This is a genomic window from Pisciglobus halotolerans, from assembly GCF_900113675.1.
GTDB lineage: Bacteria > Bacillota > Bacilli > Lactobacillales > Carnobacteriaceae > Pisciglobus > Pisciglobus halotolerans.
This window is the reverse complement of sequence record NZ_FOQE01000013.1, coordinates 1-53,219: the sequence shown is the minus strand read 5'-3', so window position 1 is coordinate 53,219 and position 53,219 is coordinate 1. Positions and strand designations below refer to the sequence as shown.

Annotated in this window: 43 protein-coding genes and 1 pseudogene; 38 read left to right on the top strand and 6 right to left on the bottom strand. The window is 40.0% G+C overall.

All coding sequences use genetic code 11. From position 1 onward, the window contains the following. The coding region (locus BM057_RS06110) for a helix-turn-helix domain-containing protein (protein WP_143074483.1) at positions 1 to 239 on the bottom strand (239 nt) is incomplete at its 3' end. A 206-nt stretch (positions 240 to 445) separates the two neighbouring features. Here BM057_RS06110 and upp point away from each other — a divergent pair. The 16 genes from upp (at position 446) to BM057_RS06030 (ending at position 16,113) form a co-directional block, all read left to right on the top strand. Next, positions 446 to 1,075 (top strand): uracil phosphoribosyltransferase, encoded by a 630-nt coding sequence (gene upp, locus BM057_RS06105; protein WP_047391841.1) that lies wholly within the window; start codon positions 446 to 448, stop codon positions 1,073 to 1,075. 753 nt (positions 1,076 to 1,828) lie between these two features. Continuing rightward, a complete protein-coding gene (gene atpB, locus BM057_RS06100) occupies positions 1,829 to 2,590 on the top strand; it encodes a F0F1 ATP synthase subunit A (protein WP_047391839.1) in 762 nt (253 codons plus the stop codon). A 107-nt stretch (positions 2,591 to 2,697) separates the two neighbouring features. Continuing rightward, positions 2,698 to 2,910 carry an ATP synthase F0 subunit C gene (gene atpE / locus BM057_RS06095; protein WP_047391836.1) on the top strand — a complete coding sequence of 71 codons (213 nt, stop codon included), beginning with the start codon at positions 2,698 to 2,700 and terminating at the stop codon, positions 2,908 to 2,910. Positions 2,911 to 2,996: 86 nt separating this feature from the next. Further along, positions 2,997 to 3,515: a F0F1 ATP synthase subunit B gene (atpF, locus tag BM057_RS06090; protein ID WP_052181854.1), complete on the top strand. Its 519-nt coding sequence runs from the start codon at positions 2,997 to 2,999 to the stop codon at positions 3,513 to 3,515. Further along, complete coding sequence (gene atpH / locus BM057_RS06085; RefSeq protein ID WP_047391833.1) at positions 3,502 to 4,047, top strand: ATP synthase F1 subunit delta; 546 nt, start codon at positions 3,502 to 3,504, stop codon at positions 4,045 to 4,047. Before atpF ends, atpH begins: the two co-directional genes overlap by 14 nt. A 32-nt stretch (positions 4,048 to 4,079) precedes the next feature. Next, positions 4,080 to 5,612, top strand: a complete 1,533-nt coding sequence (gene atpA, locus BM057_RS06080) for a F0F1 ATP synthase subunit alpha (protein ID WP_047391830.1) — start codon at positions 4,080 to 4,082, stop codon at positions 5,610 to 5,612. A gap of 29 nt (positions 5,613 to 5,641) precedes the next feature. Next, complete coding sequence (locus BM057_RS06075) at positions 5,642 to 6,559, top strand: F0F1 ATP synthase subunit gamma (protein WP_047391827.1); 918 nt, start codon at positions 5,642 to 5,644, stop codon at positions 6,557 to 6,559. A gap of 23 nt (positions 6,560 to 6,582) precedes the next feature. Next, on the top strand, positions 6,583 to 8,031 hold the full coding sequence (atpD, locus tag BM057_RS06070) for a F0F1 ATP synthase subunit beta (protein WP_092092210.1): 1,449 nt from the start codon (positions 6,583 to 6,585) through the stop codon (positions 8,029 to 8,031). A gap of 183 nt (positions 8,032 to 8,214) precedes the next feature. Next, on the top strand, positions 8,215 to 8,634 hold the full coding sequence (locus tag BM057_RS06065; RefSeq protein WP_092092208.1) for a F0F1 ATP synthase subunit epsilon: 420 nt from the start codon (positions 8,215 to 8,217) through the stop codon (positions 8,632 to 8,634). Positions 8,635 to 9,193: 559 nt separating this feature from the next. Beyond that, the gene (locus tag BM057_RS06060; protein ID WP_047391820.1) at positions 9,194 to 9,424 is read left to right on the top strand and encodes a DUF1146 family protein; all 231 of its coding nucleotides are present in this window, start codon (positions 9,194 to 9,196) and stop codon (positions 9,422 to 9,424) included. Positions 9,425 to 9,565: 141 nt separating this feature from the next. After that, on the top strand, positions 9,566 to 10,876 hold the full coding sequence (gene murA, locus BM057_RS06055; RefSeq protein ID WP_092092206.1) for a UDP-N-acetylglucosamine 1-carboxyvinyltransferase: 1,311 nt from the start codon (positions 9,566 to 9,568) through the stop codon (positions 10,874 to 10,876). Between the two features lie 455 nt (positions 10,877 to 11,331). After that, positions 11,332 to 12,330: a rod shape-determining protein MreB gene (gene mreB, locus BM057_RS06050; RefSeq protein WP_047391815.1), complete on the top strand. Its 999-nt coding sequence runs from the start codon at positions 11,332 to 11,334 to the stop codon at positions 12,328 to 12,330. 21 nt (positions 12,331 to 12,351) lie between these two features. Next, positions 12,352 to 12,552: a DNA-directed RNA polymerase subunit beta gene (locus tag BM057_RS06045; protein WP_047391812.1), complete on the top strand. Its 201-nt coding sequence runs from the start codon at positions 12,352 to 12,354 to the stop codon at positions 12,550 to 12,552. Positions 12,553 to 13,064: 512 nt separating this feature from the next. Then, positions 13,065 to 13,433, top strand: a complete 369-nt coding sequence (locus BM057_RS06040) for a single-stranded DNA-binding protein (RefSeq protein ID WP_092092204.1) — start codon at positions 13,065 to 13,067, stop codon at positions 13,431 to 13,433. 490 nt (positions 13,434 to 13,923) lie between these two features. Continuing rightward, the gene (locus tag BM057_RS06035; protein ID WP_092092202.1) at positions 13,924 to 14,640 is read left to right on the top strand and encodes a response regulator transcription factor; all 717 of its coding nucleotides are present in this window, start codon (positions 13,924 to 13,926) and stop codon (positions 14,638 to 14,640) included. Between the two features lie 45 nt (positions 14,641 to 14,685). After that, positions 14,686 to 16,113: a sensor histidine kinase gene (locus BM057_RS06030; RefSeq protein ID WP_092092200.1), complete on the top strand. Its 1,428-nt coding sequence runs from the start codon at positions 14,686 to 14,688 to the stop codon at positions 16,111 to 16,113. Between the two features lie 482 nt (positions 16,114 to 16,595). Here BM057_RS06030 and BM057_RS06025 read toward each other — a convergent pair whose 3' ends face one another. Then, the gene (locus BM057_RS06025; RefSeq protein WP_092092198.1) at positions 16,596 to 18,791 is read right to left on the bottom strand and encodes an LTA synthase family protein; all 2,196 of its coding nucleotides are present in this window, start codon (positions 18,789 to 18,791) and stop codon (positions 16,596 to 16,598) included. 405 nt (positions 18,792 to 19,196) lie between these two features. Between BM057_RS06025 and BM057_RS06020 the strand changes: the two genes are divergently transcribed. The 3 genes from BM057_RS06020 (at position 19,197) to ybaK (ending at position 21,622) form a co-directional block, all read left to right on the top strand. Next, the gene (locus tag BM057_RS06020; RefSeq protein WP_092092196.1) at positions 19,197 to 19,847 is read left to right on the top strand and encodes a VanZ family protein; all 651 of its coding nucleotides are present in this window, start codon (positions 19,197 to 19,199) and stop codon (positions 19,845 to 19,847) included. Positions 19,848 to 19,930: 83 nt separating this feature from the next. Further along, positions 19,931 to 21,115, top strand: coding sequence for a class I SAM-dependent rRNA methyltransferase (locus BM057_RS06015; protein ID WP_047391799.1), 1,185 nt, complete (start codon positions 19,931 to 19,933; stop codon positions 21,113 to 21,115). A gap of 15 nt (positions 21,116 to 21,130) precedes the next feature. Continuing rightward, positions 21,131 to 21,622 (top strand): Cys-tRNA(Pro) deacylase, encoded by a 492-nt coding sequence (gene ybaK, locus BM057_RS06010; RefSeq protein ID WP_092092194.1) that lies wholly within the window; start codon positions 21,131 to 21,133, stop codon positions 21,620 to 21,622. 72 nt (positions 21,623 to 21,694) lie between these two features. On the opposite strand, the gene BM057_RS06005 is transcribed toward ybaK, so the two are convergent. Beyond that, the gene (locus BM057_RS06005) at positions 21,695 to 22,972 is read right to left on the bottom strand and encodes a BaiN/RdsA family NAD(P)/FAD-dependent oxidoreductase (protein ID WP_092092192.1); all 1,278 of its coding nucleotides are present in this window, start codon (positions 22,970 to 22,972) and stop codon (positions 21,695 to 21,697) included. Positions 22,973 to 23,244: 272 nt separating this feature from the next. On the opposite strand from BM057_RS06005, the gene BM057_RS06000 reads away from it, so the two are divergent. Genes BM057_RS06000 through BM057_RS05990 form a run of 3 tightly spaced genes read left to right on the top strand, consistent with a single transcriptional unit; the run spans position 23,245 to position 28,917 of the window. Then, entirely contained in the window at positions 23,245 to 24,630 is a 1,386-nt protein-coding gene (locus BM057_RS06000; protein ID WP_092092190.1) for an APC family permease, read from the top strand. Between the two features lie 39 nt (positions 24,631 to 24,669). Beyond that, positions 24,670 to 25,371, top strand: coding sequence for an ABC transporter ATP-binding protein (locus BM057_RS05995; RefSeq protein WP_092092188.1), 702 nt, complete (start codon positions 24,670 to 24,672; stop codon positions 25,369 to 25,371). A gap of 9 nt (positions 25,372 to 25,380) precedes the next feature. Further along, the gene (locus tag BM057_RS05990) at positions 25,381 to 28,917 is read left to right on the top strand and encodes an FtsX-like permease family protein (RefSeq protein WP_218147451.1); all 3,537 of its coding nucleotides are present in this window, start codon (positions 25,381 to 25,383) and stop codon (positions 28,915 to 28,917) included. Between the two features lie 932 nt (positions 28,918 to 29,849). Here BM057_RS05990 and BM057_RS05985 read toward each other — a convergent pair. Further along, complete coding sequence (locus tag BM057_RS05985; protein WP_052181852.1) at positions 29,850 to 30,356, bottom strand: FUSC family protein; 507 nt, start codon at positions 30,354 to 30,356, stop codon at positions 29,850 to 29,852. 182 nt (positions 30,357 to 30,538) lie between these two features. Beyond that, positions 30,539 to 31,510 (bottom strand): annotated as a pseudogene (locus BM057_RS05980) (Gfo/Idh/MocA family protein). Positions 31,511 to 31,660: 150 nt separating this feature from the next. Here BM057_RS05980 and BM057_RS05975 point away from each other — a divergent pair. The 8 genes from BM057_RS05975 to purK all read left to right on the top strand — a co-directional run bounded on the left by BM057_RS05975 (position 31,661) and on the right by purK (position 39,531). Continuing rightward, positions 31,661 to 32,197 (top strand): hypothetical protein, encoded by a 537-nt coding sequence (locus BM057_RS05975; RefSeq protein WP_047391781.1) that lies wholly within the window; start codon positions 31,661 to 31,663, stop codon positions 32,195 to 32,197. Positions 32,198 to 32,332: 135 nt separating this feature from the next. Continuing rightward, positions 32,333 to 33,124: a M15 family metallopeptidase gene (locus BM057_RS05970; RefSeq protein ID WP_047391779.1), complete on the top strand. Its 792-nt coding sequence runs from the start codon at positions 32,333 to 32,335 to the stop codon at positions 33,122 to 33,124. A 571-nt stretch (positions 33,125 to 33,695) separates the two neighbouring features. Further along, on the top strand, positions 33,696 to 34,223 hold the full coding sequence (locus BM057_RS05965) for a glycoside hydrolase family 73 protein (RefSeq protein WP_092092216.1): 528 nt from the start codon (positions 33,696 to 33,698) through the stop codon (positions 34,221 to 34,223). Between the two features lie 141 nt (positions 34,224 to 34,364). Next, positions 34,365 to 35,048 (top strand): beta/alpha barrel domain-containing protein, encoded by a 684-nt coding sequence (locus tag BM057_RS05960; RefSeq protein WP_092092184.1) that lies wholly within the window; start codon positions 34,365 to 34,367, stop codon positions 35,046 to 35,048. A gap of 136 nt (positions 35,049 to 35,184) precedes the next feature. Beyond that, entirely contained in the window at positions 35,185 to 36,543 is a 1,359-nt protein-coding gene (locus tag BM057_RS05955; RefSeq protein WP_092092182.1) for a hemolysin family protein, read from the top strand. 244 nt (positions 36,544 to 36,787) lie between these two features. Further along, positions 36,788 to 37,357, top strand: coding sequence for a xanthine phosphoribosyltransferase (locus tag BM057_RS05950; RefSeq protein WP_092092180.1), 570 nt, complete (start codon positions 36,788 to 36,790; stop codon positions 37,355 to 37,357). Between the two features lie 81 nt (positions 37,358 to 37,438). Beyond that, positions 37,439 to 37,996, top strand: a complete 558-nt coding sequence (locus BM057_RS05945) for a DUF2179 domain-containing protein (protein ID WP_052181857.1) — start codon at positions 37,439 to 37,441, stop codon at positions 37,994 to 37,996. A gap of 407 nt (positions 37,997 to 38,403) precedes the next feature. Beyond that, on the top strand, positions 38,404 to 39,531 hold the full coding sequence (purK, locus tag BM057_RS05940) for a 5-(carboxyamino)imidazole ribonucleotide synthase (protein WP_425439021.1): 1,128 nt from the start codon (positions 38,404 to 38,406) through the stop codon (positions 39,529 to 39,531). Between the two features lie 88 nt (positions 39,532 to 39,619). On the opposite strand, the gene BM057_RS05935 is transcribed toward purK, so the two are convergent. Beyond that, a complete protein-coding gene (locus BM057_RS05935; RefSeq protein ID WP_092092178.1) occupies positions 39,620 to 40,441 on the bottom strand; it encodes an aminotransferase class IV in 822 nt (273 codons plus the stop codon). Between the two features lie 351 nt (positions 40,442 to 40,792). On the opposite strand from BM057_RS05935, the gene BM057_RS05930 reads away from it, so the two are divergent. The 8 genes from BM057_RS05930 to BM057_RS05895 all read left to right on the top strand — a co-directional run bounded on the left by BM057_RS05930 (position 40,793) and on the right by BM057_RS05895 (position 52,933). Continuing rightward, positions 40,793 to 41,443 carry a GntR family transcriptional regulator gene (locus BM057_RS05930; RefSeq protein ID WP_047391762.1) on the top strand — a complete coding sequence of 217 codons (651 nt, stop codon included), beginning with the start codon at positions 40,793 to 40,795 and terminating at the stop codon, positions 41,441 to 41,443. A gap of 469 nt (positions 41,444 to 41,912) precedes the next feature. Next, positions 41,913 to 44,144 carry a DNA helicase PcrA gene (gene pcrA / locus BM057_RS05925; RefSeq protein ID WP_092092176.1) on the top strand — a complete coding sequence of 744 codons (2,232 nt, stop codon included), beginning with the start codon at positions 41,913 to 41,915 and terminating at the stop codon, positions 44,142 to 44,144. 2 nt (positions 44,145 to 44,146) lie between these two features. After that, positions 44,147 to 46,186, top strand: a complete 2,040-nt coding sequence (ligA, locus tag BM057_RS05920) for an NAD-dependent DNA ligase LigA (RefSeq protein WP_092092174.1) — start codon at positions 44,147 to 44,149, stop codon at positions 46,184 to 46,186. Then, positions 46,176 to 47,333, top strand: a complete 1,158-nt coding sequence (locus BM057_RS05915; RefSeq protein WP_245741844.1) for a CamS family sex pheromone protein — start codon at positions 46,176 to 46,178, stop codon at positions 47,331 to 47,333. The genes ligA and BM057_RS05915 overlap by 11 nt, the downstream gene beginning before the upstream one ends. A 1,290-nt stretch (positions 47,334 to 48,623) precedes the next feature. Next, a complete protein-coding gene (gene gatC, locus BM057_RS05910) occupies positions 48,624 to 48,935 on the top strand; it encodes an Asp-tRNA(Asn)/Glu-tRNA(Gln) amidotransferase subunit GatC (protein WP_047391753.1) in 312 nt (103 codons plus the stop codon). A 1-nt stretch (position 48,936) separates the two neighbouring features. Beyond that, positions 48,937 to 50,388, top strand: a complete 1,452-nt coding sequence (gatA, locus tag BM057_RS05905) for an Asp-tRNA(Asn)/Glu-tRNA(Gln) amidotransferase subunit GatA (RefSeq protein WP_092092172.1) — start codon at positions 48,937 to 48,939, stop codon at positions 50,386 to 50,388. Between the two features lie 14 nt (positions 50,389 to 50,402). After that, positions 50,403 to 51,833, top strand: coding sequence for an Asp-tRNA(Asn)/Glu-tRNA(Gln) amidotransferase subunit GatB (gatB, locus tag BM057_RS05900; RefSeq protein ID WP_047391749.1), 1,431 nt, complete (start codon positions 50,403 to 50,405; stop codon positions 51,831 to 51,833). 89 nt (positions 51,834 to 51,922) lie between these two features. Beyond that, positions 51,923 to 52,933 carry a diacylglycerol kinase gene (locus BM057_RS05895; protein ID WP_092092170.1) on the top strand — a complete coding sequence of 337 codons (1,011 nt, stop codon included), beginning with the start codon at positions 51,923 to 51,925 and terminating at the stop codon, positions 52,931 to 52,933. The last annotated feature ends 286 nt before the right edge of the window (positions 52,934 to 53,219 follow it).

The window sequence follows — 53,219 nt, the reverse complement described above, 5'->3', positions numbered from 1 at the left end:
TAAACACGTGAGCCAGCTTCTGCCGAATAGCATTCGTAATAAGAGCGGTCATAAGCCATTTGGCGGACTTTTCCACGTCTTAATTCGCGGGAGACGGTTGACTGATCTACTCCCAGTTCCAACGCCATTTTTGTCTGGCTCAGTTTTCCTTCTTTAGCCATTTCTTCGAGTCTCCCGCGTTGGATATCAGATAAGTGTTTAGCCTGTTTGCGTTTTATGTTAGAATGGTTATTAGTCATGTAGATACTCCTTACTTTGGTTTCGTCGCTTTAAAGTATACCGTATCTACATGGCTTTTTTATATTTTTTTCTTTATGCATTTCATTTTACAACTAACCATATCAAAAAAGATCGAAAAGATTCATGAAAAAGGATAGAAAACAAGTGCATAATCCAGTATAATCTAATTGTTTGAACAAAATTTGATAAGGGAGCTGGAAAGAATATGGGAAAATTGCAAGTGATGGAGCATCCTTTAATCCAACACAAGTTAACCATCATCAGAGATAAAAATACAGGAACGAAAGTCTTTAGAGAAGTTGTTAACGAAATAGCTCGCTTAATGGCATATGAAGTGTCTCGCGACATGCCGCTTCAAGACGTTGAGATCGAAACACCTCTAGTTCAATCTGTTCAAAAAGAACTTGCTGGGAAGAAAGTAGCCATCATTCCAATTTTAAGAGCAGGATTGGGCATGGTTGATGGTATGTTAGATTTGATTCCAGCTGCTAAAGTAGGACATGTCGGTATGTACCGAGACCATGATACATTAGAACCAGTAGAATATTTCGTAAAATTACCTTCTGATATCAATGAGCGTTTGCTGCTCGTTGTTGATCCGATGTTGGCTACAGGCGGCTCAGCCATCGCTGCAATCGATGCACTGAAAAAACGCGGCGCAACGTCCATTAAATTTGTCTGCCTAGTTGCAGCCCCAGAAGGCGTTAAAGCCTTAGAGGAAGCACACCCAGATGTTGATATCTTTACCGCTTCTTTAGACGAAAGACTTGATAGTAATGGATACATCTTACCAGGACTAGGCGATGCAGGCGATCGCCTATTCGGAACACTATAATCATTTATTCAAAAAAATGATCATACAACATAAATGATAGACGACTATAAAAGGAGCTGAGACAAAATCTCAACTCCTTTTTTTGAGGATACGGAGAAAGCCTGCAAGAGTCACAGCAAAAACAGGAAGTTGGTGAAGAGAGCAGCGGAGCGCGCATCAAAACAACTTATCTTTTTTGCAAAGACTCTGGCTTTTGCAGTTCAACTAAAAATAGGATGTGGAGCGAGGCCGATAGAGACGATGGGAAAATGAAAAAGTGCGACACAGAGCATCCCGCGCATGGGAGCATCTTTTGAATTTTACCCGAGACTCTGCCTCGCGCAACTTAACTAAAAAGAAAGGATACGGAGAAAGCCTGCAAGAGTCACAGCAAAAACAGATTTAACTCCTACAATACGCCATACGCCTATCAAAAAATAATGGCGTGCACAACTTATCAAAGAGCATACATTAGGGCACATAAGGACACATAAAAAAATAAGCGTTTATCTGTACAGCTGTTCGTGCATTTATTCGTTAATTCATGAAAAAAGCAAGTACATAGTTGCTTGAAATTGCTGTTATACTGGGAAATATATTAATGAATTCTTTCACTTTTCTTTGTATTTTTGATTTAGTGGTGGTAGAATATCATCTGCTAGGTTATATAAGAGAAAAGGAAAAATTTTGTGTCCTTCCTTTGCAGTGCTTTTATTTGACCCGCCGTAGTAAAAACGCTACATTTAATGTTGAAGAGAAAGAAGGTGAATAGTTTTGGAAAGCGAATCAAAGATCGTTGAGTTTCTGGGGCTGCACTTTAGTGTCACCAATATGATCGTTACTGCATCGGCATGCGTGATCGTTTTTCTAGTTGCTTTTATTTGTACAAGAAATATGAAATTAAAACCAACAGGAAAGCAAAACTTCATTGAATGGATCGCAGATTTTTCAGGCAATATCGTTTCTAGCGCCATGCCAGAAAGGGTTGGGAATCGTTTTAAGCTACTAGCTTTTACCCTCATCATGTTTATTTTTGTTTCCAACCAAATGGGTTTGGTATTTGTACTAAGCATTGATGATTATCAGTTCTGGAAGAGTCCGACAGCTGATCCAATTGTGACATTATCGCTAGCCTTTATGGTGATTTTACTGACCCATTACTTTGGTGTTCAGGAACAAGGCTTCAAAGATTATTTCTTGAATAGTTATATCCGGCCAGTACCGTTCTTATTTCCAGTAAAAGTATTGGAAGAATTTACAAATACTTTAACACTGGCGCTACGGTTATTCGGGAATATATATGCGGGTGAAATTCTATTAGGTTTGATTGCACAGCTCGCAAATAGTCATGGACTGTTCACATGGATAGTCGGCGTGCCTTTGGAAATTGTATGGCAAGCTTTCTCAGTCTTCATTGGAAGTATCCAAGCTTTTGTTTTCACAACGCTGACGATGGTTTACATTTCGCATAAAGTCGAAGGCGAAGAAAATGAAAAGAAAGAAGAAATAGCAAAAAATGTTGGTGTGGCCGAATAAAGCAAACTTTTGCCCATCAGATAGCAGTTTATTCAGCGGATGGTCTTTAGCAAAAGATCAGACGAAAAAAATTAAATCAAGTGATATTTATTTAGGAGGAATTTATAATGGGATTAATCGGAGCAGCAATTGCAGTAGCTGGCGCAGCAATCGGAGCAGCATTGGGATCAAGTCGAGTTATTTCTAAAACAATCGAATCTGTCGCACGCCAACCAGAAATGAAAGGCGATTTGCAAACAATGATGTACATCGGTGTCGGATTGATTGAAGCTATTCCTATCATGGCAGTCGTTATCGCATTTATCCTTGTATTCCAGTAAAATACTGTGAAGACTGTTTCATTTTAGCAAGATAGAGGATTCAAATCACAGTAATTAGATAGATTGGAATGGAAGGGGGATGCTGTATGATGAATCTAATGTTGTTAGGGGCTGTATCCTCGGCAGGTGATACGTTATTTGTTTTAATTTCTTTTTTGATTTTATTACTCTTGTTAAAGAAATTTGCTTGGCAGCCTCTGACGGCAGTCATGCAGGAACGCGCAAATCGTGTCGCTTCGGATATCGACAATGCTGAAGAAGCAAAAAAGAATGCCAATGCGTTGGTGGCTGAACAACAAAGCAGGTTAAAAGAAGCAAAAAATGAATCATCTCAAATCATTGATCAGGCGAGACAAGCCAGTTTGAAAATCGAAAAAGAGATGATGACGGAATCTAGAGCCGAAGTAGCAAGAATGAAAGAACAGGCAAAAGATGAAATAGAAGTCGAAAGACAAAAAACATTGGCAAACGCAAAAAACGAAATTAGTTTGCTTTCTGTTCAATTGGCAGAACAATTGATCAAAAAAGAACTTACAGATAAAGGACATGCTCAGTTGATCGATGATTTTATCGAAAGGTTGGGGGATTCAAATGAACTTAAATAGAACGATGAACGATGCACAAATCGCAAAAGTTTTCTTTCAAAGTTCACTTGAAAAGGACCAGCTGGCTGTTTCCTTCGATGAACTGATGGATGTTCGTCAGATTTTACAAAACACGCCTGATTTGCCGGCTTTTTTCAATAATAGAGCAATCGAAAAAGAAGACAAAGGAAAGGTACTTCAAGATGTAACAGACGGCTTTTCAAACTTAACCAAAGAGTTGATCCAAGAGGTCTACCAGTTACGTCTGATGGGTGACTTAGACAGTATCATCGATGAATTTGAAAAATTATATGATCAACACAATCAAACGATCGTGGCAAAGGTTACGACTGTTGTTCCTTTGAGCGATAAGCAAAAAGAACAACTTGAAGAAGTGTTTGCTGAAAAGATCCATGCAAAAAGAGTTATTTTTCAAGAAACAATCGATCCAGATATTATAGGAGGCGTCATCATCGAGACAGGAGATCAAGTTTACGATGGAAGCATCCGTTCAAATCTGGAAAATATCAAGAAAAAGATTGTTTTCTTGTAGCAAAAGAAATGAGTTAATGAGGTGATAGACAAATGGGCTTAAAAGCTGAAGAAATCAGTGAACGCATCAGAAAAGAAATCGCGTCCTATGAGAGTGAATTGACCGTAGATGAAGTCGGAACTGTTACTTATATCGGTGATGGAATTGCTCGTGCATTTGGTTTGCAGAACGCTTTGTCTGGCGAACTGGTTGAATTCTCGAACGGCGTGTTTGGAATGGTACAAAACTTAGAAGCAGATGATGTAGGAATCATTATTTTAGGGCCATTTACCGGCATTCGTGAAGGAGATCGTGTCAAAAGAACAGGACGTATTATGGAAGTGCCGGTAGGAGAAGAACTGATCGGGCGCGTTGTGAATCCGTTGGGACAGCCTGTAGATGGATTAGGCGAGATTTCTACGGCTAAAAAACGGCCTATCGAAACAGAAGCACCTGGTGTCATGGACCGTCAATCAGTTAAGGAACCTTTACAAACAGGGATCAAAGCTATCGATGCTTTGGTACCGATCGGAAAAGGACAACGGGAATTGATCATTGGGGACCGTAAAACAGGTAAAACAAGTTTGGCGATCGACGCTATCTTGAACCAAAAAGGAAAAGGTACGATTTGTATTTATGTGGCGATCGGACAAAAAGAATCGACAGTCAAAAGCCAAGTAGAAGCCTTAAAGAAATACGGGGCTGACAAATACACGATCGTGGTAACTGCAAGTGCTTCTCAACCAGCTCCTTTACTCTATATCGCGCCTTATTCAGGAGCAGCGATGGGTGAAGAATTTATGTATGCTGGTAAAGATGTTTTGATCGTATATGATGATTTAACAAAACAAGCAGCAGCTTATCGTGAACTCTCCTTACTGTTGCATCGTCCACCTGGTCGTGAAGCTTATCCAGGGGATGTCTTTTATTTGCACTCCCGTCTTTTAGAACGTGCAGCAAAACTCAGTGATAAGCTAGGCGCAGGATCAATGACGGCTATCCCGTACGTTGAAACACAGGCTGGAGATATCTCCGCATATATCCCAACCAACGTTATTTCCATTACTGATGGACAGATCTTCCTAGAAAGCGACTTATTCTATTCAGGCGTGCGTCCTGCTATTGCAGCTGGATTATCTGTATCTCGTGTTGGTGGATCTGCTCAAATCAAGGCAATGAAGAAAGTTTCCGGTACATTGCGGATCGATTTGGCAAGTTATCGTGAACTAGAAGCCTTTACGCAGTTCGGTTCTGACTTAGATGCGGCTACTCAAGCAAAATTGAATCGAGGACAACGAACAGTAGAAGTATTGAAACAAGATGTGCATGATCCAATCGATGTTGAAAAACAAGTCATGATCTTTTATGCACTGGTTCATGGTTATCTTGACAGCATTCCTGTCCAAGACTTAAAACAATATGAAAAAGATTTGTACATGTTCTTGGATAATCAGCATCCTGAAATTTTACAAGAGATTGCTGAAACGAAAGATTTACCGGCTGAAGATAAATTGCAAGATCTATTCAAAGAATTTAGCGATTCCTTTACAACAGTCGGAACAAAAAACAGTCAAGAAAACCAGTAAAAAGAAAATGATGAAAGTGGGGATAACATATGGCGGAATCCTTACAAGAAATCAATAAGAGGATTCAATCCACTAAAAAAACCAGTCATATTACAAAAGCGATGCAAATGGTTTCTGCTGCTAAGCTAGGAAAATCTGAAGAAGCTTCAAGAAGCTTTCAGATCTACGCCAATAAGATCAGAGAAATCGTTACTCACTTAGCCCAAACCCAATTAACGATGATCGAAGAAGGGAACATGATCGGGACGAATTCACCTTCCATGATTGATTTTCATGATATGTTAGTTGAACGCCCGGTCAATAAAACTGGGTATCTGATCATTAGCTCAGATACAGGATTAGCCGGATCATACAATAGTTCAGTTATCAAACAAACGATTGATATGATCTCCAGAGACCATCAATCACCAGATGAATATGTTTTCATGGCAATTGGGAGTACGGCAGCTGATTTTTTTAAGAATCGTGGAATGAATGTCGTTTATGAGCTGGAACATCTTAGTGATCAGCCCTCTTTTGATGAGATCCGTGCAATTGCAAAAACGCTAGTCGAAATGTTTAAAAATGGTGTGTTTGATGAATTGTACGTTTGCTACAATCATCATATCAACACGATCACATTTGAATATCGAGCAGACAAAATGCTGCCGATAACTGATTTAGATCCTTCTGAGTCGATCGAATATGAACAGGACTATATCTATGAACCGTCAAAAGAGGAAATATTGGATATTTTACTGCCGCAATATGCGGAAAGTCTGATTTATGGAGCTATTCTGGATGCAAAAGCTGCAGAACACGCAGCTCGAATGACAGCCATGAAGGGAGCGACAGACAACGCACAAAACCTAGTCGATGATCTGTCCGTTGCGTATAACCGTGCCCGTCAAGCTGCCATTACAGAAGAGATCACAGAGATCATTGGTGGATCACAAGGATTAAAATAGGTTAGCAAATGGGAGGAAATTGTATGAATACTGGTCATATCGTTCAAGTTATTGGACCTGTTGTTGACGTGGAATTCCCATTAGATGGAAAACTTCCTGAAATTAACGACGCACTGATCGTAGAAAAAGTAGAACACAAAGAAGATAACCAAGAACAAAATGAAACAAATGAGCAACTTGACCCTTCTCAAAGAGTTGTTTTAGAAGTTGCACTGGAATTAGGTAATGGAGTCCTACGGACCATTGCAATGGAATCAACAGATGGATTGCAAAGAGGAATGACCGTGCGACAAAAAGGCGAACCGATCACAGTACCGGTCGGCGAAGCAACGCTCGGCAGAATGTTTAACGTTCTGGGAGATACGATCGATATGAAAGAATCATTTAGTAGAGATGCAGAACGCAATCCTATCCATCGCGCAGCTCCTAGTTATGAAGAGTTGAGCAGCAGTCGTTCGATCCTTGAAACAGGAATTAAAGTCATCGACTTGCTTGCACCATACTTGCGCGGCGGAAAAATCGGACTATTTGGCGGTGCCGGTGTAGGGAAAACAGTTCTGATCCAAGAATTGATTCATAATATCGCTGAAGAACACGGCGGGATTTCCGTCTTTACAGGTGTTGGAGAGCGGACGCGTGAAGGGAACGACTTGTATTTTGAAATGCAAGATTCAGGCGTTATCAAGCGTACAGCAATGGTGTTCGGGCAAATGAACGAGCCGCCTGGTGCTCGGATGCGTGTAGCATTGACTGGTTTGACGATGGCAGAATACTTCCGTGATGAAGCTGGGCAAGACGTGCTGTTGTTTATCGATAACATTTATCGGTTCACGCAAGCAGGTTCTGAAGTTTCAGCTTTACTTGGACGGATGCCTTCAGCTGTTGGATATCAACCAACATTGGCAACAGAAATGGGGCAATTGCAAGAACGGATCACATCGACCAATAAAGGCTCGATCACATCTATTCAAGCCATTTATGTGCCGGCCGATGACTATACAGACCCAGCTCCAGCGACGACTTTTGCTCACTTAGATGCAACGACTAACTTGGAGCGTCGTCTGACAGAACAAGGGATCTACCCTGCTGTGGATCCATTGGCTTCATCATCTAGCGCGTTAGCACCTGATATTGTAGGGCAAGAACATTATGATGTTGCAATGGAAGTTCAGCATATCTTACAACGCTACCAAGAATTGCAAGATATCATTGCTATTCTTGGGATGGATGAACTATCCGATCAAGAAAAAATCGTTGTTGCTCGTGCAAGAAGAATCCAACTATTCTTATCACAAAACTTCAGTGTAGCAGAAGCCTTTACAGGAATACCAGGATCATACGTACCGGTTGAAGAAACGGTACGAGGATTCAAAGAAATCCTTGAAGGACGTCATGATGACCTGCCTGAAGATGCTTTCCGTAATGTGGGAACCATTGATGAAGTCGTTAAAAAAGCTGAAGGAATGAAATAGTTAATAGAAGAGAAGCTTCGATGAACGCGTATTTGTACTTACTGTAAGCTGAATGTTGCGAGAAAAAGCATCAACCAGCAGAAGCTTTTACAAAGCGTTTACGAGGTTTACTCTACTATTCTGAAGAACGTATGAAGCAAAGACAACAACTTCAATTGGATATTCTTGCGGGAGGTAAGAGAAATGGCAGAATTTAAAGTTAATATTGTCACGCCGGCCGGGATCGTTTATGATCATCGGGCTTCAAGAGTGGTTGCCCGGGCTGTAGATGGAGATATAGGGATTTTGCCTAATCATAGCCCAATCATTGTGCCGCTCACAATCAATGCTGTTCGCGTGACACGTGTATCGATTGATGCAGAAGATTGGATAGCGGTAAATGGTGGGATACTAGAAGTCCGCAATAATGTTTGCAGTATCGTTGCAGATAGTGCTGAAAGAGCACGCGACATTGATCTGGAACGCGCGTTTGAAGAAAAACACCGCGCAGAAGAAGAGATCAAACGTTTGGATGCACAGAAGCAAAACAAAGATGCGCGGCTTGCTGAAATCTCTCTCCACAAAGCCATCAACCGGATTTCTGTTTCGAAGCATAAAAAATAAAATGAACGTTACAAAGAATGAAAGTATCAGGATTGTATCCTCTACTTTCTTTTTTTGTATGTTTTTTCATCTCTTAACGTTGGTAAAGAAATTTCTTTCAGCTGAAGGGGTTACTGATGGAAAGTCATGGAAACATCTTGAGCCAAAACCGCGTCGCAAGGCTTGCGATCTTCAAACTTAGTGTAACGGCTAAAGTCTCACACTAAGATCATTCACATCGCATCTTTTTTCATGGCTATCAGCAGCCTTATACGCCTCCTGAAATTTATAGAAATATTTTTTACTGAGCAACATTAAATATTGTAGAACCTTTTGTATTTTAAAACGTTTTTCTTCACGAACAATATCGTATCGCAAATTAGGACGAGGCGAAAAATGAGTAATAAAAAAATCAACGTTTCTATATCAAATGTTGTTCTTTTATTTTTAAAGAGGTCTATCATGAGAAATCCATGTGGAAAAGGTAAAAAAAACAAAGTATAGCGTTATCATGGTTTTAATTGATATAAAATACATTTCAAATGTGTTACTATTCTATTGTAAGGAAAGGAAGTTAACCATGAACTTTATTGGTATTCAATCTCTTGTCAGTATTGCCTCGCATATCTTTTTTATTTTATTGACTTTTTGGTCATTACAGGCTGTCAGGATAGAAAACTTGATCCGTAAACAACATGTACGGCAAGCACGCGTCTTGTATTTGCTGATATCTATTGCGATTGGTTATACTGTAAGCTCATTTTTTATTGAATTTATCTTAACTTCACAAAACTTAGTCTTCCTTTTCTGATTTAAGCATGATGTGATTCTTTTCATACAAAACGACCTTAAACCTGTTAAACATTTGTTTTGTGTGATATAATTCCATAGGTTGCTGGTCATTAAAACTGATAACAGGATGGGCAACTTGAATTTTCGGAGGGATACTAAAATGGAAAAGATAATTGTTCGTGGCGGGAATCGTCTCGAAGGATCAGTTAGGGTTGAAGGTGCGAAGAATGCTGTGTTGCCCATTTTAGCTGCAACTATTTTAGCAGAAGAAGGCAAAAATAAATTAACGAATATACCAGTACTGTCAGATATTTTTACTTTGAACGAAGTGTTGAAAGCTTTAAATGTAGCAATTGAGTTTGATCAAGACAAAAAAGAAATTATGGCGGATGCATCAGGAGAATTAAATTTTGAAGCACCGCTTGAATACATGAATAAAATGCGTGCATCAATCGTTGTGATGGGTCCGCTTTTGGCAAGACTCGGACGCGCAAAAGTTGCGATGCCTGGAGGTTGCGCGATCGGCTCACGTCCAATTGATTTGCATTTGAAAGGCTTTGAAGCCATGGGTGCAAAAATCCAAATGGAAAATGGCTATATTGAAGCTACTACAGATGGATTAAAAGGTGCACATATCTACTTAGACTTTCCTAGTGTGGGCGCAACGCAAAACATTATGATGGCCGCTACATTGGCAGAAGGAACAACGTTGATCGAAAACGTAGCACGTGAACCAGAAATTGTTGATTTGGCTATATTCCTTAACCAAATGGGGGCAAAAGTAGTAGGCGCAGGAACAGAAAGTATTCGTATTGAAGGCGTAAAAGCATTAAAAGCGGTTGAACATAGCATCATCCCAGACCGTATCGAAGCTGGTACCTTCATGGTAGCCTCAGCTATTACACAAGGGGATGTTTTTATTGAAGATGCCGTACCGGATCATAATAAACCATTGATTTCAAAGTTGAAAGAAATGGGTGTACAATTTAAAGTAAAAGCAAATGGTATGCGTGTGATCGGTCCAAAAATACTTAAAGCAACGGATGTTAAAACAATGCCGCATCCAGGTTTTCCAACAGACATGCAAGCGCAAATGACGATTGCTCAAACGCAAGCCAATGGCACTAGCGTTATGAAGGAAACTGTTTTTGAAAATCGCTTTATGCATATGGAAGAATTGCGTCGGATGGGCGCTTCATTTGAACTAGATGGAGAGACAGTTGTGATCAAGAATTCTCCTCATTTGCAAGGTGCAGAAGTAACATCTTCTGATTTAAGAGCTGCAGCAGCTTTGATCTTAGCTGGTTTGGTTGCTGAAGGGTATACACGCGTGACGAACTTAAAACACTTAGACCGCGGATACTACCAATTCCACAAAAAATTGCAACAAATCGGTGCTGCTATCGAGCGTGTCGATGAGAGCGCAGAAAAAGAAATGCAAGAAGAAGAATTGAAACAATTGTTTGCTTAATAGATAAGCAAAGGTAACAACGCACAGCTAGTGGCTTTTTGAACAGCCGCTAGCTGTGTTTATTTAGGTTCTACAATATTTAACGTTGGTCTGTAAAAAATCAATTTTTTTAATGCTAAACTCATTAGAATCCTATTTCTAGAAATTTCAGTAGCCCATCGACTGTAGGAAATTTCTTTACCAACGTTAAAAGAGGAAGAACCTTTATTTACTTGTCACCCATTAAGAACGTTCTATAGAGTGAGGTTCTTAACAAGAATGAGACAAATCAGGCACAAGAGCTCATGAACGCTCTCATATCGTTTCTGATCAAGAAAAGCTTGAAGAAACAAAGATAAATTTCTCATCATTCTTTGCAAAATGAGCGTTTCCGATTGAAAGTAAGTATGATATAATGTTGAATTAGAGGCTGCTTTAGAGCCACTTGAACAAGATACCGAGAGGAGAACAAAAAAATGGCTAAAGACATCGGTATAGACTTAGGTACTGCCAATGTATTGATACATGTTAAAGGAAAAGGGATCGTTTTAAATGAACCTTCTGTTGTAGCAATCGACACAAAAACAAATAAAGTTCTAGCAGTTGGAGAAGAAGCTTACATGATGGTCGGACGTACGCCTGGCAATATTCGTGCAATCCGTCCGCTTGAAGGTGGGGTCATTGCTGATTTTGATATTACCGAAGTAATGTTGACACACTTTATTGATAGGCTGAATGTCCGCGGTTTTCTATCTAAACCAAATATTCTGATTTGCTGTCCAACAAACATTACAGCGATCGAACAAAAAGCAATTATTGAAGCTGCTGAAAAGAGCGGCGGTAAAAACGTCTTCTTGGAAGAAGAACCAAAAGTAGCGGCGATTGGTGCAGGTATTGATATTTTCCAACCAAGTGGAAATATGGTCGTTGATATCGGGGGCGGAACGAGTGATATTGCAGTGTTCTCTATGGGGAGGATCGTTACTAGCCGATCGATCAAAGTTGCTGGTAACAAATTAGACCATGAGATCATTCAATTCATTAAGAAAAAACATAAGTTGCTGATCGGGGATCGAACAGCTGAAATCATTAAAAAGGAAATTGGAACGGTCTTCAAAAACAGCCGTGAAGATTCAATGGATGTTAGAGGACGCGACTTGGTATCCGGTTTGCCAAAAACGGTCGCCATCACATCTGAAGAAGTATGTGAAGCAACAGAAGAACAAATGTCTCAAATCATTCAACAAGCAAAAGATGTTTTAGAACAAACGCCACCTGAATTGTCTGCTGATATTATCGATCGCGGTGTGTTCTTAACAGGCGGCGGTGCTTTGTTGAATGGCATTGAACAACTGTTTACCGAAGAATTAAAAGTTCCTGTTTTTTCTGCTGAACGTCCATTAGATTCAGTTGCCCTTGGAACAGGCGTCCTTTTAGAAAATATGACTAAAAACAAGCAAAAGACTGCACTATAAAAATACAAATGAGGTGGAACAATGACTAAACAAATACTCTTGCCGATGGTCTCTTTTCTGCTGAAGGTTTTACTAGTCATTGTCCTGATCATTTTGGCTTTTATCGTAGGCGCAATGGTCGGTTACGGTGTGCTAGGTGATGGTCATCCCACTGATGTCTTTAAGCCTGAAGTATGGCAACATATTCTAAGCTATCTGGTCAAACCAACGATCATGAAATAACGTTTTGGTACTTATAAAAGAAAGAAGCTAGGTCAGCGAACTTGGCTTCTTTTTTCGATTCTACAATATTTAATGTTGGTCAGTAAAACATCATTTTTTAATGCTAAATTCGTTAGAATCCTATTTCTAGAAATTTTAGGAGGCGTATAGGGCTACTGATAGCCATGAAAAAAAGATGCGATGTGAATCACTTAGTGTTAGGCTTTAGCCGCTACACTAAGTTTGAAGCTTGCAAGCATTGAGACGTGACTTTCGGCTCAATATGTTCGCATGGCTTTCCATCAGTAGCCCATCGACTGGAGGAAACTTCTTTACCAATGCTAGAAGAGGAAGAACCCTTTTTTCTTTTTTTTTTGATCATCAAAAGGAAGAGCATGAGCAATTTTTTGAAAACAAGGAAAGGGCACGTTCAAAAAATCATCTAACCACCAAAGATTTTTTGAACAAATAAAACAGATCGACTCATTTTTTGCTTACTATATAGTGAAACAAAAAATGAAGGAGGTCATGAAATGAATCATGTGAGTTTAATTGGGCGTTTAACTAGAGAGACAAGTTTAAAAGATTTAGGAGAAGGAAGAAAGGTATTGAATAATACGCTTGCAGTTCCTCGCAGCTATCGTAAAGAAAATGGACAGGAAGCTGATTTTATTCCAATTGTTGCATGGGGAAAATTAGCTGAGTTGCTTGATCATTACTGTAAAAAAGGAGATCAAGTAGGTTTGTCAGGTAGAATGCAATCACGATCTTATTTGAATAAAGAAGATGAAACGGTATACGTTTTAGAGTTAAATGTAGAAACACTTGATTTCTTACAAAATAAACCAAAAGAGGAACCAGTGATCGCAGCAAATGTCAAAAGTGACAATAGACAACATTAAGTTTGAATAGCACAACTTAGGGATTACACCATTTTAAGGAGTCTAGAGAATAGATGCCTGAAATGGTGTTTTTTGTTCTCCTTAACCTCAAAACTAGACGAGCATGCAATAGATTTCTCTAACCAGTTGATCGTGTAAAGTTAGTGATGGAAAACGCAAAATGAAGAAGTTTTGTTGATGAGTAATCAAGAATTGTAAGAGAATCAATTTTCATGTTGACGAGATAGGCAGGTGCACATCAGGCAGACTCAGATCCAGTGAGACTGCTAAAGATCATTAAGGGAATGCAGTTTGGTACAAAATAAGGAAAGATATCCGTCGCAAAGTCTCGCTCTGCTCGCTTTGTACCATTTCCAGCATCAGCGCAAAAACTTTTTTCCAACAATTAATTGACACTATCCATTCAGTTTCCTATCTTTAGATGTTGAGAAAATTAGCGTATAATGGTACTGACGCTGAGAAGAAACGAGAAAAAGGGGAGAAAGAGAAAATGCATATCTTAATGATTGAAGACAATGCAGCCGTTGGTGAAATGATGGAAATGTTCTTTCAAAAAGAGGAATGGGAAGCTGCCTTTATACAAGATGGTAAAGAAGGATTAGAGACCTTTTTGGAAAGAGATTCTTATTGGGACCTCATCATTCTTGATTTAAACCTGCCAAGTATGGATGGTATGCAAATTTGTCGAGAGATCCGTAAAGTTTCCCAAACTGTTCCTGTCATTATGCTGACAGCAAAGGATACAGAAAGTGACCAGGTCATTGGCCTTGAGATCGGTGCAGATGATTACGTTACGAAACCATTTAGTCCATTGACTTTGATTGCTCGAATCAAAGCACTTCATCGTAGAGCAGGATTAACTTCATTTCCTGAAGAAGAAAAAGAAAATGAAGAAGGGAAAATTGAAACCAAACATTTAAGCATCCATTCAAAAACACGAGAAGCTTTTTTATATGGTAAGCAGATTGAAGGGTTGACACCTAAAGAATTTGACTTGTTATATGCGATGGCACAAAGTCCTAAACAAGTTTTTTCAAGAGAGCAATTGTTGTCGATCGTTTGGAATTATGATTATTTTGGGGATGAACGAACTGTAGATGCGCACATCAAAAAGTTGCGGCAAAAAATCGACCAAAACGGTCCGCAAGTGATTCAGACGGTATGGGGAGTAGGCTACAAATTTGATGACACCAACATTGAAAACTAGCCATAAAACCAACCAGCCAAAATAAGCAGCAAGAAAGGGAATGGAATGAAACTTAGGTACTTTTATCAGCAGATGATTGCTTTTTTTACCGTTATAGCAACGCTTTTGATCATATTGGCCATTGTGTTTTTGCAATTTGCCAAGAAATCTGTTTATCAAGAAACGGAAGATCAACTATATGGTTATGCCGAAGCCTTGATTGCAAGCAACCTTCAAGAAAATCAGCTGAAAGAAGCTACATTTATTTTAAAAAATCAAAATGTAGGCATCACTGTCTTTAATGAACAAAATCGGATGACTTTCCCAAAAACCAATACGCCTTATAAGAGCGACCTTTCTTCAGAATATTATAAAAAACTTGCAAATGGTGAGAGACTTTCCTTAAGCTTTCGCGATACTGACTTTATGGGCAATCCTGTTGAAATTGCATTGGTTTACCTGCCTTTCTTTTCGCAAGCTGACAGTTCTTTTGAAGGTTTCATTGGAGTAAGTGCACCGATCAGTTACTTGAATGCCAACTTGGCTGCATTGCGCAAAAATTTATTTATTGCTTTTATTTGCTCTATGATCGGCGCAATAGTGATTGGCTTCATCTTTGCAAAATACCAAGTAGGGCGTATCAATCGTTTACGAAATGCAACGCATAAAGTTGCAAAAGGTAATTTCGATATCAATTTAGAAAATCGAGAGCGGGATGAATTTGATGAACTAGCTGAAGATTTCAATAGTATGGCTCAATCGCTCGAAGCTTCTCAAAAAGAGATCGAACGGCAAGAAGAGAGACGCAGACAATTTATGGCAGACGCGGCCCATGAAATGCGTACGCCGCTGACAACGGTCAATGGTTTATTGGAAGGTTTGGAACATGATATGATTCCTGAAAACCAGAAAAAACGCAGCATCCAATTGATGCAGAATGAGACAAAACGATTGATCCGCTTAGTCAATGAAAATCTTGATTATGAAAAAATCCGTTCCAATCAAATTTATTTGAATAAACAGACTTTTAACGCGAAAAAAGCATTAGAAATGATTACCGAACAACTACATGAAAAAGCAGAGTCTTCCCGTGACCAGTTGACGTTAGATTGTCCAGATGATGTGGTGGTATACGCTGATTATGATCGATTTATGCAAATCATGGTCAATATCCTTCAAAATGCGATCCAGTTTACAACTGATGGACAGATCCATATCCGTGGAAGGCAAGAAACAGATGCAAGCGTATTTGAACTCTCAGATAATGGTATTGGGATGAGTGAAGAACAGGTGCGAAATATTTGGGAACGTTACTATAAGGCAGATGTTTCACGAAAAAGCACGAAGTATGGAGAATCAGGTCTAGGATTAGCCATCGTTCATCAACTTGTTCAACTTCATCAAGGCAAAATCGAAGTTGAAAGTGAATTAGGCAAAGGCAGCACCTTTACGTTGACTTTTCCAGCAAAAAAACAAGAAACGGAGCACAACTGATGTCTTTCTCTTGTCTCATCTCTTAAAGGTCTTTAATATAGTCGTTTTGCTGCTTGATTCGAGAAGAACAAGGAAAGACATTTTCGAAACGTTGAAAACGAGGTTGGCTTACCAGCTTTAATGGAATAAAAAGGTTCTTCCTCTTTTAACGTTGGTAAAGAAATTTCCTACGGTCGATGGGCTACTGATGGAAAGCCATGAAAACACATTGAGCCGAAGATCGCGTCTCAATGTTTGCAAGCTTTAAACTTAGTGTAACGGCTAAAGCCTAATACTAAGTGATTCACATTGCATCTTTTTTCATGGCTATCAGTAGCCCTATGCGCCTCCTGAAATTTCTAGAAATAGGATTCTAACGAGTTTAGCAGTAAAAAAATTGATTTTTTACAGACCAACGTTAAATACTGTAGAACCAATAAAAAAAGAAAGAACCGAATAGAACATCCGGTTCTTTCTTTTTGCTTTCTCTATAATAGGAAAGTTTATTCTGCTTCGTCAGAAGGTTCTGTGTCTGGATTGTCTGTCGCGCCTTCATCTTGACTGCTATTGCCTTCATCGGAAGAAGTAGTTTCATCTTGATCTTGTAACTCAGGTGCATCTGTTTGATACATCGGAACGGTAGATTCTCCGTTGTTTTGTTGGATAAGACTGGTTGAATTTTCTCCCAGTTCAGCGTTCACTTCTTGGAGACGTTCCATTTGGTTTTGATAATTATAATCAGCCCGATTAAAATCTTTCATGCCTTCAGGAGTGTAGAAACGTAACAAATCACTCTGCAAGATGCTATCAGACGTACTTAATTGTGTGTTTGCTTTGTCTTTAATGGCTTGTATTTCTTCTTTTTGATCCTCTGGAAGATCACTGATGTTACCAATAACTTCTCCTGAATCAGTATCATAAACGGTAGAACCGATGATCGTATATTCTGGAGTGACTACATTTCCATTTCGGAATGTCACGTTTTGATCATGGTCTTTTGATAATAAGTCTGTACCCATAAAGGCATAGTCTTGAGTATTTACACCAAGCAAGTGGAGCAGAGTAGGCAGCATGTCTACTTGACCACCAAACGTATCTTGAATTCCGCCATCTGTTACTCCAGGAACATGATAGATGACAGGTACGCGTTGCAACATAGCATTGTCATAATCTGTCCACTCAGCCGGATCTTTTCCTAATAGCGGAGCAAGTGTCTTGTTACGGGCATTAGAGATACCATAATGGTCACCATATAATACGATAACAGAGTTGTCATAAAGACCAGTTTCCTTCAAGTAATCAAAGAATTCTTTGACGGCTTGGTCTAAATAATGAGCAGTGACGAAATAATTATCGATTGTTGCATCTCCTGTTGTTGCAGCAGGAATATCAATATTTTCCTCATCTAGTGGATAAGGGAAGTGATTAGAAACAGTAATAAATTTCGTATAGAAAGGTTGTGGCAGCTGTTCTAAATATTGAATGGATTGTTGGAAGAAAATCTTGTCTTTCATTCCATATTCAAGGGTATTTTCATCTGTAAACTCATAATAGCCACTGTCAAAGAAATAATCGATACCTAAAGATTTGTAGGTATCATCGCGGTTCCAGAAAGAGCCGACATTTCCATGGAAGACTGCTGACGTATAATCTTGTTGCGAATGCAGGATTTTAGTCGCTGATTCAAAGGTATTTGTTGAACCTACAGAAGAGAATGCGCCACCCTGAGGTAATCCAAACAAGGAATTTTCAAGCAGCATCTCAGAATCTGAAGTTTTTCCTTGTCCAACTTGATGGAAAGCATTTTTGAAACTATAGCTGTCATTACCATGATAGATACTATTTAAGAATGGCGTCACTTCATGCTTTTCGCCATTTTCATCTTCTAATTCATAATCTAGAAGAAATTGTTGGAAACTTTCTAAGTGGATATAAATAACGTTACGACCTTTAGCGATCCCAAATTTATCTTTATCAGGTGCCGCATAATGATCATGAACAAAATTAAAAACATTTTCCATGTCGGATTCATCTGCACTAGCCTTGATTTGGTTAGCTTGAGCTGTTTGATAACCATCATAAGCTGTAAAGAAATTAAGTCCTAAATATTTCACAATATAGTTTCGGTCAAATGTCCGCAACAAAAGCTGAGGACGATCACTTTCAGCTAAAGTCAAGTTTCCGGCAAAGAGTGTCACACCAAGAATAGTAGTAGCGACAGCTGATCTTTTTTTCGTTAGACGCGGATCCATAGAAACTGGAATTTTCTTACTGAGCAGAACAACAAGCAGTATGACGAAATCTAACCAGTACAGCAAGTCTTGAAGCCTGATCATGGCAAAGGTACTTGCGCCAATACCGTTTGCGATATTCTTAGCACCCAGGATAGTATTGATGGTAATGAAATCAGTAAACTCACGATAGTAAAGAATATTTGCAAAGAGCAGAACGCTCAAGGCAAAGTAAACAACAAAAAGTGCAATGTAAGCTGACTTTGGTTTACTAAAGTAGAATGCGATCGAAAACAGGATAACTGTCGTCGCTAAAGGATTGATAAACAATATGAATTGCTGCATCGCTCCGGAAACGCCCAAATCAAAATCAATCAAATAGCTGGTGTAAGTTTTCAGCCAAAAGAGGATTACGGCAAAAGTAAAAAAGCCGAATCTCGAATTGAGCATACGTTTAATGGTAGACATTTTATTTCCTCCTAAAATATAAAAGCTGTTACGAAAGGAATCAAACAGGTAGCATCCAAAGAGCCTTTGTTTATCCTCTATCCGATATTTCTCTTCCTCTAGAAAAAACGGAAAAGAAAGGTTTATCTGAACATATATCAACCCACATTTTACAGCTTATTAACAGCATAGTCAATTTGATTGTTCCCCAAAACAGCTTGGAAACCCTTTTAGAATGAGCTATATGAGCACTTTTAAAAATAAATTAAGAATGTTTAAACTTTTTCTTTTTGGTTGATTTATGGCAAAATAGAAAAATGAAAAATAAGACTTATGTTTAGTAAATTTCTATCGTATAATAAAACACATTGACTCTATTGTATAAAATCGAAATATTGAATGAATAAGGGAGGCTTCTGTTCCAGTATGTTTTTTTTACAACCTCTTTTTGACCAGATCGAAGCTAGATTTGGTGAAGTGATCAATCATTTTTATTTGATTGAACTGATTTTTTATAGTTTAGATCGGACGATCCTTTATTTTATCATTTGGATCTCTTTAAGAATGATGTATTTGTTTTTCGTTAAAAAGGCTGACATTAAAGAGAACTTATTTTCTAAACATGAATGGGTTTTGAATATTTTTGTTTTTTATGTCTTGCTCCTGGTTCATTTAACGGTGTTTAGGGAACAGACTTCTATTCTGAATGTGTCGATCCATCGGCGTTCATTGAGTGAAATCAACTGGCATCCACTGGTGCATACGATCAAGCTGACACACGGAACCAGTTTGTTTTCCTACTATTATAATTTTTATGGCAACATCCTTTGGTTTATCCCCATGGGCTTCGGCGCAGCCTATTTGTTGAAAGAACGTTATTCATTTTTAAAAGCACTAGGCATTGGTTTTTCTGTTTCTATTTTGATCGAGACGATGCAGTTTTTATTCGACACTGGCATTTCAGATATTGATGATGTGTTGTTCAATACAGCAGGTACGATCATCGGGATTCTATTATTCAGCGTGCTTGATCGAATAATAAAAAGAAGAAAACGCAAAACCCTTTCTCATGAGTAGCAGTATCTAGCTGTTTTGTTTTCATTTGTATTCATGGGACTGTGGTATACTAGGATAGAAATCGATTCAAAGGAGTTGAAACAGTGAAAAAAGTGCAGTTAAAAACAAAAGCGGCTCAGCGCGTGAAAAAAGGATATCCTTTATTAGTAAAAGAAGATTTTGCTCATCACATCAATGAGCCAGAAGGTACGATCGTCACTTGTTTAGATCAAGAAAAGCAGCCGATCGCATTGGCTTACTTGGCTAAGCAGCATAAAGGAGACGGTTGGATCTTAACGTTGGATCCAAAAGAAAAAATAGGCACAGCTTTTTTTGAACAATTGTTTCGAAAAGCTGAAGCAGCTAGACAGTCTTTTGTATCAGCAGAGGATACATCGGCCTTCAGATTGTTTAATGGAGAAGGTGACGGATTAGGTGGCTTAACGATTGATATCTATGACCAATACGCTGTTTTTTCTTGGTACAGTGAAGGGATTTTTCAGCATCAGTCCATGATTTTAGCCGCTTTTCTTAAAGCAACCAATATGGAGATAAAAGGAATTTATCAAAAGTTTCGTTATCCTCGTAAAGACCAGCTGGTTTCAGAACACACTTGGGGGAAAACAGCGCCTGAGCCATTGATCATCATAGAAAATGGCGTTCATTTCGCCGTTTACTTGAATGAAGGATTGATGACAGGGATCTTTCTTGACCAACATAATGTTAGAAGAAGTTTAATGGAGGATTATGCTGCTGGACGAACCGTTTTGAACACTTTCAGTTATACAGGCGCTTTTTCAGTAGTAGCGGCTATGGGCGGAGCGGTAAAAACAGTCAGCGTTGACTTAGCGAATCGAAGCCTGCCTAAAACGCAAGAACAGTTTCAAGTAAACGGATTGCCGTTAGACCAACAAGTGATTCGTGTGATGGATGTCTTTGATTATTTTCGATATGCGATCAAAAAGGGCTTAGCTTTTGATACAGTTGTCGTTGATCCGCCAAGCTTTGCTCGTTCCAAAAAACGTACATTCAGCGTAGCCAAAGATTATGCTGCTTTACTAGAAGATGTTATAGAAGTGACCAAAGACGACGGAGTGATCATTGCTTCGACAAATGCAGCAAATGTTTCTGTTAAAAAGTTTCACCAAATGATCGAAGCAGCGTTTGCAGCGAAACGTCAACAGTATCGGATCATAGAAACCTATCGATTGCCTGAAGATTTTAAAGTTCATCCAAACTTTAAAGAAGGTAATTATTTGAAAGTCTGTGTCATTCAAAAAGAATCATAAGAAAGAAGTTTTGAGATGTCAAAAAAGGGGAAAACGCCAAAAACCAATGCGATTCGTTTTTTAGAAAGTCGCAAAGTGCCTTTTAACGTTCGAACGTATCCTTGGAGTGAAGACCACTTAGGTGCAGAGCAAGTCACTGAAGCTTTGGATGTACCGCCTGATCGTATTTATAAAACTTTGGTTACAGTAGGAGATAAAACAGGTGTCATCGTAGCGGTTATTCCTGGAAACAGTGAGCTTGACTTAAAGGCGTTAGCAAAAGCAAGCCAAAATAAAAAAGTCGAAATGCTTCATATGAAGGATTTGTTGGCGACAACGGGCTACATCAGGGGCGGTTGTTCGCCCATTGGAATGAAAAAGGACTTTCCAACTTATTTTTCTGCTCAGGCAGAAAAGAAAGAGACGATCATCGTGTCAGCCGGCAAAAGAGGTCTGCAAGTAGAAGTGGATCCGCAAGATTTGGTGCGTGTCACCAATGGGACCTTTGCCGAAATAGATGTGAAATAATTAAAAAAACGAACGGCCATAGAGAATAAAGGCTGTTCGTTTTTTTGATTTTTATATTTCTATAGCAGGCAGCTATTTTTGTGTGGCTGTTTGAGCATAATAAGCAGCATGCATGCCTGCGATGCGTCCTGTGATAAAAGCACCGGTGATATTATAACCGCCCGTATAACCATTATAGTCTAAGACTTCTCCACTGAAAAAGAGCCCTTTTGTCAATCGGCTTTCCATTGTTTTGGGATCGACTTCTTTTGTATTGATCCCGCCGCCTGTAACAAAAGCTTTTTCGATCGGCAAAGAACCATGAACTTGAAAACGGAAATCTTTTAGGAAAGAAATGATATCCTTGATCTGCTGCTCATTCAATTGTTTGAGTGGCAGACTTTCGTCAATGGACAAGCGTTCTAGACCAAAGAGCAAGTAACGTTCTGGTATCAAGCCTTTTAAAGCATTCTTAACAGCCTTTTCGCCTTCCGTTTTGATCAGCTGTTGAATCTGTTGCTGAAGCTCATGTTGTGACTGGTCTGGCAGTGCATCGATGCCCATCGTAACAGCATTTGTTTTGTCTCTTTTCATCGTTTGCAAGACAAACATACTGCAGCGCAAAACAGCAGGACCTGAAATACCAAAATGGGTAAAGATCATATCCATTTGATGAGTGATGACTGTTTTTCCTTTTTTGTTATATACTTTTAATGCAATATCTCGTAATGACAAACCTTGCAATACGCGGTTTTGGATAAAGCTTTCTTGAGAGGTGATCGGCACTTCTGTCGGGTAAAGCTCTTTGATGGTATGCCCGGCTTTTTTGGCCCATTGGTAGCCATCTCCTGTTGAACCGGTGCGCGGCATCGCTTTTCCGCCAACAGATACAATGACGCTGGCAGCGGTCAGTTCACGCCCATCTTTCAAACGAACCCCTTGGATCACTTGATCATGGATCAGCAGCGTGTCCACTGCTGCATCGGTGTAGACCATAATATTCAACTCTTCCATCCGACGCTGCAGAGTCTCTAAGATCGTTCGAGAACGATCAGTGGTTGGAAACATACGGCCATGATCTTCTTCTTTCAATTTGACACCATTCGAACGAAAGAAGTTCATGATATCGTAATTGTCATATTGGGCAAAAGCACTGTATAAAAAGCGTCCGTTACCAGGAATATGCGCGATGATTTCTTCTTTGTCTCGATTATTTGTCACATTACAGCGTCCGTTACCCGTAACGAGCAGTTTTCTGCCCAAGGTTTTATTTTTTTCGACCAGTCCAACGACTGCTCCATTTTCAGCTGCCGAAATGGCTGCCATCATGCCGCTGGTGCCGCCGCCAACGATCAATACATCCACATTCATTTTTTGACTCCATTCTTTATCCGATTCTATCGTTAGTATGCTGTTAACCGATAACCTGAGCTTGTTTCTTTTTTACGTATTTTATAGATGAACAAGAACTTCTTTGGTCATACTTATCCGCTCGGTCTTTTTTTGTAGTGTACCATAAGAAAGCAGGCTTTTCTAAGTATTTCTAAGGAAATGAAGTTTAAGGTTGTTCAAAGCGTTCGTGTTTTGTAGAATGAGAAGAGAAAATAGGAAGAGAAAATAAAAGAGAGTTGAGTGAATGACACATGAATGTTTTTAGGAAAATGCCTTTAGCCTCACAAGAAACAAGAGAAACAACTTTATCAAAAGAATTGAAAACGATGGATTTGGTTCTGCTTGGGTTAGGGGCTATCGTTGGGACAGGGATCTTTGTGATCACGGGAACAGCAGCAGCAGCGACTGCCGGTCCTTCATTGATCATATCGTTCGTGATTGCAGCCTTCTCTTGTGCACTATCAGCTCTTTGCTTTGCTGAGTTCGCTTCAAGGGTACCAGTCTCGGGAGGAGCTTACTCTTATGGTTATACCATTTTCGGTGAAGTGATCGGCTGGCTCATCGGCTGGTTAATGATCTGTCAGTATTTATTAGCCTGTGCTTCGGTTGCTTCTGGGTGGTCCGGCTATTTAAATGGATTTTTAAAAGGCTTAGGAATCGGCTTGCCTACAGCTTTAACCGCTTCTTTTCAGCCGGAAAAAGGAACGTATATAGATTTGATCGCCGTTTTGATCACGTTGATCGTGACGATATTGATTATTCAAGGAGCCAAACGTGCACTACGGTTGAATAATCTAATGGTTTTGATCAAGTTTTCTTTGATCCTCTTGTTTATCATCGTCGGCTTCTTTTATGTCAAACCTGAAAATTGGTCGCCGTTTATGCCATTTGGAATGAATGGCATCATGGAAGGTGCAGCAATCGTTTTCTTTGCCTTTCTCGGTTTTGATGCCGTCAGTACAGCAGCAGAAGAAACGAAAGACGCTCAAAAAAGTGTACCCAGAGGAATCATCGGCTCTCTTGGGATCGCCACAGCGCTTTATATCCTTGTGACATTGGTACTGACCGGATTGGTTCCTTTTGATCAACTTGATGTAAGAGACGCAGTTTCATTTGCTATGCGTTTTATTGGGCAGGATTTTATTGCAGGTTTGATTTCGGTGGGAGCTATCTTAACTTTGCTGACGGTTTTGATCTCAATGCTGTATGGACTAGGACGTCTGCTCTTTGCGATCAGTCGCGATGGATTGTTGCCGCAATCATTGAGTGAAATAGATGAGAAAAACCATACTCCTAAAAAAGCGACTATTTTAGCCGGTATCGTCACTACAGTCTTAGCAGGCGTGGTACCTTTAGATCGTCTGGCCGAATTGACGAATATCGTGACATTGATGGTCTTTGTGATCATTGCAGCAGGAATCATCAAGTTGAGAAAAACATTTGGAGAACCAAAAGCTGGTGAGTTTCGTGTGCCGCTTGTTCCGTTGCTGCCGATCATTTCTATCTTGGTTTGTTTGTACTTGATGGTCCAGCTGTCTTTATCTGTATGGATCGCATTTGGTATATGGCTAGTACTCGGGATATTGATCTATCTATTATTTGGCTATCATCATAGTCGGTTGAATCAAGCTGAATAGATCTTATATGCAGGAAATGAAAAGAAGGAGGAACAGAAAGTGGCTTTTGTAAAAGTAAAAGATGAGTACAAACGTTACCGCATGGGCGAAACGATCGTGGCCGCTAATGATGGCATCACCTTCGAAATAGAGGAAGGTGAGTTTGCGGTGATCGTTGGCCCCAGTGGTGCTGGGAAAACGACGGTCTTGAATATTTTAGGCGGCATGGATTCACCTGATGAAGGGATAGTGGAGATCGATGGTACAGATATTGCTAACTTTTCTGAAAAGAAGCTGACCGGGTATCGTCGTGAAGCGATTGGCTTTGTTTTTCAGTCCTATAATCTTGTCCCTAACTTAACGGCGAAAGAAAATGTAGAACTGGCAGCTGAAATTTCACCAAATGCATTAGATGCAGCAACTGTTTTAAGAGATGTAGGTTTAGGTGAACGAATGGACAACTTTCCTGCACAACTATCTGGAGGAGAGCAACAGCGTGTAGCTATCGCAAGAGCATTGGCCAAACAGCCCAAATTGTTGCTCTGTGATGAGCCAACAGGTGCTTTAGATTATGAAACAGGAAAGCAAGTATTGAAACTGCTGAAAAAAACATGTGATCAATATGGGACTACAGTCATTGTCATCACGCATAACCAAGCCATCACACCAATGGCAGATCGAACGATTGAGATCAATAATGCTAAAGTTCGCCAAATCACTGTCAATGAAAATCCTAAGTCAGTAACAGAAATAGAATGGTAGGGGATGTCTGTGAAGAAAAAAGCCTTATGGAAAGACATCGTTAAAGAGATTGGACAGTCAAAAGCACGCTTTTTATCTATTTTTTCCATCATATTACTTGGTGTAGCTTTTTATGCGGGAATCACTGCAACCAGTCCTGACATGGTCGATACGGCTGATCATTATTATAAAGATCAGCAGCTGATGGATATCAAAGTCCAATCAACAATGGGATTGACTGAAGATGATCTGGATATTCTAGCCGATTTAGAAGATGCAGCGGTTGAAACGCGTTATACCCAAGACGTTGTGCTAGCGCAATCTAGCTTGGTAACAAAGTTGATGAGTATTCCTTTAAACGAAAAAAATCCGCTCAATCAACCGTACCTCGTTTCAGGACGGCTGCCTGAACATTCTGGAGAAATCACTTTAGATTCAAAAAATGATTATCAGGAAGCTTACAAAATCGGAGATACGATCGAGATCGAAACATCGGAGGAAGAAGAGGGAACAAGTAACTTGAAAAAGACCTCTTTTAAAGTGGTCGGATTCACCGCTTCTCCTGAATATATCGAAACGATCTCAAGAGGAAACACAACTGTCGGTAACGGGACATTAGACGGCTTCGCCTTTATTCCTGAAACAGATTTTGATATGGATGTATATACAGAAGCTGATCTGCGTTTTTCAAATGTCACACAGCAGACTGCTTATTCGCCGGAGTATGAAAAAGCAATCGAAGCAAAAACAGATAAGATCGAAAAAGCTTTGGAAAAACGTCCGGAAGAAAGAAAAAAAGATATTCAAGATGAGATCCAAAAAGAAATCGATAAAGGGAAAGAAGAGATCGCCTCAGCTAAAAAGGCATTAGAAGATGGCGAACAAGAACTGGCTGATGCTAAAGAAGAACTAGATAATGGCTGGGCAGCTTATCAAGAAAATAAAGCACAGATGGATCAAAAAATTGCTGATGCTCAAGCGACCCTCGATCAAAAACGGCAGGAATTAAAAGAAGCCGAAACAACACTGGCTAATAAAAAAGCGGACTTGAAGCAAGCTCAAGCGGAATTGGACGAAAAGAAAGCCCAATTTGAACAGAAAAAAGAAGAGGGAAAAGCACAACTGAACAACAGCAAAAATTATCTTGAACAGGCACAAGCGGCTATCATTTATCCTAAAGATCAAGTAGCGCAAGAGACCCAGCAATCACTGAGCAGTACTGCAGAGCAAATTGATCCGGAATTAGCAGGTGTGTTGACAGGCTACTTTGCCGGAAAAGTACCGGCATCCGCAGCAAAACAAGCTCTAGACGGATTTGAAGCTTCCCTTGCTGAATTGCCAGAAGAACAAAAAGAGTCAGCTCAAGTGTTCTTGCAGTCTGCCCGTGAAGCAGTACAATCTCCTGGTGAGCAGATTGCTGCTGATCAACAGCAAACCTTGATCCAACAAGGCAAACAAATCGATAAAAGTTTAGGAGATGCTTTTGCTGGTTATTTTGCTGGAGAAGTACCGCCCGTTAACATGGCAGCCGCATTAGATCAAACAGCAGCTGGTCTTTCATCAGGTGAAGGCCAATTAAGTGAAGCGGAAGCTCAGTTGAAAGCCGGACAGCAACAAATCGATGATGGACGAGCTCAAATCAAAAAAGCTGAAAATCAATTGGCTGCTGGAAAAGAACAAATTGCAACAGGCCAACAAGAATTGGATGAACAAAAAGCTTCTGGTGAAGCTGAATTGGCAAAAGCCAAAGCAAAACTTGAAGATGGACAAGCAGATTATGAAGCAGGTTTAGAAGAGTTTAAAGAAAAACAAGCAGAAGGCGAAGAAAAAATCGCAGACGGTGAAGCGGATATTGCAGAAGCAGAGAAACAGCTCAAAGATGTTCCGTTACCAGAATACTTTGTTTTGGATCGAACGGACAATCCAGGTTATGCTGAATACAATGACAATGCTGAACGAATCGCTGCTATTTCAAAAATCTTCCCGATCTTCTTTTTCCTCATTGCCGCTCTGGTTTCCTTGACAACGATGACAAGGATGGTAGATGAACAGCGGACACAAATGGGGACTTTGAAGGCATTAGGTTATTCTAACTGGGACATTGCGAAAAAGTTTGTCGTCTATTCGATGCTGGCTAGCTTACTTGGAGCCTCTATCGGATTAGCAATCGGGTTCTATTTATTCCCGACAGTGATTTTTAATGCATACGGAGCCATGTATCATTTGCCTGAGGTGCGGATTTCCTATCCTATCCCTGCCATTTTGATTTCTTACCTCGTCGCATTCTTATGTACCGGTGTCGCTGCTTTTGCAGCTGTTCGTGTTTCGCTAAAAAGCAATGCTGCCACATTGATGCGGCCGAAAGCGCCTAAGATCGGAAAACGCATTTTCTTGGAACGCTTAACACCAATTTGGGAAAGAATGAGTTTTACACAAAAAGTAACAGCGCGTAATCTATTCCGTTATAAACAGCGGATGCTGATGACCATTTCAGGCGTAGCCGGCTGTACTGCTTTGATCCTGACTGGTTTGGGGTTATCGGATTCAATTGAAGATGTTGCGTCACTGCAATATGGCAAATTGCATCAATACCAAGCCATCGTTGCATTGGATGACTCAGCTTCAGAAAACAGTGAAGAAAAGTATCAGCAGCTGATTGAAGAAACCACAGAAGTATCCGATGCGTTAATGGTCGATCAAGAAAATGACACGGTCAATCAAAAAGGTGTGAATCAGCAAGAAGTAAACTTGTTCATTCCACAAGATCCTGAACGCATCAACCAGTTTATTTTGTTGAATGATAGAGAAACAGGAAAACAATTCAAACTGGATGATACTGGAGCGATCATTACTGAAAAATTAGCTAAGTTGTATGATCTTAAAGAAGGCGACACTTTGGAAATCACAAATAATGATCAGGAGAACTTTACGGTTAAAGTAAACAATATTGCTGAAAACTATCTAGGTCATGATGTTTACTTGTCACCGACTTATTATGAAAAAGTAACGAATGAAAAACCAGACTATACGATGCAATTGTTGAAATACAGCGAATCAGAAGAATGGGAGAAAACATTTGGTACAGCTTTAACGGATCAAAAAAGTGTAGCAGGCGTCAGTTTTGTCAGTACTTTCAGCGACAGTTTCCAAAGTACCTTAGATAGTTTAGACATTGTCACGATTATCTTAGTGGTCTCAGCTGCTTTGCTAGCGTTTGTTGTCTTATACAATTTGACCAACATCAACGTTTCCGAACGTGTGCGAGAGCTGTCGACAATAAAAGTACTAGGCTTTTATGATAACGAAGTGACCATGTATATTTACCGTGAGAACCTGTTGTTGACCTTTATGGGGATTATCGTTGGTCTATTACTAGGTTTCATCCTACATGGCTTCGTCCTACAAACAGTCGAAATCGACCAAATGATGTTCAGCCCAATCATCTCCATCTCTAGTTATATATACGCAGCGATCCTAACGACCATATTCTCAACCATCGTCATGATCGCCATGCATATCAAACTAAAACACATCAACATGCTCGAAGCACTCAAAACCATAGACTAAAAACAAGGATACGGAGAAAGCCTGCAAGAGTCACAGCAAAAATAGGAAGTTGTTGAAGAGAGCAGCGGAGCGCGCATCAAAACAACTTATCTTTTTTGCAAAGACTCTGGCTTTCGCAACTCAACTAATAGGATGTGAAGCGAGGTCGATAGAGACGACAGAAAAATGAAAAAGCAAAACCATTATCGGAAGCACTGTTGCCGTTCCGGCAAAGTGTATCATGTCTCTAAGCGATAAAAATCGCAAGAGCCATGACAACACAGACCATCCAGCGCATGTGAGCGTCTTTTGAATTTTGCCGAGACTCTACCTCGCGCAACTCAACTACAAGGATACGGAGAAGTCCTGAAAAAGCAAAATCGTTATTGGAAGTACTGATGCCATTCCGGCAAAGTGTGTCATGTCTCTAAGCGATTAAAAATCGCAAGAGCCATGACAATGCGAAGCGAGGTCGATGAAAAGAGCATGACATTCAGCTGTCAGACTAAAAACAGGTTAACGCCCTAAAAAGCGCAAAGACCTCTTTAGGCTGGCAGCTGAGTTTTTTATTTAAGAGCATTAATGACCAACTCAAGAGCTGCAACAAGTTTGAGTTAGTCAATAAGAGACATTAATGACCAACTCAAGAGCTGCAATAAGTTTGAGTTAGTCAATAAGAGGGGTTAATGACCAACTCGAGAGCTGCAATAAGTTTGAGTTTGTCAATAAGAGGGGTTAATGACCAACTCGAGAGTAGCAACAGGTTTGAGTTAGTCAATAAGAGGCGTTAATGACAAACTCAGAAGCAGCAACAAGTTTGAGTTGGTACGCAAAAGGAGTATCGTTCCGACTCAAAAGAGAAACGAAATTTGAGCAGTCACAAAAAAGGCTTCTAATAGAGTAGTTTTAAGCAAACCCTCTAATTAGAAGCTTTTTTGACGATTTCAACATGACTATTTCTTCAACAAGCGATTTTTCCATTGCAACATCACTTCTTTATCTACAAGATAATTGATACAAATGGCGATCAGCGAGCCGATCAATGTATCGATCAAACGGTTTGCAGCATACAAGATTGGCTGAACATCAGGAGCACTAAAATAAGTCATGAAAAAAGCTGCGATTCCTCCGATGGTCCCAGTCTTATAGTTCAGTTTGTTACAGGCAACGATCATGAAGATAACTGCAAACGGAGCGCCAAATAATTCAACTAAGACATCATGTTGAACCAGTTGCTTGACAACGATCAACATTAACGCCGTAAGTGCACCTAAAAAATTTCCCATTACCCGATGCTTACCTGATGTCAGACTACTTTTCGGCGATTCCTTCAGTACGACTACTGCTGCCAAAGCTGCGATCATAGGCGTACGTTCATTCATAAAATAAAATAGTACAAGGGTGATCCAAACAGAAAGAGCTGTTTTAAATGTCCGCATACCAATAAGATGGTTCTTCACTACTCATTTCCCCACTTTTTTTAAAAAAGATTTTGCTTCATAAACAGTTTTGAACTGTCCTTAAAAAAGAAGCAGTTACCATGATACAACTTATTGAACGGATTGAAAAGCTTGATGAACATACAAAAAGAAACACAAGAGCAGCAAGTAATCTGTACTCTCGTGATTCTCTATTTCATCATCTATTCAAAATCGTACTGAAGCCCCCATTGCTGTCTTAAGTCATCCATGATCGCCATCACATCTTGTGTAAGGGCTAGATAGTCATCTTTTGTACCATTAAGGATCTTATCGGTCATATGAGCAATTTCATAATGAAGTGCTTTAGCTGAATCGCCTGCTTCAACTGTTTCCGTAGCCCCATCCGGGTAAGTGATCAACGCTTTGTCAGCACGTGGATAATCTGTCACTGTGATATAGCCCTTTTCAAATGCAGCCATACCGACTTTTGGCATTTTTGCACGGAAGCTGAGCGAAACAGTGGCGATTTCATTTTTTTCGTTTTTCAATAAAATACCAGACTGTTCGTCTACACCCGTTTCATAAAGATTCATGGTAGTTAAAATTTCACTTGGCTGTTGATTCAAAAAGAATCTGGCAAATGAAAGAGCATAAACGCCGATATCTAATAGAGCTCCGCCTGCGATCTCTTTATTAAAGAAACGATTGGATGGATCGGCTTCTTTCAAACTGCCGAATGAAACTTGGAGCATTTTAAGTTTTCCTAACTGACCGCTTGAGATGATGTCTTTTAATTTGTGATACAACGGCATGTGGTAAATCGTCATCGCTTCAGCAAGGATCACATTCTTTTCTTTTGCCAAATATACGGCTTCTTCCAGTTGTTTCCCATTCATTGTGATGGCTTTTTCACACAAAACGTGTTTGCCATTTCGCAAGCTTTTCAATATCAAATCAGCATGATGGCTGTGAGGTGTAGCAATGTAAACCACATCGATTTCTGGATCGAATAATAAAGAATCATAATTGCCATAAGCCTTTGGAATATTGTATTGATCCGCAAATGCTTTAGCTTTTTGCAAATTTCTTGATCCAGCTGCTTATAGAGCCGCATTCTCGGCATCAAAAGCACGCGCGAACTCGTTTGCAATTCCTCCCAAACCGATAATTCCCCAATTCACTGTTTTTGTCACGTGATCGTTCTCCCTTCAAGATAAAAATGTCTTCGTTTTCATTATAACAAATAACAAAACAGAAATATAGAAACAGCAAAAGGGTAATAAATTTTAAAATTAACGTAAAAAGTGTAGACTTAAGCCAAAAGAGGATAGGAGTGAACAGATATGCATGAATCGTTAGTTCAAATCGTTTTACAAGCGCTCAAAGAGCAATACACTTCAGAAAAAGCTTTTTATACTTCTCAACTCGGCATTTCTCCTCAAAGTTGGGACCGTTGGAAAAAAGGGCAGCAAGGTTTAAAGGCCGAGAATATGAAAAAAGTAGCAGCACTGTTTACCGATTATGAATGGATGATGGTTCAAAAAGTTTGCCGCAACGCCTTGCTGATTACAGAAGTTCGTATGAATCCTGTATCAGAATATATGAATATGAAATACTTTGTAGCAAAAAAATGGCTATCTGCTGGGATTGCCACAATTGGTTTTCAAAAAGATTTTACAGAAGAAGAGGAAGCAAATGGACGTAAAACGAATCAAACCATTTTACGAATTGAAACGCACTATGACTTCTGGAGTTATACCGATCGCATTGAATTGCGTTTGCCTGGCATCGTTCAGCAGCAGATCCAAACTGAAAAACAAGATTTATTGGAATGGTTTGGCCAACATGTAGAGAATCGTTATCCAATGCACAATGTATAAAAGAAAACCAAATTTTTATTAAATTACGACTTTGGACTGTTGAAATCTTTCCAATTTGTTTTACAATAAAGAGTGGAAAAAAGTGTAAACGTGCAAGATAAAATGTAAATTGAGAAAGAGAATGGAGCAAGAAGCATGAAATTAAAATGGATGATCCCTTTAATAGCAACGAGCGTACTGGCAGGATGCAGTCAATTAGAGGGCACGCAACAAATCTCAGACAGTTCAACAAAAGAAAGTGTACAAAGCGAAGCGGCTTCTTCATCATCTGAGATGACAAAAGAAGAAAAAGAACACCAAGAGATGTTAGCTGAACTTCCAGATGTTTCGACGAGCGATTGGAATCTTATCTTAGTCAATAACTGGACACCAATCGATAAAGATACAGAAAAAGGGATTCCATTAAAAGAAGTCGAAGAAGGCAAACAAATGGATGAACGAATCGTAGACGCCTATCAAACATGGATGAAAGATGCAGCAAAAGCAGGATACAGCGTTTATTTAGCTTCTGCATATCGCTCGATTTCACACCAAGAAACAAATTATAACAATAAAATCAAACACTATATGAATGAAGGCTACTCAAAAGAAGAAGCCGTACAACGAACAGAAGATTACATTGCAATCCCAGGCGGCAGTGAACACCATACAGGCTTAGCCCTTGACATGGTCGACATCGACTGGATCAACGCTGGACACGGATTAGACCCAGAGTATGACACACAAGAATCACAACAATGGCTAGTCTCAACCATGGCAGACCATGGCTTTATCCTGCGCTTTCCAAAAGACAAAGAAAAAGAAACAGGGATCAAATACGAATCATGGCACTTCCGCTACGTCGGCAAAGAAAACGCCAAATATATAGAAAAGCACCAACTATCCCTGGAAGAATACATCGACCTACTAAAAGAAGCCGGAAAATAAAGGATGCGGAGCGAGGCTGATAGAGTCGTCAGGAAAATGAAAAGCAAAACCGTTTTCGGAGGCACTGTTGTCGTTCCAGCAAAGTGTATCAGGTCTCTAAGCGATTAAAATCGCAAGAGCCATGACAATGTGAAGCGACCTAAAAGAATTGTAATGGCGCAAAGTCTCGCTATGCTCGCTTTGTACTATCTCGCTAAGATTTGTTTTACAAATCAAGCTCGGTAGCAAGCACTAACGAAGGAACAACGCAAGCAACCCAGCGAAGCGGTTGTGCGGATGTCACAAGTTGCTGTGAGACTTCCTGCTTCAGCTGATTAGTCGAACAGTATAAGACGAGCGATAGCGAGAGTTGTTACCGATTGGCTTTCTGTGTTTCGAAGTCCAACTAAGCCTAACGTTGCACGAAATTTCGCTTCTTTATTATCTTGTTTCAATATATACAAAAGGGTCATGAGAGAGGAATAGTATTGTGGCACAAAAAAAGCGTAAAAAGCCGGTTTATCAGTATAAACCTTATCAAAGGAAAAGAAGAGGCTGCCTCCACTTTATCATTGGGTCATTTATTGTTGTGATGGTCATCTTTTTTGGAACATTGATTTACTTGAGCGAATCTGTTTCGTCGCCGATCTCTACGAATGAAAAAAAAGAAGCGTTTATTATCCGTTTATCAGGATATGCGCAAACATTACAGGAAGAATATGATGTGCTGCCTAGTATCAGCATTGCCCAAGCTATTTTAGAATCAAATTGGGGCACTAGTGATTTATCCGTTGAAAACAACAATTACTACGGCATCAAAGGGAGCGATCCTAAAAATACTGTAAACATGAGAACAAAGGAATATGTCGATGGAGAGTGGATCGAAATAGAGGCCCCTTTTAGAAAATATGATGACTGGCGTGAATCCATGAAAGACCATGCGCTTCTTTTCGTCAATGGTACGAATTGGAACCCGGACCAATATCAGACTGTACTAGAAGCAGAAGATTACAAAGAGGCTGCCGTCGCTTTGAGCAAAAGCGGCTATGCAACTGATCCAACTTATCCAGACAAACTGATCCACTTGATCGAACAATATCGTTTATACCAGTACGATTGATAGCAAATATCAAGAATATTTTTCTATGCTTTAAACAGGCAATAACTGTCTTTTAAAAAGTCTTTCGATGATCATCCCTTAGCTTCTATCTCAAATAAAAGCGGGAGACGATCGAATCACGGAAAAATTCAGGAGGGTAATATGGAGAAAAAAAAGAGCCCTAAAGTTCAGACTGATTTGCGCAGAGGTTATGTTCAAGTGCCGAAAGCAACCAGAAAAGCAAGCGGGATCATTATTAACGGGAAAAAATTCCGGTCTGTTATTTTCACGACCGATATTGCTATTATTATGAATAACGATGCAGATGCAGTCATTGCGGTTTATCCTTTTACGCCGCATCCGGCAATCATTCAAGCCATTTCAAATGTCAGCAATATACCGGTTTTGGCAGGAGTAGGCGGCGGCATGACACATGGGCCTCGTTCTGCACAGATGGCTTTGTTTGCAGAAGCTCATGGCTGTCTAGGGGTAGTCGTTAATTCCGCCACACCATTGGATACAGTGAAACAAGTCGATGAAACGGTTGATATCCCGGTCATTCAAACGGTTGTGACTCCTTATGCCGACATTGAGCAAATGTTGGCGTCCGGCGTCGATATTATCAATGTAAGCGGTGCGGGAAAAACAGTAGAGATCGTTCGCGATATACACGAAAAATATCCAGATTTGCCGATCATAGCGACAGGTGGACCAACAGAAGAAAGCATTATTGAGACGATTGAAGCTGGTGCGAATGCTATCACCTATACACCACCCAGCAACGGAGAAATTTTTAAAGAAAAAATGAAAAAATACAGACAAGATGAAATCGAGCGTTACCAATAAACAGCGTAAGCTCGCTAATCTATGAATAAACGAAGAGAGAATAAAGTTGTGATTTGAGATTTTTTATGGTATCTTCTAATTAATTTTAAAACACAAAAAGAAAATTGGTCTATCTATTTAAAGGAGAAGATGTTAAATGAATCCAGACCCCAGTGACTCGTCACTCAGTGTCCAGATAATCTTAATTATTGTACTGACTGCGATCAATGCTATATTTGCAGCAGCTGAAATAGCTTTCGTATCTTTAGACAAAGGAAAAATCAGTGAAAAAGCTTTAGCAGGAGATAAAAAAGCCCAAAATGTTTTGAAACTGCTTGGCAATTCGGATAATTTCTTATCCACTATCCAAGTAGCTATCACCTTTTCAGGGTTCTTAAACAGTGCATCAGCCGCAACGTCATTGGCTTCACGTTTGTCTCCGCTTTTAGGCGGCATTCCAGGAGCGCACACGCTTGCTGTTGTGATCGTCACATTGATGATTTCTTATGTGACGTTAGTTTTCGGAGAACTTTTTCCGAAATCAATTGCTTTGCAACGTTCTGAAGGTGTGGCATTAGGCTTAGCAGGAACGATCATTACAGTTCAAAAGATAATGCTGCCTTTTGTGAAGTTGCTGTCTTTCTCTGTGAGTCTTTTAAAGAAACTCACACCGATCGAGTTCTCTGAAGAAGAAGAAAAAATGACGCGTGATGAGTTCAGAGTTTACCTTGAACAAAGTCAAAAAGATGAAGCGATCGATATCGCAGAGTTCTCTATGTTAAAAGGCGTACTGTCCTTAGACACCAAAATGGCGAAAGAAGTTATGGTGCCTCGTACAGATACCTTTATGATCGACTATGATGACGGCAGTGAAGAAAACATTCCAGAGATCCTTGAAAGTTCTTATTCTCGTATCCCTGTATATGATGAAGACAAGGATAATATTATCGGGATCATCCATGTGAAGAGTCTGTTGCGCGAAAGCCAAAAACAGCCTTTAGACAACATCGATTTAAAAGATATCATGAATGAACCTCTATTTGTTCCTGAGACGATCTATATTGACGACTTGTTGTATGAATTGAAGAAAAGCCGCAACCAAATGGCTATTTTGAATGACGAATATGGTGGAGTCGTAGGGATCGTAACCTTAGAAGACTTAGTGGAAGAAATCGTTGGTGATATCGATGATGAATATGATGAAGTATATGACTTAGTTGAGCAACTTTCAGAGAATCGTTACTTAGTCGACGGATCGACACCCTTGTCTAAATTCAATGAATTTTTCAACACCGATATTGAATCCAATGATGTAGATACGATTGCTGGTTTCTTTATTCTAGAGTATGGAAACATTCCGCGCCAGGACGAAGAAGCGATCGTCAAGTATCAGAATTATACGTTAAAAGCCAATGAGATCGAAGTTTCACGGATCATAAACTTGATCGTTGAACGAAATACTGGCATAACTGAAGAACTCGATGCAGCAAATGCAACCACAACTGCAGATGAATAAATAGTTCTTTTCTAAAGCGACTTGAGTCAAAGGAAAGAAGACAGTTGAAAGATGCATCAAAAAAAATAAGTTGTGTAAAAATAAGTATAAAAATCAGGATAATGACCGAATCAACTAAACCAGAAAAAAGGAAAGATGTTCTTTCCTTTTTTCTGGTTTTTTTGAGTAAAGGGATTGACACACATTTGCGATTAACGTTATAGTCTATACATTCAACTGTACTGCTTGAGGAGGAAAAACAATCATGAATGTGTTAGAAGAAAGAATTTTACAAGATGGGGTTGTCTTAAATGGAGAGGTGTTAAAAGTGGATGCCTTTTTAAATCACCAAATCGACCCAGTGCTGATGCAAAAGATCGGTGAAGAATTTGCAGCTCGCTTTACGGACAAAAAAATCACGAAAATCATCACCATTGAATCTTCAGGGATCGCACCTGCTGTTTTTACTGGCTTGATTCTTGGTGTGCCGGTTATTGTAGCCAAAAAAAATACGAGTATTACCATGACAGATTCTTTAGTATCTGCAAATGTCTATTCTTTTACAAAACAGCAGCATTATACGATCACCATCTCTAAAAAATTCTTGTCTTCAGATGATCATGTGCTGATCATTGATGACTTTTTAGCAAATGGACAAGCAGCATTAGGATTGCTGGACATTTGTGAAGAAATGGATTGCTCGGTTTCAGGTGTAGGAATCGTGATCGAAAAATCATTCCAAGATGGTAGAGAAAAATTGACGGATAAAGGAATCGATATTTATTCGATGGCTAGAATCAAGTCATTGGAAAATAATACTGTGACGTTCATGTAACCGACAAGTAGAACGTGTGAGCCGCTGTCAGCTATAGCTGGTCCTTTTGAAGTGAAACAGGGAGAGAAAATAAAAGTGGAAATAGATTGGTTTTTATTACTGGTGATTTTTGTGATCAATCTGTGTTATGTGACACTGATGACGATCCGCATGATGCTGACAATGAAAGGATACCGCTTAGCTGCATCTTTGACTTCAATGGTTGAGATCACCATCTATATCGTTGGTTTAGGACTTGTTTTAGATCGTTTGGATAATGTTTGGAATATTGCTGCATATGCTCTTGGATATGGCGTCGGCATTGCAGCTGGCATCAAGATCGAGGAGTACTTAGCCCTTGGATATATCATGGTAACGGCTATCATTCCTCGTGTTGATACCGATATCCCTAACCAACTGAGAGAAAAGGGACACGGAGTTACCTCTAGTTTGGCATTAGGAAAAGAAGGGGATAGAATGGTATTAGAGATCCTTACTCCCCGCAAGACCGAAAGAAAGCTTTACCAAGAGATCAAAGAATTGGAACCGAAAGCTTTTGTGATTTCTTACGAACCGAAGTATATTAGCGGAGGTTTCTGGACTAAGCGTGTCAAAAAAAGAAGACGTCAAATCAAAATCGAGCAAGAACAAAATGCTTGATTTTGATTTGATTCCATCTAGACAAGTGTTGTAGTGAAAGCTATCACCTTTCAGCAGCAAGGTTGCAATGATCGAGGGTTTCATGATCAAAACAAAAAAGCGACAAAAAGAGCCTAGATTATTGTCTAGGCTCTTTTGCCGCTATGATCTTATTTTATGTCGTTTTGAACAAATGAGTTAAGAGTATTTTTAGCCGTTTTTGAAGTTTCACATTAGGAGTGATGGAACTTTTTTTGACAATCGATTAAAGATGAATGTCATTGTAGGTCTTTGTTTAGCGGTAAAAAAATCACGCAAAAGCCTCAATCTTCCCTAAACGTTCATAATACAACTAGACCAACATATGCTATACTAAAGAGGAAAAGTAACATGTTAAAAATAAGCAACATGGATGAAAGGAAGTAGAGATGAGCTTGTCTAACTTTATTGAACCAGGAAAAACAATCGGAATCATTGGGGGTGGACAGTTAGGTCGTATGCTGGCTTTTTCAGCTAAAAAGATGGGGTATATCGTTGGGGTTTTTGATCCAGAGGAACATTGTTCTGCTGCACAAGTAGCTGACTGGCAAATGAAAGCAGCTTTTGATGATGAGGAAGCGTTAATGGCATTTGCGATGAAGAGCGATGTCGTCACTTATGCGACTGAAAAAATCGATGCAGAATGGATCGACCGCTTAAAACAAACAGTGCCGGTTCCTCAAGGCAGTGAACTGCTAGCGATCACTCAAGACCGTATTCTTGAAAAGGCCCATCTTGAATTGCATAACCTCAATGTTGCACCATATGTTTCCATTATCAGTTTAGAGGATTTGAAAGAGTCTGTCTCATCGATCGGCTATCCTTGTGTATTAAAAGCACTCTATGGCAGAGCAAATCAAAAAGAAAAAATCGTGCTGCAGGATGAACGAGACATTCAAAAATGTGCAGGTTTATTGAGAACCGGTACCTGTGTGCTAGAGTCTTGGATACCTATTGAACGAGAATTATCAGTGATGACGGTTAGAAATGAAAATGGAGAAACCGGTATTTTTCCTGTTTCAGAAAACATTTATCGAGGTCATCAGCTTCACATGAGTATCACGCCAGCACGGATTGATGAAGAAGTAAGAGCTGAAGTAGAACGGATCGGGCACATCATCGCTGAACAGACAGAGGGAGCAGGTGTGATTGGTGTGGAAATCTTCATGACTTCTTCTGGAACATTATATGTCAACGAAATCCATTCGTTTCCGCATGAGTCTGGTTATGACACAATAGAAGCTTGCTCATTCTCAGAGTTCGATGTTCATATTCGTGCCATATGCGGTTGGCCGCTGCCAACATTGAAAGAGTCTGCAAAAAGCGTCATGGTAAACGTGTTAAGTGAACACATGGAAGCTGTCAAAACGCAGATCCGCATCAAGCCAGATTGGCATTTTCATTTTTATGGAAAAAAAGAAGCGAAGAAAAATGAAGCAGTAGGACATATCACGATCTTGACTGACCAAAGGGAAAAAACAATCGATGCGATTTATGATACCGACATATGGGAATAAAGAAGTGACTATCCTGACTGAACAAGATGAACATTAAAAATCATGCAGAAAAAAACAAAAAAAGCTGAAAAAATTCAGCTTTTTTTGTTTATGCTGTTTTGAATTGACGAATGTCTTCTTGGATACAGGCGTTAAATTTTTCCATGATACGTTTGACCAATGGATTTTCAGCCGAATTTAGCAGCTGATCGTTGATTGTACGGATCGGTAGTACGTTATTGCCGGTACCGGTAATAAAAGCCGCTTCAATCGTTGCAATATCAGCAACTGGAATGTTTTGCTCATGGATCACGATGCCTTCTTCTTGGCAGATAGCAAATACTTTTTTACGAACGATGCCGAGTAAAACATTTGCAGAAGGGGAAGTATACAGCTCCTGATTTTTTACAATAAATAAATTAGAACGACTGCCTTCTGTAATAAAGTCATGTTGATCGACCAGTAATACCTCATAAGCTTGCTGCTTTTCTCTTTCAGCTAGCACGCGTTCTTGGTAAGCAGCACGTTGGACTTTGATATTCGGATCTTCGCGTTCCAGTTTGAGCAAAGTCGTATGCATACCAGTTTGATAGTAACGTTGTGGCGGATAAACTGTGTTTTGGAAGAAGATGAGCAGATTTTGCTGATCATCCCAAATTAATTTTAGATTGATAAATTCAGCTTTGTTTTGCTGAATCAAAAATAGGATGCGGTGTTTGATTTCTGAATCAGATAAAGATAAAGAAATGTGCAGCATCTCAGCTGACTTGCGGAAACGTTCTAAGTGATCTTTTAAAAAGAGAGGGATACCTTCTTGGATCCGAATTACTTCATAGACATTTTTAGGACTGATGGGTTTAAACGTTGATCCATCTGTAGTTGCTTTTTCTTCTTCGTTTAATAAATACGTATTGAGTGCCATTTTTTCCATTTTGTATACTCCTTGTTTGTTATTCTTGATCATTATTGCTTGGACAATTGGACATCATGATCCTCATAAATAACATTAAATAAATAATAGAACCTACTTTCTATATTTTATAGCGAACCTTTGAAATTAGCAAAAAGAAAAAATAAAGGACGATGGAAAGTGAGAGGAAGATAGAAAATTTGTGAAAAAATCGCAAGCAAAATGAAAAGGGCATGAAAAGAAAGCGAAAAGCCCTTGAAGAAAGAGAACAAAGCCTATATAATCATCTAGTAATTTGTATAGTATGGAGATGCATACCCTCAAAAGCTGAAACTAAAAGAATAAGAAAAATGAAGTAGGTGAAAGATGACCATGCCAAAACCAAGGAACTTGGAAGGCATTGCCTATCAGTATATCGTTCAGCATATTCAATCAAGACAATGGCTTCCTCAAACGCACATCACAGAACAAAAACTTTCCCAAACTTTAAAAATGAGTCGAACTCCGATTCGTCAAGCTTTTGTGCGTTTGCAAAAAGAAGGTTATATCACGATAGAGCCATATAAAGGTGCTCGCATCCAAGAGCCCGGTATTGATAGTGATGGCTACCAAGAAAGAGCAGAGTTTGCAGAGCTGATTTTGATCCAATATTTACATCAACTGCAGGTCAAAGAACTTCATTTTGACACGGCTAAACTGATCGAGCTGCAAGAAGAGTTGGAACAGTTTACGCAAAAAGGCAAAAAGGAAAGATTTTTTGAGATTGAGATCCTTTATTGGAGCGAATTAATGAAATACTCTAAAAACAGCTATAGTGTATCGATTTTGCTGGACACATTTCGCTCGATGAATCATCAAAACGGTAAGGAAATCAATGAGATCATTGAACAGGCGAGCCCCTTGAAGCTCAAGCATATGAAGAACTTAACACACTATGTGACCAACCAAGAATACGCTCTAGCACGTAAAGAAGTTCGTATTTTGATCAATCAGTTGAGCTTGGCTGCCATTCAAGGTTTTTAGTCCTTATTTTTTTAACATTTTTCTTGCTGATTCAAAAGCAAATCACTATCCTGTTAGCTATCTAGAAAAATGATGAACAAAGAAGCAGAAAAAGACTTGTTCGTTGACTGACCTCCAAAAGTTAGAACCAAATCTGACTTTTGGAGGTCTTTTTTTGCTTAAAAGCCAATTGAAAGTCGACAGAAAAATAGCTGGAATACTTTTCGGATGTCAGCTGCCCAACCTGAAGCTACTGGACTGATGTGAGAAATGAGACCAGTAAACACCAAGCCAACATTTTTCTCTAGCTGGTTTCGTTAAAGTTTGGTTAAGTCTGCCGGCAGTCGATCGATCTATGATAAAATAAGTGAGAAAATGTGTTCGGAAAAGAGTTAACAAACTATCGATTAATTGGTAAAATGGAAAAATGTAAGTCTCTTTTGCCGGATTTGATAAGAGACAAGGAATGAAACGAGAGGATGTTAAATAAATGTTACGTAATGATTTAGTAAGTGGGATGAACCCAAGGCAAAAAGAAGCAGTAGTGCATACAGAAGGTCCTCTATTGATTATGGCAGGAGCGGGAAGCGGCAAAACCAGAGTCCTGACCCATCGCATTGCTTATTTGATTGAAGAAAAAAGTGTCAGTCCATGGAATATTTTAGCGATTACTTTTACGAATAAAGCAGCAAAAGAAATGAAAGAACGGGTCACTCGTCTGATCCAAGAAGGCGGCAGTGATGTTTGGGTTTCAACCTTTCACTCGATGTGTGTCCGCATTTTACGCCGCGATATCGACCATATCGGCTACAATCGTGCTTTTACGATCAGTGACCCAGGCGAACAACAAACCTTGATGAAACGGATTTTGAAAGAGCGCAACATTGACCCTAAAAAATACAATCCAAGAGCGATTTTAGCAGAGATCAGCAATGCTAAAAATGACTTGTTGACAGCTGAAACCTATCGCGATAAAGCAGCTTCTTTTTTTGAGAAGCTCGTTGCCGATTGTTATGACGATTATCAAAAAGAATTGCGTCGCAACCAAGCGTTGGACTTTGACGATTTGATCATGTTGACGATCCGTTTATTTAAGGAAAGTCCAGAAACATTGGCTCATTATCAAGCGAAATTTCAGTACATTCATGTAGATGAGTATCAAGATACGAATACGGCCCAATATACATTGGTAAACATGTTGGCCAGTCGCTTTAGAAACTTGTGTGTAGTGGGTGATGCCGATCAAAGTATCTATGGTTGGCGCGGAGCAAACATGGAAAACATCTTGAATTTTGAAAAAGATTATCCTGATACGAAAGTGGTTTTGTTGGAACAAAATTACCGTTCAACTAAAATGATCTTAGAAGCAGCCAATAACGTCATTGAAAACAATGACAAAAGAAAAGTTAAAAAACTTTGGACAGACAATCATGATGGCGACAAGATCACTTATTACCGGGCACAAAATGAAGGCGACGAATCTCGTTATGTGATCAGCAAAATCCAAGAAGAAATGAAAGAGCGCCAGTTTAAATATGGCGACTTTGCAGTGCTGTATCGGACAAATGCTCAGTCACGGATGATCGAAGAAAGTTTATTGAAATCAAATATCCCTTACAAAATGGTAGGCGGGCATAAGTTCTATGACCGTAAAGAAATCAAAGACGTCTTAGCCTATTTGCGTTTGATCGCCAATCCTGCTGATAACATGAGCTTTGAACGTATCGTGAACGTACCGAAGAGAGGGATCGGCCCTGGAACGATTGAAAAGCTAAGAGATACCGCTAACCAGTTTGAATGGTCCTTATTAGAGGCGGCGATGAATGTCGCTATTACCTCTGTCAGCGGAAAAGCAGCTGGTTCGCTAGAAGCCTTTGCTTTTATGATCAGAGATTTGAAAAAAATGCAAGAGTACCTGCCTGTTACTGAGCTCGTGGAAGAATTGCTGGAACGCAGCGGCTACCAAGATGCATTGAAACAGGAGCGCAGTTTAGAAGCTGAAACACGTCTTGAAAACATTCAAGAGTTCTTAACGGTCACCCAACAATTTGAAAAAGATAATGCCGGTGATGATACCAGTCTTTTGACTTTCTTGACGGATCTTTCGTTGGTATCCGACTTGGATAACTTAGAAGAAGAGCCGAGCAGCGAAGTAACCTTGATGACCTTGCATGCGGCTAAAGGACTGGAGTTTCCAGTCGTTTTCCTCGTTGGAATGGAGGAAGGCGTTTTTCCACTGTCACGGGCAATGATGGAAGAGGAAGAATTAGAAGAGGAAAGACGTCTGGCCTATGTTGGGATCACGCGCGCAGAAAAGAAATTGTATTTGACAAACGCCTTTGCTCGGACTCTATATGGTCGAACAAATGCTAATCCAGCGTCGCGTTTCATTTCTGAAATCAATCAAGAGATCTTAGAATTGGCCAATCAAAAAGCTGGCCACATGCCATTTAGAAGTCCTGTACGCGCCAATCAAGCGGCACGTGCAGCAAGCACGGCTTATCAAACAAAAGCACCCGTTACCGGCAAAACAGCTAGCGGTGCTGAACAAGTGAGTTGGAAAGTCGGCGACAAAGCAGCACACAAAAAATGGGGAATAGGAACAGTCGTCAAGGTTACCGGATCAGCAAATGATTTGCAGTTGGATATCGCTTTTCCAAGTCCGACAGGCGTAAAACGTCTATTGGCTGCCTTTGCTCCAATTGAGAAAGCAGGTGAATAAAGATGACAGAAAAAGTTTCTTTTGAAGCAGCTAAAAATCGTGTCGATGAGTTGCGTTTGCAATTGGATCGATATAGTCATGAGTATTATGTATTGGATAAACCAACGGTGACAGATGCTGAGTACGACCGTCTTTACCATGAGTTGCTGGGGTTAGAAGAACAATATCCTGAGCTGATCAGCAATGATTCTCCTACACAGCGCGTCGGCGGGACAATTTTGCCAGGTTTTGAAAAAGTGATCCATGAGATCCCAATGCTGAGCTTAGGCAATGCATTCAATGAAACAGATTTAAAAGAATTCGATCGACGCAACCGTAAACTGACGGACAAGAACATTCAATATATTTGTGAGTTGAAGATCGATGGTTTAGCCATTTCTTTGAAATATGAAAAAGGACGTCTGGTTCAAGCGGCGACACGCGGTGATGGAACGGTTGGCGAAAATGTCACGCAAAACGTACGGACGATCAAATCCGTTCCATTGCGTTTGAAAGAACCTTATTCGATCGAAGTGCGCGGAGAATGTTACATGCCAAAAAACTCTTTCGTAAAACTGAACCAAGAAAGAGACGAAGCGGGCAAAGATGTTTTTGCAAATCCAAGGAATGCGGCAGCAGGAGGCTTGCGGAACTTAGATCCAAAAGAAACAGCCAAACGGAACTTGAATACCTTCTTGTATACTGTGGCTGATTTTGGGGAGATTCAAGCGGAAAGCCAATCAGAAGCGCTCAATCAATTGGACACATTAGGCTTGCGGACCAATCATGAACGACGTGTTTTTGATTCCATCGAGGAAGTTTGGCAGTATGTGCAAGACTTTCAAGAAAAAAGAGCAGACTTGCCTTATGATATCGATGGTATTGTGATCAAAGTCAATGATTTTTCTGCTCAAGAAGAATTGGGCTTTACAGTAAAAGCACCGCGTTGGGCTATTGCCTATAAATTCCCTGCAGAAGAAGCTTATACGGTTCTTCATGATATTGAATGGACAGTCGGCCGAACTGGCGTGGTAACCCCTACTGCTATCATGGATCCAGTACGTTTGGCTGGAACGACCGTACAACGGGCCAGTTTGCATAATGAGGATCTGATCAAAGCGCGTGATATTCGTTTGCATGATACAGTGGTGGTACACAAAGCAGGCGATATCATTCCTGAAGTAACCCGTGTTTTGTTAGATAAACGACCGGCTGACAGCCAACCGTATGAAGTACCGACGCATTGTCCAGCTTGTGAGAGTCAATTGGTTCATTTGGAAGAAGAAGTGGCTTTGCGCTGCATCAATCCAAAATGTCCAGCTCAGATCATTGAAGGGCTGACTCACTTTGTTTCTAGAAATGCGATGAACATTGAGGGCATTGGCAGTAAAGTGATCATTCAATTGTATCAAAAAGAGTTGGTCAAAGATGTGGCTGACTTATACAAATTAACATATGATCAGCTGCTGACGCTTGATAAAGTCAAAGACAAATCTGCGAACAACTTATTGCGATCGATCGAACGCAGCCAATCTAACTCATTGGAACATTTGCTGTTTGGACTAGGGATCCGCCATGTCGGAGCGAAGGCAGCTAAGTTGCTAGCAGAAGAGTTTGAGACGATGGAACAACTGCAACAAGCTGAAAAAGAACAGATCATTAGGATCGAAGGAATCGGCGAAATCATTGCCGACAGCATTGTGGCTTATTTTGCTTTGCCTGAAGTAATGGATTTGATCAATGAACTGCGAGAAGCAGGGATCAACTTGTCTTATTTAGGAAAGAAAAAAGAAGCTGTGGCAGAAACGTCTTCTTATTTCAATGGCAAGACAGTGGTATTGACGGGCAAATTAACTCAATTTACACGCCAAGAAGCCAAAGAACGGATCGAAAATCTCGGTGGGAATGTAACAGGAAGTGTTTCTAAAAAGACGGATCTCGTTGTTGCTGGAGAAGAAGCTGGCAGCAAATTAACAAAAGCGAATGAACTGGGCATTGAAGTTTGGAATGAGAACCAGTTAGTGGAAACATTAGAAGGAGAGGAACAACAAGGTGAAAAGTAGATTTTTAACCTTATTTTTAGCTGCGGTGCTTTTTTTAAGTGCCTGCAGCAGTCCTGGAAAGGGACAGAGCGGAAACGAGCCTGGTACCGATGAGGAAACTACAGATCAATCTACAGAAGAAAAAGTGACGACGACTTCAAATCGACCATCGAAGGAATACTATCGGGCGATCATTACAGATGGCGAATACAAAACAAGCAAGTCACGCGGCATCACACAAAGCTTAAATTCAACCTTTAATTTAAAGGCATTTGAAACAGGACTATCAGAAGTTTCGCAAAAGGAATTTTCAACAGATACTTATTTCTACCAAGAAGGTCAATATTTGGATGAAAAAACGATCAATCAATGGCTTAGACGCTACAATCCAGAAAAAGGTGAAAACCAAAATCTGGAAGGATTGAACCCGAAAGACAATGGAAAACTAGACGAAAATGAACGTGCGCCTATTTATTTGAATTCAATTTTAGAACAAGACTACATGGTGCAAAAAGATGATGGGTACCAACTTGGCGGCATCAGCATTGGTTTGGCCATGAATGCGATCGATTATTATCAAAAGGAAAAATATGGTGCTTATTTTGAAACCCGTATCGACCATGATGAATTGTTGAAACAAGGAAAAGAAATGGCAGATAAAATTGTTGAACGTTTGCGGAAAATGGAAGGCTTGAAAAACGTTCCGATCACAGTAGGCATTTTTGAGCAATCTTCTCAAGATAGCATAGCTGGTGGTACGTACATTGCGTCCGGTACAAGCAAAAATGGCCAATCTTCTATCGACAAGTGGGAAGCACTGAACAATAGTAAAGTCGTTTTTCCTTCTGAAGGCTCAGATAGTAATGAAAAAAATAGTTTTGCTAACTTTAAATCTGAAGTAGAAACGTTCTTTCCAAACTTAAGCGGGATCACAGCGGAAGCTGCTTATACCGATGATCAATTGGTCAACATGAAAATCAATATCGTCACCCAGTTTTACGGCGAAAGCGAAGTCATTGCTTTTACACAGCATGTCAATGACAAAGCTACTAAATTCTTGCCGCCCAATATTCCAATTGAGATCAATATCTCCTCAATCAAAGGGATGGAAGCTTTCTTAGCCAGAGAAACAGGCAAAGAGGATTTCTATACGCATATCTTTGACTAAAGGATCATCATGCGCTTTAAGCAAAGATGAACCCGATGGAACCAATTCAAAGATGTTTAATGGCTGCTTAATAATAGAACATGCAATTATTTGAAAAAAGCATGTCGAAACATTTGTCAGCAGTACATTCTTCCTTTGTTCAGTAGGCATTCATTAAAAACTTAAATGAGACCAAAAAATGATGTCCTTTTCCAATGTTGATCGGAAAAGGACATCATTTTTTCTTTTCTGCATAAAACTGGAAAAGTGCGGTTTTACAACATTTAACGATAATCAGTAATGCCTACTGAATAATAGATTATGCAATAATTTCCTCTTTTTCAGTCCCTTTGCATAAAGAGCATTTTGATCATTAAACTTTAGCACTGACAAGTGTATACCAATCTCTCCCATTTACAATCTCTAATTCGGTGAAGTACTCGATTTGCGCAGCCATTCGAACTGGTTTCGAATGCGCCTCTTATTGACCAACTCAAACGAGTTGTGGCATTCGAGTATGTCATTAACGCCTCTTATTGACCAACTCAAACTAGTTGCAGCTCTTGAGTTTGTCATTAACGTCATTTATTGACCAACTCAAACGAGTTGTGGCATTCGAGTATGTCATTAACGCCTCTTATTGACCAACTCAAACTAGTTGCAGCTTTTGAGTTTGTCATTAACGTCATTTATTGACCAACTCAAACGAGTTGTAGCATTCGAGTATGTCATTAACGCCTCTTATTGACCAACTCAAACTAGTTGTGGCATTCGAGTTTGTCATTAACGTCATTTATTAACTAACTCAAGCTAGTTGCGCCCATCGAGTTTGTCAATAACGCTTCTTATTGACCAACTCAAACTCATTGCAGTCTTTGAATAAAAAAATTTTAAAAAGAAATAACATCCATTGAAAGCAGCTTACATCATAAATAATATTTCCATACAGATCAAAAACTCATCCACCTAGAAAGAGAAGACTGCTTTCTAACGTGTGCTCGGTGTAGTGTTAAGTAAAAAATCATTTCTGTTAAATGTTAAACCGGTTAGAAACACATTTCTTTATCAATGTTAAAAGATGAAGAACCAAAAGTGTCAGTAGATATTTGATCTAATCTGCAGCAAGCAGGAGATCACAACACCTTGCAAGCATCGATTTGTTTGAACAGGTCCATAAAGAGGCACATCAAGATGGCTCTTACGAAGTTTTATTTTGGAGCATCGTAGAATTGACATAGAGCTGACTGCTACTTTGTGGTAAAATGGGAAAGAAGTTTTGATTTGAACACGTAGAAAGTGAGTGAAACATACATGACAGTAAATGTGAATGAACAAGACATTAGACATGTCGCAAAACTAGCTAAACTAGAAATTTCAGATGATGAAATTAAAAAATTTACCGTCCAAATGGATAATATCATTGATATGGTCGAACAATTAGATACCTTAGACACAAAAGATGTACCGGAAATGTATCATGGTGCGTTTATTGAAAACGTCATGCGCGAAGACAAAGCTGTTCCAGGAACAGATCGCGAGGCATTGTTCGAAAATGTGAAAGAAAGCAAAGATGGCTTGATCCGAGTACCAGCCATTATCGATAACGGGGAGGGCGACGCATAACATGAGTTTATTGGAACATACATTAGAAGAACTGCACACGATGTTAGTCAATAAGGAAACAACAGCAGAAGAAATCATGACGGCTGTTTTTGCACGAATCTCTGAAACAGAAGACAAAATCGGTGCATTCATCACGATAACAGAAGAAGAAGCTTTGCTGAAAGCCCGTGAAATGGATGAAGCAGGAATCGACCCTGATGACTTGCTATCTGGTTTACCGATCGGGATCAAAGACAACATTATCACAGAAGGCACATTGACAACAGCTGCTAGTCGTATTTTGGAAGACTTTGTTCCGATTTATGACGCAACAGTATCGAAAAAAATCAAAGAAGCCGGCATGATTTCAGTCGGTAAATTAAACATGGATGAATTTGCAATGGGCGGAAGTACTGAAACATCTTACTTCAAATTAACGCGCAATCCATGGAATTTAGAAAAAGTGCCGGGCGGTTCATCTGGCGGTTCAGCTGCTGCTGTTGCTTCCGGACAAGTTCCTGTGGCATTAGGAACAGATACAGGCGGCTCGATTCGCCAACCTGCTGCCTTTAACGGAATCGTAGGGATGAAGCCAACATACGGACGTGTTTCCCGTTTCGGTTTGATTGCTTTTGGTTCAAGTTTAGACCAAATCGGACCTTTCTCTCGCACAGTCAAAGACAATGCGCTTGTTTTGAATGCCATCAGTGGCGCCGATCCAGCTGATTCCATGTCTGCCCAACAAGAAGTACCTGATTTTACAGCAGGTATCGAAAAAGGCGTAAAAGGCATGAAAATCGGTGTGCCAAAAGAGTATATGAGTGAAGGCCTGCAGCCAGGTGTCAAAGAAGCTGTCTTAAAAGCTGTAGAAACTTACCGTTCATTAGGCGCAATTGTTGAAGAAGTCAGCTTGCCGCATTCACAATATGGGATTGCAGCTTACTATATTATCGCTTCTTCAGAGGCTTCTTCTAATTTGCAACGCTTCGACGGCATTCGTTATGGCTATCGGGCAGAAGGTGCAGAATCTCTAGACGAACTATACATCAAAACACGTTCAGAAGGATTTGGCGATGAAGTGAAACGCCGAATCATGTTGGGTACGTTCTCCTTGAGTTCTGGTTATTATGATGCACACTTTAAAAAAGCTGCAAAAGTTCGGACATTGATTCGCCAAGACTTTGAAAAAGTATTTGATTCTTATGACTTGATCTTGGGACCAACTGCGACAACTACAGCTTTTGATATCGGTGGAAAAGTAAAAGATCCAGTAGCGATGTATTTAGCAGATATTTTGACGGTGCCGGTCAATTTGGCTGGTGTCCCAGCTATTTCCATTCCATGCGGCTTTTCAGAAGGAATGCCGGTCGGTCTGCAACTGATTGGTAAACATTTCGATGAACAAACCATCTATCGTGCAGCCTATGCATTTGAACAAGCAACAGATTTTCATAAAGAAAGACCAAACTTATAGGAGGAGATCGTAGAATGAATTTTGAAACAGTGATTGGGCTTGAAGTCCACGTAGAATTAAAAACCGACTCAAAAATGTTCTCACCATCTCCAGCTCATTTTGGTGCAGAACCGAATACAAATACAAACGTGATCGACTGGGGATACCCAGGTGTTTTACCTGTTGTCAATAAAGGTGCTGTTGATTATGGCATGCGGGCAGCACTTGCATTGAACTGTGAGATCACACAATCTACTAAATTTGACCGTAAAAACTATTTCTATCCAGATAATCCAAAAGCTTACCAAATTTCACAGTTGGACAAACCGCTGGGACATGATGGCTGGATCGAGATCGAAGTAGAGGGCAAAAAGAAAAAAATTGGCATCGAACGGGTCCATTTGGAAGAAGATGCGGGCAAGAATACGCACGGCGTCGATGGTTATTCCTATGTCGACTTGAACCGTCAAGGAACACCTTTGATCGAGATCGTTTCCGAAGCAGATATGCGTTCACCTGAAGAAGCTTATGCTTACTTAGAAGCTTTGAAACAAATCATTCAATACACGGGTGTGAGTGATGTTAAAATGGAAGAAGGATCCATGAGATGCGATGCGAATATTTCTATTCGTCCACGCGGTCAGGAAGCTTTTGGAACAAAAACAGAACTGAAAAACTTGAACTCATTCAACTATGTACGCAAAGGGTTGGCTTTTGAAGAAGTACGCCAAGAAAAAGTCTTGCTATCAGGCGGTGTGATCCAACAGGAAACTCGTCGTTATGACGAAACGACCGGAGAAACGATCTTGATGCGTGTCAAAGAAGGGTCTAGTGATTATCGCTATTTCCCAGAACCTGATTTACCAAACTTTTACATTGAAGACGAGTGGATCGAACGTGTTAAAACATCGATTCCAGAAATGCCAAAAGAACGCCGCTTACGTTATATCAGCGAACTTGGATTGCCAGACTATGATGCAATGGTCTTGACAGCAACAAAAGAAATGTCTGATTTCTTCGAAGGCACATTGGCAAATGGAGCAGATGCTAAACAAGCCTCTAACTGGTTAATGGGAGAAGTTTCAGCGTATTTGAACAGCGAAAAATTAGAGCTGCACGAAACGCAATTAACCCCTGAAAACTTGGCAGACATGATCAACTTGATCGCTGACGGCACGATCAGCTCAAAAATCGCGAAAAAAGTCTTCCGTGAATTGATCACAAAAGGCGGCCATGCGAAAGAAGTTGTCGAAAAAAATGGCTGGGTACAATTGAGTGATCCAGCTAAATTAAGTCCGATCATCAATGATATCTTGGATAACAATGCGCAATCGATCGAAGACTTCAAGAATGGAAAAGACCGTGCGATCGGCTTTTTAGTCGGACAAATTATGAAAGCCACCAAAGGACAAGCCAATCCAGGCGTTGTGAATAAACTATTAAAAGAAGAACTTTCAAAAAGATAGGCAAAGCTGAATACTTGGTCTAAAGTTGAAAAACAACGAGAAGAGACCATGTTTGACGAAAGTTTTTTTGAAGGAAAGAAGGAAAAAAGATGCGGGCAAGAGTCATTTACAATCCTACATCCGGCAAGGAACTGCTGCGAAGGAACCTAGTAGATATTTTGCAGATCTATGAAAATGCAGGCTACGAAACCAGTGCATTTGCAACGACTCCTGAACCCAATTCTGCTCGAAATGAGGCCAAAAGAGCGGCTGAAGCTGGTTTTGACCTCATTGTTGCAGCAGGAGGGGATGGAACGATCAATGAAGTAGTGAACGGTATAGCAGGGTTGGAACGCAGACCGAAAATGGCGATCATTCCAGCAGGGACGACGAACGACTATGCAAGAGCCCTGCACATTCCACGAAATGACTTGGTTGCTGCAGCTGAGATCATTGAAAAAAAACAAACTGTTCTAATGGATATCGGAAGAGCTAAAAATAAAAAGCAAGATACTTACTTTATCAATATCGGAGCAGCTGGCTATTTGACTGAATTGACGTATGATGTTCCTTCTCAACTGAAGTCTGTCTTTGGCTATCTTGCTTATTTTGCAAAAGGTGCTGAAATGTTGCCGCGTGTTAAAGAAATCCCGATGCACATTGAGTATGACGATGGCGTTTTTGATGGACAAGCTTCCATGTTTTTCGTTGCATTGACCAATTCTGTCGGCGGTTTCGAGCAAATCGTTCCTGATTCAAAGCTAGATGACGGCAAATTTACATTGATCATTATCAAAACAGCCAATATGATCGAAATCTTGCATTTGATCCGACTAATGCTAAGCGGCGGAAAACATATCGAAAGTCCCTACATTCTTTATAAAAAGACGAGTAAAATCTTAGCGCGTTCTGCAGACGGCAGCAAATTGATGATCAACCTAGACGGCGAATACGGCGGCGATGCACCCGTTGAATTTACCAACCTCCGTCAGCACATCGAAATGATTGCCAACGTTGAAGAAATCCCGAATGCCGTAGACACGAAAGATGTTTACGTCGATGACGTCGAAGAACAATTCATCAGAGAAATCGACGAACTCACCGATGAGGACACGAAGTAAGGATGCGGAGCGAGGTCGATAGAGACGACAGGAAAATGAAAAAGCGCGACGCAGAGCATCCCGCACATGCGAGCGACTTTTGAATTTTACCCGAGACTCTACCTTTCGTAGCTCAACTAAAAAACTAGGATGTGGAGAAAGCCCGAAAGAGTCAAAGCAAAAACAGGAAGTTGTTGAAGAGAGCAGCGAAGCGCGCATCAAAACAACTTATCTTTTTTGCAAAGACTCTGGCTTTCGCAACTCAACTACTAGGATGCGGAGCGACCCCGATAGAGAACGAGCACTA

Excerpts from the sequence above, each read along its gene's own strand:
- gatA (WP_092092172.1), top strand. The coding sequence starts at position 48,937 with ATGAGTTTATTGGAACATACATTAGAAGAACTGCACACGATGTTAGTC.
- BM057_RS06030 (WP_092092200.1), top strand. The coding sequence starts at position 14,686 with ATGAAACTTAGGTACTTTTATCAGCAGATGATTGCTTTTTTTACCGTT.
- pcrA (WP_092092176.1), top strand. The coding sequence starts at position 41,913 with ATGTTACGTAATGATTTAGTAAGTGGGATGAACCCAAGGCAAAAAGAA.
- BM057_RS06065 (WP_092092208.1), top strand. The coding sequence starts at position 8,215 with ATGGCAGAATTTAAAGTTAATATTGTCACGCCGGCCGGGATCGTTTAT.
- upp (WP_047391841.1), top strand. The coding sequence starts at position 446 with ATGGGAAAATTGCAAGTGATGGAGCATCCTTTAATCCAACACAAGTTA.
- BM057_RS05960 (WP_092092184.1), top strand. The coding sequence starts at position 34,365 with ATGGAGAAAAAAAAGAGCCCTAAAGTTCAGACTGATTTGCGCAGAGGT.
- ligA (WP_092092174.1), top strand. The coding sequence starts at position 44,147 with ATGACAGAAAAAGTTTCTTTTGAAGCAGCTAAAAATCGTGTCGATGAG.
- atpE (WP_047391836.1), top strand. The coding sequence starts at position 2,698 with ATGGGATTAATCGGAGCAGCAATTGCAGTAGCTGGCGCAGCAATCGGA.
- gatB (WP_047391749.1), top strand. The coding sequence starts at position 50,403 with ATGAATTTTGAAACAGTGATTGGGCTTGAAGTCCACGTAGAATTAAAA.
- atpD (WP_092092210.1), top strand. The coding sequence starts at position 6,583 with ATGAATACTGGTCATATCGTTCAAGTTATTGGACCTGTTGTTGACGTG.
- BM057_RS06045 (WP_047391812.1), top strand. The coding sequence starts at position 12,352 with ATGACTAAACAAATACTCTTGCCGATGGTCTCTTTTCTGCTGAAGGTT.
- atpH (WP_047391833.1), top strand. The coding sequence starts at position 3,502 with ATGAACTTAAATAGAACGATGAACGATGCACAAATCGCAAAAGTTTTC.
- BM057_RS05975 (WP_047391781.1), top strand. The coding sequence starts at position 31,661 with ATGCATGAATCGTTAGTTCAAATCGTTTTACAAGCGCTCAAAGAGCAA.
- atpF (WP_052181854.1), top strand. The coding sequence starts at position 2,997 with ATGATGAATCTAATGTTGTTAGGGGCTGTATCCTCGGCAGGTGATACG.
- BM057_RS05930 (WP_047391762.1), top strand. The coding sequence starts at position 40,793 with ATGCCAAAACCAAGGAACTTGGAAGGCATTGCCTATCAGTATATCGTT.
- BM057_RS05970 (WP_047391779.1), top strand. The coding sequence starts at position 32,333 with ATGAAATTAAAATGGATGATCCCTTTAATAGCAACGAGCGTACTGGCA.
- BM057_RS05935 (WP_092092178.1), bottom strand. The coding sequence starts at position 40,441 with ATGGAAAAAATGGCACTCAATACGTATTTATTAAACGAAGAAGAAAAA.
- BM057_RS06000 (WP_092092190.1), top strand. The coding sequence starts at position 23,245 with ATGAATGTTTTTAGGAAAATGCCTTTAGCCTCACAAGAAACAAGAGAA.
- BM057_RS06060 (WP_047391820.1), top strand. The coding sequence starts at position 9,194 with ATGAACTTTATTGGTATTCAATCTCTTGTCAGTATTGCCTCGCATATC.
- BM057_RS06005 (WP_092092192.1), bottom strand. The coding sequence starts at position 22,972 with ATGAATGTGGATGTATTGATCGTTGGCGGCGGCACCAGCGGCATGATG.
- ybaK (WP_092092194.1), top strand. The coding sequence starts at position 21,131 with ATGTCAAAAAAGGGGAAAACGCCAAAAACCAATGCGATTCGTTTTTTA.
- purK (WP_425439021.1), top strand. The coding sequence starts at position 38,404 with ATGAGCTTGTCTAACTTTATTGAACCAGGAAAAACAATCGGAATCATT.
- BM057_RS05950 (WP_092092180.1), top strand. The coding sequence starts at position 36,788 with ATGAATGTGTTAGAAGAAAGAATTTTACAAGATGGGGTTGTCTTAAAT.
- BM057_RS06040 (WP_092092204.1), top strand. The coding sequence starts at position 13,065 with ATGAATCATGTGAGTTTAATTGGGCGTTTAACTAGAGAGACAAGTTTA.
- BM057_RS05955 (WP_092092182.1), top strand. The coding sequence starts at position 35,185 with ATGAATCCAGACCCCAGTGACTCGTCACTCAGTGTCCAGATAATCTTA.
- BM057_RS06025 (WP_092092198.1), bottom strand. The coding sequence starts at position 18,791 with ATGTCTACCATTAAACGTATGCTCAATTCGAGATTCGGCTTTTTTACT.
- gatC (WP_047391753.1), top strand. The coding sequence starts at position 48,624 with ATGACAGTAAATGTGAATGAACAAGACATTAGACATGTCGCAAAACTA.
- BM057_RS06075 (WP_047391827.1), top strand. The coding sequence starts at position 5,642 with ATGGCGGAATCCTTACAAGAAATCAATAAGAGGATTCAATCCACTAAA.
- atpA (WP_047391830.1), top strand. The coding sequence starts at position 4,080 with ATGGGCTTAAAAGCTGAAGAAATCAGTGAACGCATCAGAAAAGAAATC.
- BM057_RS05895 (WP_092092170.1), top strand. The coding sequence starts at position 51,923 with ATGCGGGCAAGAGTCATTTACAATCCTACATCCGGCAAGGAACTGCTG.
- BM057_RS06020 (WP_092092196.1), top strand. The coding sequence starts at position 19,197 with ATGTTTTTTTTACAACCTCTTTTTGACCAGATCGAAGCTAGATTTGGT.
- mreB (WP_047391815.1), top strand. The coding sequence starts at position 11,332 with ATGGCTAAAGACATCGGTATAGACTTAGGTACTGCCAATGTATTGATA.
- BM057_RS06035 (WP_092092202.1), top strand. The coding sequence starts at position 13,924 with ATGCATATCTTAATGATTGAAGACAATGCAGCCGTTGGTGAAATGATG.
- murA (WP_092092206.1), top strand. The coding sequence starts at position 9,566 with ATGGAAAAGATAATTGTTCGTGGCGGGAATCGTCTCGAAGGATCAGTT.
- BM057_RS05965 (WP_092092216.1), top strand. The coding sequence starts at position 33,696 with ATGGTCATCTTTTTTGGAACATTGATTTACTTGAGCGAATCTGTTTCG.